Origin of the sequence: Olsenella sp. Marseille-P4559, from assembly GCF_900605015.1 — a bacterium.
Taxonomy (GTDB): domain Bacteria; phylum Actinomycetota; class Coriobacteriia; order Coriobacteriales; family Atopobiaceae; genus Tractidigestivibacter.
This window is the reverse complement of sequence record NZ_LR027573.1, coordinates 874304-924715: the sequence shown is the minus strand read 5'-3', so window position 1 is coordinate 924715 and position 50412 is coordinate 874304. Positions and strand designations below refer to the sequence as shown.

The 50412-nt window shown below is 62.4% G+C and carries 39 protein-coding genes and 3 tRNA genes; 35 read left to right on the top strand and 7 right to left on the bottom strand.

The window, feature by feature from the left end:
• The 10 genes from E0E00_RS14665 to E0E00_RS04220 form a co-directional block, all read left to right on the top strand.
• Nucleotides 1-227 (top strand): hypothetical protein (locus E0E00_RS14665; RefSeq protein ID WP_207302659.1); only part of this gene is annotated, 227 nt, incomplete at its 5' end.
• 75 nt (nt 228-302) lie between these two features.
• The gene (locus E0E00_RS04260; RefSeq protein WP_130811674.1) at nt 303-620 is read left to right on the top strand and encodes a YbaB/EbfC family nucleoid-associated protein; all 318 of its coding nucleotides are present in this window, start codon (nt 303-305) and stop codon (nt 618-620) included.
• A 2-nt stretch (nt 621-622) separates the two neighbouring features.
• Nucleotides 623-1228: a recombination mediator RecR gene (gene recR / locus E0E00_RS04255; protein WP_130811311.1), complete on the top strand. Its 606-nt coding sequence runs from the start codon at nt 623-625 to the stop codon at nt 1226-1228.
• Nucleotides 1229-1280: 52 nt separating this feature from the next.
• Nucleotides 1281-2126 carry a hypothetical protein gene (locus tag E0E00_RS04250; protein WP_130811310.1) on the top strand — a complete coding sequence of 282 codons (846 nt, stop codon included), beginning with the start codon at nt 1281-1283 and terminating at the stop codon, nt 2124-2126.
• 446 nt (nt 2127-2572) lie between these two features.
• Nucleotides 2573-2649: transfer RNA gene (locus E0E00_RS04245), tRNA-Asp, on the top strand.
• Between the two features lie 221 nt (nt 2650-2870).
• Nucleotides 2871-3632: an HAD family phosphatase gene (locus E0E00_RS04240; protein ID WP_130811309.1), complete on the top strand. Its 762-nt coding sequence runs from the start codon at nt 2871-2873 to the stop codon at nt 3630-3632.
• Nucleotides 3633-3634: 2 nt separating this feature from the next.
• Nucleotides 3635-4114 (top strand): Rrf2 family transcriptional regulator, encoded by a 480-nt coding sequence (locus E0E00_RS04235; RefSeq protein WP_130811308.1) that lies wholly within the window; start codon nt 3635-3637, stop codon nt 4112-4114.
• A complete protein-coding gene (locus E0E00_RS04230) occupies nt 4111-4992 on the top strand; it encodes an adenine glycosylase (protein ID WP_242622125.1) in 882 nt (293 codons plus the stop codon). Before E0E00_RS04235 ends, E0E00_RS04230 begins: the two co-directional genes overlap by 4 nt.
• 90 nt (nt 4993-5082) lie before the next feature.
• Nucleotides 5083-5628 (top strand): rubrerythrin, encoded by a 546-nt coding sequence (rbr, locus tag E0E00_RS04225; protein ID WP_130811307.1) that lies wholly within the window; start codon nt 5083-5085, stop codon nt 5626-5628.
• A gap of 352 nt (nt 5629-5980) precedes the next feature.
• Nucleotides 5981-7300 (top strand): O-acetylhomoserine aminocarboxypropyltransferase/cysteine synthase family protein, encoded by a 1320-nt coding sequence (locus E0E00_RS04220; RefSeq protein ID WP_130811306.1) that lies wholly within the window; start codon nt 5981-5983, stop codon nt 7298-7300.
• 624 nt (nt 7301-7924) lie between these two features.
• Here the strand turns inward: E0E00_RS04220 and nth are convergent.
• Entirely contained in the window at nt 7925-8602 is a 678-nt protein-coding gene (nth, locus tag E0E00_RS04215; RefSeq protein WP_130811305.1) for an endonuclease III, read from the bottom strand.
• Nucleotides 8603-8954: 352 nt separating this feature from the next.
• Here nth and glgB point away from each other — a divergent pair, with 352 nt between their 5' ends.
• From glgB to E0E00_RS04140, 15 genes are all read left to right on the top strand, one after another.
• The gene (gene glgB, locus E0E00_RS04210) at nt 8955-11126 is read left to right on the top strand and encodes a 1,4-alpha-glucan branching protein GlgB (RefSeq protein ID WP_130811304.1); all 2172 of its coding nucleotides are present in this window, start codon (nt 8955-8957) and stop codon (nt 11124-11126) included.
• Nucleotides 11127-11257: 131 nt separating this feature from the next.
• A complete protein-coding gene (locus tag E0E00_RS04205) occupies nt 11258-13687 on the top strand; it encodes a glycogen/starch/alpha-glucan phosphorylase (RefSeq protein WP_130811303.1) in 2430 nt (809 codons plus the stop codon).
• Between the two features lie 73 nt (nt 13688-13760).
• Nucleotides 13761-14906 carry a glucose-1-phosphate adenylyltransferase gene (locus tag E0E00_RS04200; protein ID WP_130811302.1) on the top strand — a complete coding sequence of 382 codons (1146 nt, stop codon included), beginning with the start codon at nt 13761-13763 and terminating at the stop codon, nt 14904-14906.
• Between the two features lie 3 nt (nt 14907-14909).
• Complete coding sequence (glgD, locus tag E0E00_RS04195; RefSeq protein WP_130811301.1) at nt 14910-16004, top strand: glucose-1-phosphate adenylyltransferase subunit GlgD; 1095 nt, start codon at nt 14910-14912, stop codon at nt 16002-16004.
• 11 nt (nt 16005-16015) lie between these two features.
• A complete protein-coding gene (gene glgA, locus E0E00_RS04190) occupies nt 16016-17515 on the top strand; it encodes a glycogen synthase GlgA (protein WP_130811300.1) in 1500 nt (499 codons plus the stop codon).
• A 3-nt stretch (nt 17516-17518) separates the two neighbouring features.
• Nucleotides 17519-20794, top strand: a complete 3276-nt coding sequence (locus tag E0E00_RS04185; RefSeq protein ID WP_130811299.1) for a 4-alpha-glucanotransferase — start codon at nt 17519-17521, stop codon at nt 20792-20794.
• Nucleotides 20795-20988: 194 nt separating this feature from the next.
• The gene (locus tag E0E00_RS04180; protein WP_130811298.1) at nt 20989-22803 is read left to right on the top strand and encodes a phosphotransferase; all 1815 of its coding nucleotides are present in this window, start codon (nt 20989-20991) and stop codon (nt 22801-22803) included.
• Nucleotides 22804-22828: 25 nt separating this feature from the next.
• Complete coding sequence (locus tag E0E00_RS04175) at nt 22829-23773, top strand: DMT family transporter (protein ID WP_130811297.1); 945 nt, start codon at nt 22829-22831, stop codon at nt 23771-23773.
• Between the two features lie 715 nt (nt 23774-24488).
• Nucleotides 24489-27959, top strand: a complete 3471-nt coding sequence (mfd, locus tag E0E00_RS04170; protein WP_130811296.1) for a transcription-repair coupling factor — start codon at nt 24489-24491, stop codon at nt 27957-27959.
• A 207-nt stretch (nt 27960-28166) separates the two neighbouring features.
• Nucleotides 28167-30272, top strand: a complete 2106-nt coding sequence (gene mazG / locus E0E00_RS04165) for a nucleoside triphosphate pyrophosphohydrolase (RefSeq protein ID WP_165443547.1) — start codon at nt 28167-28169, stop codon at nt 30270-30272.
• A gap of 90 nt (nt 30273-30362) precedes the next feature.
• Nucleotides 30363-31193, top strand: a complete 831-nt coding sequence (locus E0E00_RS04160; RefSeq protein ID WP_130811294.1) for a hypothetical protein — start codon at nt 30363-30365, stop codon at nt 31191-31193.
• A complete protein-coding gene (locus tag E0E00_RS04155) occupies nt 31193-32191 on the top strand; it encodes a phosphatase (protein WP_130811293.1) in 999 nt (332 codons plus the stop codon). The genes E0E00_RS04160 and E0E00_RS04155 overlap by 1 nt, the downstream gene beginning before the upstream one ends.
• A gap of 14 nt (nt 32192-32205) precedes the next feature.
• Nucleotides 32206-32290 (top strand) — tRNA-Leu (locus E0E00_RS04150).
• 171 nt (nt 32291-32461) lie between these two features.
• Complete coding sequence (locus E0E00_RS04145; protein WP_130811292.1) at nt 32462-34120, top strand: UTRA domain-containing protein; 1659 nt, start codon at nt 32462-32464, stop codon at nt 34118-34120.
• Nucleotides 34113-35111, top strand: coding sequence for a transketolase family protein (locus tag E0E00_RS04140; RefSeq protein WP_165443546.1), 999 nt, complete (start codon nt 34113-34115; stop codon nt 35109-35111). The genes E0E00_RS04145 and E0E00_RS04140 overlap by 8 nt, the downstream gene beginning before the upstream one ends.
• Nucleotides 35112-35149: 38 nt before the next feature.
• On the opposite strand, the gene E0E00_RS04135 is transcribed toward E0E00_RS04140, so the two are convergent.
• The 4 genes from E0E00_RS04135 to E0E00_RS04120 all read right to left on the bottom strand — a co-directional run bounded on the left by E0E00_RS04135 (nt 35150) and on the right by E0E00_RS04120 (nt 37776).
• Nucleotides 35150-35446: a PTS sugar transporter subunit IIB gene (locus E0E00_RS04135; RefSeq protein WP_130811290.1), complete on the bottom strand. Its 297-nt coding sequence runs from the start codon at nt 35444-35446 to the stop codon at nt 35150-35152.
• A gap of 182 nt (nt 35447-35628) precedes the next feature.
• Nucleotides 35629-35703, bottom strand: a tRNA-Glu gene (locus E0E00_RS04130).
• Between the two features lie 31 nt (nt 35704-35734).
• Entirely contained in the window at nt 35735-36706 is a 972-nt protein-coding gene (locus E0E00_RS04125) for a hypothetical protein (RefSeq protein ID WP_130811289.1), read from the bottom strand.
• Complete coding sequence (locus E0E00_RS04120; protein ID WP_130811288.1) at nt 36703-37776, bottom strand: response regulator receiver protein; 1074 nt, start codon at nt 37774-37776, stop codon at nt 36703-36705. The genes E0E00_RS04125 and E0E00_RS04120 overlap by 4 nt, the downstream gene beginning before the upstream one ends.
• A 422-nt stretch (nt 37777-38198) precedes the next feature.
• On the opposite strand from E0E00_RS04120, the gene E0E00_RS04115 reads away from it, so the two are divergent.
• The 4 genes from E0E00_RS04115 (at nt 38199) to E0E00_RS04100 (ending at nt 43156) form a co-directional block, all read left to right on the top strand.
• Complete coding sequence (locus E0E00_RS04115) at nt 38199-40034, top strand: carbon starvation protein A (RefSeq protein ID WP_130811287.1); 1836 nt, start codon at nt 38199-38201, stop codon at nt 40032-40034.
• 425 nt (nt 40035-40459) lie between these two features.
• Complete coding sequence (locus tag E0E00_RS04110; protein ID WP_130811286.1) at nt 40460-41686, top strand: iron-containing alcohol dehydrogenase; 1227 nt, start codon at nt 40460-40462, stop codon at nt 41684-41686.
• A gap of 103 nt (nt 41687-41789) precedes the next feature.
• A complete protein-coding gene (locus tag E0E00_RS04105) occupies nt 41790-42311 on the top strand; it encodes a helix-turn-helix domain-containing protein (protein ID WP_130811285.1) in 522 nt (173 codons plus the stop codon).
• Entirely contained in the window at nt 42254-43156 is a 903-nt protein-coding gene (locus tag E0E00_RS04100) for an IS3 family transposase (RefSeq protein WP_242622161.1), read from the top strand. Before E0E00_RS04105 ends, E0E00_RS04100 begins: the two co-directional genes overlap by 58 nt.
• Before the next feature lie 258 nt (nt 43157-43414).
• On the opposite strand, the gene E0E00_RS04095 is transcribed toward E0E00_RS04100, so the two are convergent.
• The gene (locus E0E00_RS04095; protein ID WP_130811284.1) at nt 43415-44176 is read right to left on the bottom strand and encodes a DeoR/GlpR family DNA-binding transcription regulator; all 762 of its coding nucleotides are present in this window, start codon (nt 44174-44176) and stop codon (nt 43415-43417) included.
• Nucleotides 44177-44404: 228 nt separating this feature from the next.
• Here E0E00_RS04095 and E0E00_RS04090 point away from each other — a divergent pair, with 228 nt between their 5' ends.
• The 6 genes from E0E00_RS04090 to E0E00_RS04065 are packed head-to-tail and all read left to right on the top strand — an operon-like array spanning nt 44405 to nt 48723.
• Entirely contained in the window at nt 44405-45121 is a 717-nt protein-coding gene (locus E0E00_RS04090; RefSeq protein ID WP_130811671.1) for a class II aldolase/adducin family protein, read from the top strand.
• Nucleotides 45122-45175: 54 nt separating this feature from the next.
• Nucleotides 45176-45628 (top strand): PTS sugar transporter subunit IIA, encoded by a 453-nt coding sequence (locus tag E0E00_RS04085; protein WP_130811283.1) that lies wholly within the window; start codon nt 45176-45178, stop codon nt 45626-45628.
• A gap of 52 nt (nt 45629-45680) precedes the next feature.
• On the top strand, nt 45681-45983 hold the full coding sequence (locus E0E00_RS04080; protein ID WP_130811282.1) for a PTS sugar transporter subunit IIB: 303 nt from the start codon (nt 45681-45683) through the stop codon (nt 45981-45983).
• A gap of 44 nt (nt 45984-46027) precedes the next feature.
• Nucleotides 46028-47452, top strand: coding sequence for a PTS transporter subunit IIC (locus E0E00_RS04075; RefSeq protein ID WP_130811281.1), 1425 nt, complete (start codon nt 46028-46030; stop codon nt 47450-47452).
• Between the two features lie 30 nt (nt 47453-47482).
• Nucleotides 47483-48154 (top strand): class II aldolase/adducin family protein, encoded by a 672-nt coding sequence (locus E0E00_RS04070; protein ID WP_130811280.1) that lies wholly within the window; start codon nt 47483-47485, stop codon nt 48152-48154.
• Between the two features lie 23 nt (nt 48155-48177).
• On the top strand, nt 48178-48723 hold the full coding sequence (locus E0E00_RS04065) for a YcxB family protein (protein WP_130811279.1): 546 nt from the start codon (nt 48178-48180) through the stop codon (nt 48721-48723).
• A 369-nt stretch (nt 48724-49092) separates the two neighbouring features.
• Here the strand turns inward: E0E00_RS04065 and E0E00_RS14300 are convergent, their stop codons facing one another.
• A complete protein-coding gene (locus tag E0E00_RS14300; RefSeq protein ID WP_165443545.1) occupies nt 49093-49641 on the bottom strand; it encodes a transposase in 549 nt (182 codons plus the stop codon).
• Between the last annotated feature and the right edge of the window lie 771 nt (nt 49642-50412).

Sequence of the window (50412 nt, the reverse complement as noted above, 5' to 3'; positions counted from 1 at the left end):
CCACCCCGGCTCCGCAGCCGAAGCCGGCCCCAACCCCGACTCCAATCCCCAAGCCTGCTGCGGCCCAAGCCCCGCCCGCCAAGGCACCCGCAGACGATGCCCCGGTCCTCACCGAGGAGTTTGCAAGCATCGCGGCTATGCTTGAGGATGCGTTTGGCGGCTCGGTCGTCGTGAAGCCTGACGACCATGGGGCGCCCTCGGCATCTGACGGGGAAGGCACGGATTAGCTTTCCCAAGAGCTTCCACCAGAACACAACCAACAGGAGGAACACATGTCCAAGGGATCTAGAGGCGGCTACAACATGGGTGGCATGAACCGTAACCAGATGATGGCCCAGGCCCGCAAGATGCAGGAGCAGCTTGCCGCGGCGCAGCAGCAGGCCGCGTCAGCCGAGGTCTCGGCCTCGGCCGGTGGCGGCACGGTGAAGGTTACGGCCACAGGCGACCTTCGCCTCACCTCGGTGACCATCGACCCACAGGCGCTCGACCCAGAGGATGCCGACATGCTGCAGGACATGATCCTCGCCGCGGTGAACGATGCCCTCGAGCAGGCAGAGTCTGCCACCGAGAAGGCCATGAGCGCCGTTACCGGCGGACTTAACATCCCGGGGCTCTTCTAGGGATGGATCAGCTCAACGACGGCCACGCACTCCAGCGTCTTCTCGATGAGCTGGGCAGACTTCCTGGTGTGGGACCCAAGTCCGCCCAGCGCATCGCGTACTACCTTCTCGAGGCAGATGCCGAGGAGGCGCGCAGGCTTGCCACGGCAATCCTCGAGGTAAAGGAGCAGGTCCACTTCTGTCCCATCTGCTTTAGCTACGCCACGCACGATACCTGTGACGTATGCTCCGACGCCTCGCGCGACCGCACGACCATCTGCGTGGTCTCCGAGCCGCGTGACGTCTCGGCCATCGAGCGGACGGGCAGCTACCACGGGCTCTATCACGTGCTTGGGGGCGTCATCTCGCCCATGGACAAGATTGGCCCCGAGCAGCTCCACGTGAGGGAGCTGCTTTCCCGCTTGGCATCGGGCGAAGCCCAGGAAGTGATTCTCGCCACCAACCCGGACGTCGAGGGCGAGACGACCGCCACGTATCTCTCGCGCATCATCCGCCCGCTTGGCGTTCGCGTGTCTCGCCTTGCCAGCGGGCTGCCTGTGGGAGGGGACCTGGAATATGCCGACGAGGTGACGCTTGGCCGCGCTATCGAGGCGCGCCACGAGATGTAGCGCGCGGAGGGGCTAGGATGGTACTGGTTCGAGAAGCACAGGGGGAGACGAGATGAGCTACGCATCCAATGGCGAGAAGTACAGGCGCTCCGCGCATGCCGTGCACGCTGCAGGCAGGCGCGCCGTTGGCGGTGCGCCCAGGAGTGGTGCGCACGCAGCCCCCGAGGACATCGACGATGGCGCAGCCCCGCGTCAGAGCGCCGCTCCCGCAGGCTCCCTCGAGACCCTCTCCGCCGGTCAGGGCGCACGCGTTACCACACGCGACAATGCCACCGAGGCAGCCGACATCGCACGCGATCGCGCCGCCGAGCGCTCTCGCAACCGTCGGCTTAGCGGACGCAACAGGCCTAGCTATGGGCATGAGCCCCAGCGCAAGTCCCCCGACGTGAAGTCGGTCCTGCTCGTTGTTGCGGGTGTGGTGGGGCTCTTCGTGATTCTCGCCATCGCGGCCTTTGTCACGTTCCTCAATGCCCAGGACACCCCCCAGTCCCAAGAGACCACGACCACCGTGGAGGAGCCGCAGCAGGCACAGACCACCGCCGACGGCACCGTTACGTATCAGGGTATTACCTACAGCATCGAGGCCACCGAGGCCGGAGGGTACGCTGTGATGGGCACCGACTCCCAGGGCAACAAGTCGCAGGAGTTCACCGTCGAGGGCACACCCGTCTCGCTCATCCTCTACAACTCGGTCATCGTGGTTCCCGAGAACAAGTCCAACGGCACGTGGGACGTGGTGGCCTACACGATTGGCGGTGACTCGGCGCCCATGTCGGTCGTCGACTCTTCTGGCAACGCCATCACGGGTACGGGCACTATCTCTTCTGCCTCGCTTGATGGGTCCGTTATCCATGTGACGGACTCGAACGGTACGACCACAGACGTCGCGCTCGAGTAGGGGGGTGCGGCGATAGCGGGGGCGGCTGTGGCTGTGACTGTGGCGAGAAATTCTCATCGTGCGTACTCACAGGTGTACTTTTCTGCCCGTTGGGACCTTCGGAAGCGGGGGTGTGGTAGATACTTCCCCTTGTGCGTACGCATAAGCCTTAACCTCCGACACGTCTCTTCTCGGCAACTGGGCAGATGCGATGGCCCTGTCAGAACTTGTCAATCGTGCGTACGCAGAAGGGGAGTAATTTGCCAGCGCGGGGTTCCAAGGCCCGCCTTAGGGCAGAAAACCGCACGTGTGCGTACGCACGACGGCTACCTTTTGCCGCAAGCTCCTACGGGGAAGATCCCCGCGAACGGCAACGCATGGCATCTGTGGCATCCACAAAACTTCTCCATAGTTCTGGCTAGACAGATCTCGCATTCCCTGCGTATAATAGCTCCCGCAACGCGCGAGGGGTATTAGCTCAGCTGGTTAGAGCGCCGGCCTGTCACGTCGGAGGTCGCGGGTTCGAGTCCCGCATATCCCGCCATTGTAGATTCTAGGAGCCCCGAAAGGGGCTTCTTTCATACCCATGCGTACCACGGTCGCCAAACTGCACCGCAATCCGCGGCCTCTCTGGGGCATATTGTGACAGGCTGCCCCCAATCGCTTCAATTGATACGGTAAATAGTACAATTGATTCAACCGCTGATGCCGCACTGGTATCATTGGAGCAATACGATTTCCGAGAGCACTATGGAGACGCACAGCATGCTCGCTTCCACAGACGATAGCGCGCAACCGCAGAGAAAAGCCAGGCTTGCCGTGTTCGACTTCGATGGCACGTCCATTGACGGCCAGTCTGGCGCGCTCTTCTCGGTGTACCTGTGGCGTCACGGGCTCATGTCCGTCCCGCGCGCCCTTGCGCTCAGTTGGTGGGGGCTGCGCTACAAGCTGCATCTGCCGCAGAGCCAGGACGAGGCACGCGAACTTGTCTTCGGGGCACTCGAAGACCTGGGCCATCGCGACATCGACAAGATCATGCACGAATTCCATGAGAGCGTCCTCAAAGACCGCTATCGCCCCGAGGCTCTGGCAGAGGTTGCCAAGCGGCGCAAGGAAGGCTGCGTTACCCTGCTCGTCTCGGCAACGTTTGCACCCATCGCAGCCGATGCAGCCAAGACCCTAGGGGCAGATGACTACATCGCCACGGGCATGGAGTGTGACGCAGACGGCAACTATACCGGGCGTGTCGCAGGCACCGTGGTACAAGGCCCCGAGAAGGTCGTGGCCGTTACTCGCTGGGCGGATGCTCACCTTGGCAAGGGTGCATGGACCCTTGCGTATGCCTATGGCGACCACCACACAGACGCCACGCTCCTCTCGGCGGCAGCAAAGTGCTATGCAGTGTGCCCAGGGGAGACGCTTCGAAAGTTGGCACGACAGCATGGCTGGGAAGTCCTCGAGTGGGGCGACTCTCCAGCAAAGATGGGTCCGAAGAAGGGGCTAGCCCGTCGGGCTGCCAGGAGGTAGAAATGGAGATCTCGAGAAAGACCGATTACGCGCTCCGCATGCTTGCGTCGCTTGTCCAGAACCCGGACGGCGTTGTGTCGGTGCGCACGGCGGCGAAGGACAACGATGTCCCGTACTCGTTTGCCCGCTCCATCCAGCACGACCTTGCTTTGGCGGGTGTCGTGGAGAGCACGCGCGGCGCACATGGCGGCATGAGGCTGGCCGTCGACCCGCGCACCACGTCGCTCTTGAGGATCGTGGAGGCGGTCCAAGGGCCAATCGTGATATCTGTCTGTGACTTTGCCGGAGATGATGGTGGCCCTTGCCCTCGCATGGCCGAGTGCCACTTCAACCCCGTCTGGTGCAACGCCGAGCGCATGCTGCGTGACTACTTTGGCTCCGTGTCCCTCTACCAGGTCGTGATGGAGGGCAAGGTCCCGCAGATGACGGGCTCGTTCAGAGCCATGGGTCGCGGGCATCGGCAGAAGGCTGTTGCCGAGTGACGCCAGCGCTGCCCCCAGAAGTCCTTGCTGCGTTTCGCGCGACCGTGCTGGCACGCGGGCGCGAGCTCTACCGCGACTTGCCGTGGCGGCGGACGAGAGACCCCTATGCCATCTGGATCTCGGAGGTCATGCTCCAGCAGACGCAGGTCTCGCGTGTCGACGGGCGCTGGCAGCACTGGCTTGAGTTCTTCCCCACGACAGACGCGCTGGCCTCTGCGGACGCGGCGGACGTGCTCGACGAGTGGCAGGGCCTGGGCTACAACAGGCGTGCGCTCTCGCTCTGGCGAGCAGCGCAGGAGGTCTCTGCTGCAGGTGGTCACATGCCGTCCGACGATGCTGCCCTGCGCGCGCTTCCCGGCATCGGGCCGGCTACGGCGGCGGGGATTCGCGCCTTCGCCTTTGACCTCCCGGGCGTCTATCTCGAGACCAACGTGCGCACCGTCCTTCTCCACGAGCTCTTCCCGGAGGAGCAGTCCGTTTCGGATGCGACGTTGGCGCCCATCGTGCGCGCGACCTGCCCGTCGGACGCCGACAATCCGTCGGACGACCCACGCACCTGGTACTATGCTTTGCTCGACTACGGGGCGCACCTCAAGGCTACTGTCCCTAATCCCTCGCGACGCTCTCGCTCGCACGTGAAGCAGTCTCGATTCGAAGGCTCTCACCGACAGAAGCGTGCGGAGGTCCTGCGCATCCTCCTCGCTCACCGAGATGATCCGCGTGGCGGCGTGGACCTTGATACTCTTTGCGTGGAGCTTTCCCGCATGGAGTGCGCAGCGGGTAGAAGAGGTGTGAGTACGTCGGATGCCCAAGCGTTGTTGGCAGAGCTTTCGAGAGAGGGATTCTGTCATAATCACAGTAGCATTTGGTGTACCTGATGCTACCATGTGTATCACCTGCGCAAGCAGGAGGGATCCGAAAGGGGGATCCCGACGTTTCCCCAGTGGCGGGGAAGGAGAGGAGCGGTAATGGCAGTCGATTTCGAGAGCTCTCAGACCAAGAAGAACCTCGAGGCAGCGTTTGCAGGCGAGTCCCAGGCAAGCCGCAAGTATTCCTACTATGCCAGCAAGGCCAAGAAGGAGGGCTACGTCCAGATCTCTGACATCTTCACCGAGACTTCTGGCAACGAGTCCGAGCACGCCAAGCTCTGGTTCAAGTACCTGCACGACGGCGACGTGCCCGACACCCTGACCAACATCAGGGATGCTGCGGCTGGCGAGAACTACGAGTGGACCGACATGTACAAGGGCTTCGCCGAGACTGCCGACGAGGAGGGTTTCAAGGAGATTGCTGCCAAGTTCCGTCTGGTCGGTGAGGTCGAGAAGCATCACGAGGAGCGCTACAACAAGCTCGCCGAGCGTGTTGAGAAGGGCGAGGTCTTCAACCGTCCGGGCGTCAAGGTTTGGAAGTGCCTCAACTGCGGCCACCTGCACGTTGGCCCCGAGGCTCCCAAGGTCTGCCCGGTCTGCAACCACCCGCAGAGCTACTTCGAGGAGCAGGCGATCAACTACTAGCACCTCGTTGCTCATCACATGCCCTGCGCCCGTCCTCATGTTGAGGATGGGCGCTTTTTTGTGTGACCTTGCAGGGGCATGCGTTGCCAGACACGGCAAAATCACTGGTCAGGAAATATCTTTGAAATCGATAGCCAGTTGCTATCAAACACTCTACCAATACTGGTAGATTTTGCCGCCATAAGCGTTACTATGCAGGTCATGAAAAAGACGGTGACATATACAGCGTTATCGGGGAATCAGATGCCATAGCCCGAGAAGAGACGCCGCAGTGCGGTGACTGGTCTCGGGCTTCCTCGCTTCCCACACGCTCGGCGCAGATGGCGCCACCATCAAAAAAAAGGAGAACATCATGGCCTTCGAACTCAACCCCGACTTTGCTAAGGATCCCGAGAGGCACTTCAACACCCTGCAGGTTCACGCCGGCTGGTCACCTGATCCCGTTACCGGCGCGGCAGCCCTTCCTGTCTACGCCTCGGCCGCATTCCAGTTTGACGACGCCGCCGACGGTGCCGCCAAGTTCGCGCTTGCCAAGCCCGGCAACGTCTACGGCCGCCTGACCAACACCACCACCGATGCCGTTGCCGCCCGCATTGCCGCGGTGGAGGGTGCCGCCGGTGCTGTGGCCGTTGCCTCTGGCCACGCCGCCGAGATTCTCGCCCTCACCAACCTGGCTGGCACCGGTGACGAGATTGTTGCCTCCGACTCCCTCTACGGCGGCACGTGGAACATCTTCCTTCACACGCTGGGTGACCTTGGCGTCAAGACCACGTTCGTCGAGAACAACGACATCGACGCCTTTGTCGCCGCCACCACGCCCAAGACCAAGCTCTGGTACGTTGAGACCATCGGCAACCCCCTCGTAGACGTGGTCGATGTCCCCGCCATCGTCGAGGCGGCCAACGCGCTTCCCAGCCCCGTGCCCGTGTTTGTGGACAACACCTTTGCCACACCGTATATCTATCGTCCGGCAGAGGATGGCGCGGCAGTCGTGATTGAGTCTCTCACCAAGTGGATTGGCGGCCACGGCGCAACGCTTGGCGGGGCCGTTGTCGATACGGGCAAATTCAACTGGAAGCAGGACCCCGAGAAGTGGCGCACCATCGCCCAGCCCGACCCGTCCTACCACGGCGTGGTCTTTGCCGACGCGGCACCTGCCGCCCCGTTTGCCACCCGCGTGCTCGCCAACAAGCTCCGCGACTTTGGCCCTACGCTCTCCCCGTATGCGGCTCAGCTCATTGGCCTGGGCATCGAGGACCTCTCCCTGCGCGTCCAGCGTCACTCCGACAACGCGCTTGCCGTTGCCAGGTGGCTCAAGGAGAATCCCAAGGTCTCCTGGGTGCGCTACTCCGGACTCGAGGGCGACCCCTCGCACGAGGTCGCGAGCCGTATCCTGCACCACGGCTTTGGCGGCGTAGTGGTCTTCGGCGTCAAGGGCGGGCGTGAGGCTGGCCTCAACGTGGTGAACAATGTGAAGCTCTTCACGCACCTCGCCAACGTGGGTGACGCCAAGTCCCTCATCATCCACCCCGCCTCCACCACGCACTCCCAGCTCACGGCCGAGCAGCTCCAGGCCGCGCACCTCTCCGAGGACCTCATCCGCCTGTCCATCGGCATCGAGGACGTGGATGACATCATCGCCGACCTCGACCAGGCCATCGCCAAGGCATAGGGGGCTGGCAGCGACTCGCCGGTCCTGTGCCTAGCCTACATGGGCTTGCTGCATTCGGGTCCCGTTGCCGTTTGGCGCCGGGGTCCGATGCCGTGGCGGGCGTCCGTGGGCCTTGGGGCAAAGGTTCGGGCTTGTGCGTACGCACGACGCGGGCTTCTCGCCAAAAGACGCTCTCAGGAGGGCTGGCTGGGCAGGATGTTCCCGCTGTGCGTACGCACGACGCGGATTTTCTGACAAGGGCTTCGTGTTTGCCCAGTTGGGCGAGAGGTGCCTGACAGCAGGCGGAGGTTGTGCGTACGCACGATGCGGGTTTCTCGCCAGCAAGCAGCCCCAGGGCTCCCATCTGCCAAATAGCATCGGTTGTGCGTACGCACGACGTCGCTTTTCTGCCGCGCCCGTCGTCCCCTGCCTCTTCCCGCGAGAGGCAGCGAGTTTGCCTGCGCAACCGTTGACGGGGTCCTGCAGTCTGACATTGGCTCTCCGACGGGGGCGGGACGCAAGGCAACCGGGTGGTGCGCGTGACGTGCAACACCGACCTGCTCGTTGGTGCAACGGGAACGTCGTGTGCCGATGCCCCTATCGACAATGGCAACGCTGACAACCCCGCAGGGTTACTTCTTCCCGCTACTGCTTCCGCTTGGTGTAGCGGTCGGGCCTTCCCGCGCTGGGGCAGATGTCTGCCATGGGGCATCCCACGCACTTGGGGGCGCGTGCGGTGCACACGTCTCGCCCAAAGTGGATCCACTCCTCGTTGACCGGTCCCCAAAGCTCGCGCGGGATGATGTCGAGAAGGTCCTTCTCGGCATCAAGCGGCGTCTTTGCCCTCGTGAGGCCAAAGCGCGTGGCCAGACGGTATACGTGGGTGTCGACGGCGATGCCGTCCACCACGCCAAAGGCCTTGTTGAGCACGATGTTGGCAGTCTTTCTCCCCACACCCGGCAGCTGGCAGAGCTCCTCCATGGTACCGGGCACCTCTCCGCCAAAGTCGGAGACGATCATCTGTGCCGCCTCGACGCAGTGACGCGACTTTGCACGCCAGAATCCGATCGTGCGTATGACCTCGCCAACCTCCTCTGGGTCTGCGGCTGCCATGGATTGCGGGTCTGGCCAGCGGCGGAAGAGCTCGGGTGTCACGCGGTTCACAGCGGCGTCGGTTGTCTGCGCCGAGAGAAGCACGCAAATCACGAGCTCAAAGGGGTCCCTAAACGAGAGAGCGCTCTCAGCGTCGGGATAGAGCTCGCCCATGCGCCGGCAGATCTCGCAGGCGCGCTCGCGCTTGGACGACTTTGACTCCCTGGACATCCCAACCCCCTTCTCTGACACTCTTGCTGTGCGGAGTCTATCGCTTTTTGCGTGAGAGGACGGGTCACATCGAGTAGTGGGTGCGGAGACGGGCCTGGTATGGAGCCACACCCCGATGCAGAGTTCATCGCTTTTCCCGAATCTGCGGCCGCTGCCGTCCGATAACCGCCCGCACCGCGCATTGCGCCGTTCGCACCCCCATGTGGAACCGTTCCCGCAGTCATTGGCTCAACACTTGTGCGACCTCAGCCGATTTGCGTTTATGGAATATAATTGGAGAAAACGGGGTGGGCGTCCAATAAGCTGCACGTCACGCCCCATGGGGGACACAAACGACGCGTAAGGAGCGAGCATGCAGACTCGTGACAGTTCTCTGTACCTGAGCGGCGACGATCTCTACCTGCTAGCAAAGGGCGAGTGGTATCGCAGCTATGACAAGCTGGGCGCACACCAGGCCGTCGACGAGAATGGCACCGGGGGCTTCCACTTTGCCGTGTGGGCACCTGGGGTTAAGAGCGTCCACGTAATCGGCGAGTTCAACGATTGGGACGAGGGGGCCAACCCGCTTGCCAAGACCAAGACCGGTGACGTGTGGGAGGGCTTCGTCCCTGGTGCCGAGATGGGCTCCCTCTACAAGTTTGCCATAGAGACAAACTCCGGCGCCCGGCTCTACAAGGCAGACCCGTACGCGTTCCTTGCCGAGAAGGTACCTGGCACGGCGTCGCGCACCTATGACATCAATGGCTATGCGTGGGGCGACAAGGCCTGGCTCGCCCAGCGTGCCAAGGCCGATAAGCTCAAGAGCCGCCTCAACATCTACGAGGTGCATCTTGGATCCTGGCGCCGCCACGGCGACGAGCCCCAGGGAGACCCGCGCCCCGATGGCACCTACCCTGGCCCTGGCGACCCGTTCCCCGCACAGCGTGGTGAGTTCTACTCGTATGACGATCTCTCTGTCGAGCTTGTCGACTACGTGCGCACCATGGGCTACTCGCACATCGAGCTCATGCCCGTTATGGAGCATCCGTTTGACGGCTCGTGGGGCTACCAGGTGACGAGCTATTTTGCTCCCACCTCGCGCTACGGCGAGCCCAAGCAGTTCAAGCACTTCATCGACGCCTGCCACAAGGCCGGCATTGGCGTCATCCTCGACTGGGTGCCCGGCGGCTTCTGCGCAGACGAGCAGGGCCTTGCCACCTTTAACGGCGAGATGCTCTACGAGAACGAGATTCATCCCAACTGGGGCACGCACAAGTTTGACTTCTCGCGCGGACAGGTGCGCACCTTCCTGATCTCCAACCTGCTCTACTGGGTGGACGAGTACCACGCCGACGGCATCCGTATGGACGGCGTGACCTCCATGCTCTACCTCAACTTTGGTGTGGACGACCCGCGCCTCAAGAAGTTCAACGCGCGTGGTACCGAGGAGGATGACGACGCCATAGCGTTCATCCGCCAGTGTAACTCCACGATGGGCAAGTACTACCCAGACGTCTCGATGATTGCCGAGGAGTCCACGGCGTGGCCGCTCGTGACCTACCCGCCCGAGGACGGTGGCCTGGGCTTCAACTTCAAGTGGGACATGGGCTGGATGAACGACACGCTGCACTACATGCAGACCGACTTCCCCTATCGTCCGGGCAACCACAGGCTGCTTACCTTCTCGACCATGTACCAGTTCAACGAGAACTTCCTGCTGCCGCTGAGCCACGACGAGGTGGTCAACGGCAAGTGCTCGCTCATCACGCGCATGCCCGGTGACTACTGGCGCCAGTTCGCTGGCATGAGGGTGCTTGCCTTCTACCAGATGACGCATGCGGGCGGCAAGCTCAACTTCATGGGCAACGAGATCGCCCAGTTCATCGAGTGGCGCTACTACGAGGGAATCCAGTACTTCCTCGCCGAGCAGTATGACACGCATCGCCACCAGCAGCAGTTCATCGCCGCCCTCAACGCGTTCTACAACGCGCACCCTGCGCTCTGGCAGCGCTCCTACACAAGCGGCGGCTTCGAATGGATCGACGCCGACAATGCCAAGCAGTCGGTCATCTCGTTCATCCGTAAGGGCGACAACCCCAAGGACGACCTCGTCATTCTCATCAACTTTGATGTCAATGCGCGCGAGGGCTTCCGCCTTGGCGTGCCCGAGGAAGGCTACTACGATGAGGTCTTCAACTCCGATGCCGAGCAGTTTGGCGGCTCTGGCGTGGTCAACGTTGGCAAGCTCGAGACGAGCGAGACGGTGTGGAACGGCCGTAAGCAGTCCGTCATCGTCCGCGTTCCTCCCCTCGGTGGCCTTGTCCTGCGCCGTACCGACGCTCTGAGGAAGCGTCGCACCACAACCACGAAGGCCAAGTCGTCTGCCGGTGCGACAAAGAAGCCCGCGAGCAAGGCCGAGAAGTCCACTACGGCCAAGAAGCCTACAGTCAAGAGGCCCGCAAGCAAGGCCGCTGCCCCCAAGGCGGCTGCCGCCAAGAAGCCCGCAACGCGCCGCGCGTCCTCCGGAGGGACGACAAAAAAGTAAGAAAACCGCTTTCGTCATGTCATGCGTACCATTCAACGTGCACATGACGAAAGCGCTCGTATAATGTGACGGGAACGTTCCCATATCTTCATCGGGGCGTTCCGGTCTGCAAGACATAACATTGGAGTCGCATGGCACAGGGAAAGATCTTTAGGGACACCGCGGATTTCGAGAAGCAGTATCGCGAGGCTTGCATGGCAGACCTCAGCAAGAAGTTCGAGGACTGCACTGCGCTCGAGCGCTACCAGGTGCTCGCAACGCTCATCGCCAAGAAGTCGCGCAATATTGGCATCGCAACCCACGAGAAGGGCGAGAAGAAGGTCTACTACTTCTCCCTCGAGTTCCTTTTGGGGCCCCTGCTTGACAACTACCTGCTCAACCTTGGCGTCCATGACGTCGTCGCCAAGGGCGTGGAGGACATGGGAGGCTCCCTCGAGACCATCTGCCGCCAGGAGGCAGACCCTGGCCTCGGCAACGGCGGCCTTGGTCGTCTCGCCGCGTGCTTCCTCGACTCCATGGCCCATGAGGGCATCGCGGGCTACGGTAACGGCATGCGCTACCAATACGGACTTTTCCGCCAGGTCATTGAGGGTGGCCGTCAGGTCGAGAAGACCGACAACTGGCTTGAGAACGGCTTCCCTTGGGAGTCTCGCCGCGACTCCAACACGGTGATCGTCCAGTTTGGCGGCGAGGTCGTGCGCCACGAGGACGAGACAGGCCGCTACTGGTTTATCCAGGAGGGCGGCGAAAAGGTACGCGCCGTCCCGTACGACGTGCCCATCGTTGGCTACGGCACCAAGAAGGTCAACCGCCTGCGCCTCTGGAGCGCCGAGCCCTACGAGGAGAACTTCGACCTCGACGCGTTCAACGCCGGCGACTACGCCAAGGCGAACAAGTTCCGCTCCGACGCCGAGGCCATCTCGACCATCCTTTACCCCAATGACTCCGGCGAGCACGGCAAGATTCTGCGCCTCAAGCAGGAGTACCTGTTTGTCTCCGCAGGCCTCCAGACCATCCTCGCCACCTACGAGCGCGACTTTGGCCCCGACTGGGAGCACCTTGCCGACCACGTGGCCATCCACACCAACGACACGCACCCTGCAATGTGCGGCCCCGAACTCATGCGCCTGCTGGTTGACGGGTGCGGCGTGGACTTCGGCCTGGCATTCAAGATCGCCAAGGCGACCATCTCCTACACCAACCACACGGTCATGCCCGAGGCACTGGAGAAGTGGCCCATCAACACCTTCCGTGCCCTCATGCCGCGTCTGTACATGTTCATCGAGGAGATTGACCGCCGCTACCGCGAGAACTTCCCCCACACTTCCCCCGACTGGGGCGAGATGCTCAAGAGCACGGCCATCCTGTGGGACGGCCAGGTCCGTATGGCGAACCTCTCCATCATCTTCAGCCATTCGGTGAATGGCGTCTCCGCGCTCCACACGGGCATCCTCGAAGAGGGCGTGCTCAAGGACTTCTACCGCCTGTACCCCGAGATGTTCAACAACAAGACCAACGGCGTCTCTCACCGTCGCTTCCTCACGGAGGCAAACCCCTCCTACGCCGGTCTCATCTCCGGTGCCATTGGCAAGGGCTGGCTGGACGATGCCTGCGAGCTCGAGAAGCTCACGGCCCTCGAGGGTGATGCGGGCTTCCTGGACGAGATGGAGAAGGCAAAGCGCACCGACAAGGAGCGCCTTGCGGCCTATATTCGCGAGACCTCCGGCGTCGAGCTTGACTGTTCCATGGTCTTCGATGTGCAGGTGAAGCGCTTCCATGCCTACAAGCGCCAGCTTCTCAACGTGTTCAAGATCCTGGACATCTACAACCGCGTCCTGGCCGACCCGCACTTCGACCCGCGCCCCACGGCGTTCATCTTCTCGGGCAAGGCAGCCCAGAGCTACACCTTTGCCAAGGAGGTTATCCGCCTCATCAACTCGGTCGCCGACGTGGTGAACAACGACGCCCGCACGAACGACAAGATCAGGGTCGCCTTTGTCCCCAACTTTGCCGTGTCGAGTGCCCAGCTCATCTACCCTGCCGCCGAGATCTCTGAGCAGATCTCGACTGCTGGCACTGAGGCGTCTGGCACCTCGAACATGAAACTCATGATGAACGCAGCCATCACCCTTGGCACCTACGATGGCGCCAACGTCGAGATCGCCAAGCTCGTGGGTGATGACAACATCAAGATTTTTGGTCTGCGCACCGAGGAGGTCGAAGCCCTGCGCACCTCTGGCTGCTACTTTGCATGGGACCAGTACAACGCCGACCGCGAGCGCCTTGGTCGCGTGGTGGATATGCTCTCCGATGGCTCCCTTGCACACCTCTCGGGCAACTTCGAGAGCATCCACGACTACCTCATGGCGAGCAACGATCCGGACCTCGTTCTGCGCGACTTCCGCTCCTATGTTGACGCTTGGGACGAGCTCACAACCGCCTACGGAGACCGCGGCGCATGGAACCGGGCTGCGCTGCACAATACCGCCAAGGCGGGATACTTCTCTAGTGACCGAACTATTCGCGAGTACATGGCGGATATCTGGCATATTAAGGCGTAGGAATCACCCCGCGGTCCTGCGGGTTGAAGGTACGAGGCATGTGTTGGGACGACAGAAGGAAATGGGGGACCTTATGAGCAAGAAGGAATGCATAGCGATGCTTCTTGCCGGTGGGCAGGGCAGCAGGCTCGGTGCGCTTACCAGTAACGTGGCAAAGCCTGCAGTCTCGTTCGGGGGCAAGTTCCGCATCATCGACTTCGCGCTCTCCAACTGCGCGAACTCGGGCGTCACAACGGTGGGTGTGCTCACGCAGTACCGTCCGTATCTCCTGCACTCCTACATTGGTACCGGCGAGGCCTGGAACCTCGACGAGCGTGACGGTGGGGTCTCCATCCTCCCGCCATACGCCACCCAGACCGGCGGCGCCTGGTATGAGGGCACGGCAGACGCCGTGACGCAGAACCTTGGCTACATCGAGCAGAACGACCCAGATTACGTGCTTATCCTCTCTGGTGACCAGCTCTACCGCATGGATTACGGCAAGATGCTCGAGAACCACAAGCGCCACAACGCCGACCTCACCATCGCGGTTATGCCCGTGCCTTGGGAGGAGGCCTCGCGCTTTGGCATCATCACCCAGGACGAGGACGAGCGCATCGTCAAGTTCACCGAGAAGCCCAAAAAGCCCGATTCCAACCTCGCCTCGATGGGCATCTACATCTTCAACACCGACCTTCTCGTGAGTTCGCTCAAGGAGGATGCTATCGACCAGACCTCCGAGCACGATTTCGGAAAGGACATCATCCCCAAGCTCCTGGCAGACGGCAAGCGTCTGTATACCTACGAGTTCAACGGCTTCTGGCGCGACGTGGGTACCATCTCGAGCTACCACGAGACGAGCATGGACCTTCTCGGGCCCAACCCCGCATTCGATCTCTACAGCCAGGACTTCCCCATCATGAGCAACGCCTCCACGAGGCCGCCTGCGTATGTTGGGTGCGACGGTGACGTCGATGACTGTCTGGTTGCCAATGGCGTGCAGGTATTCGGTAAGGCCAAGCACTCGATTCTCTCGGTTGACGCTTACGTTGGCGAGCATGCCACGGTTGCCGACTCCGTCCTGCTCCCCGGTGCTGTCGTGAAGAACGGTGCGCACGTCGTCCGCGCGATCCTGGGCGAGAACTCTGTCGTCGAGGAGAACGTGGACCTTGGTAGCGTCGACTCTACGAAGGACACGGCCGTCATTGGGAATGACGTCGTTGTCGGGAAGGGGGAGTAAGCAATGGATAAGGTCATAGGTCTCATTACGTGCAACTACTCGGCCAAGTCTCCGAGCGCACTCGTCGAGAGCCGTCCGGTCTCGTCCATGCCGTTCCTTGGCCGCTATCGTCTGGTCGACTTCCCCCTGTCTAACATGGTCAACGCTGGCCTGCGTACGGTGGGCATAGTCATGCCGTACAACTACCGCTCGCTTATCGACCACGTTGGGTCCGGCAAGGACTGGGGGCTTGACCGCAAGAACGGCGGCCTCTTCATTCTGCCTGGCTCTGCCTTTGGCACCTCACGCACGGGTGCGCGCTTCCTGCTGCGCGACCTTGTCCACAACAAGGTCTTCTTCACGAGGTCGAAGTCCGACTATGTGGTCTTCTCGACCGCCAACTTCGTGTACAATATCGACCTCGACGGGCTGTACGACGCCCATGTGGCCTCTGGTGCCGACATCACCGTGCTCGTGAAGCAGGCCAGCGGCAACGACGCCGACGTCACCGGCTTTGGCCTTGACGGCTCTCGCGTCACAGGCGTGAAGCACGGCGTTTCCTTTGGCGATACCGCTTTCCTCGACTGCTTCCTCATCAGCCGTCAGCTCCTGCTCGACATGTTCGACTGGTACGCTGCCACCGATTACCTCGACCTGTTTGAGGCCATGGCCAACGACTATGGTCGCGTGAACGTCCAGGCGTACAACTTTGACGGCTATGCCGCTGCGGTGTTCAACAAGAAGAGCTACTACCGCTCCAACATGGACGCCCTTGACCCGCGCATCAACGCCGAACTCTTCCCCGAGGGTCGCTTCATCAAGACCAAGGCGCACGATACCTCTCCCGCAAGGTTCGAGGTTGGCTCCCACGTCACCAACTCGCTCGTCTCGGCCGGCTGCCGCATCTTCGGCAGCGTGGGCGATTCTGTCCTGGGCCGCAACGTGATCGTTGAGAGCGGCGCCACCATTCGCGGCTCCGTGGTGATGCAGGACTGTGTCATCAAGAGCGGCGCTCGCGTCGAGAACGCGATTGTCGACAGGAACAACCTCGTCCCAGCGGGCACCGAGCTTCGTGGCACCCCTGAGGACGTGCTCGTCAAGGAAAAGGGTCGCGAGTAAAGGTGGAGACCATGCCAACAAGCGCACACCGCAGGAAGCTGAGGGTTCTCTTCGCATCCTCAGAGGCGGTGCCGTTCGCCAAGACCGGCGGCTTGGGCGACGTGGCGGGCTCCCTCCCGCGCGCGCTCAAGCACGCTGGTGCCAAGGCGGCAGTGATTATGCCCAAGTACGGAACGATCCCCCAGGAGTACAAGGGCCGCATGAAGCACGTTGCGGACTTCTATGTGCCCCTAGCCTGGAGGAACGTCTACTGCGGCATCGAGAAGCTCGAGCTGCAGGGGCTCGACTTCTACTTCGTGGACAACGAGGCGTACTTCAAGCGCGATAGCCTCTACGGTTACTTCGATGATGGCGAGCGCTTTGCGTTCTTCGCAAAGGCCATCTGCGAGGCCATCGTCAAGGTCCCCGAGCTTGCGTGTGACGTCTTGCACTGCAACGACTGGCAGACGGCGCTCTGCCCCGTCTTTCTCCGCGAGTTCTATCGCGGCGCTCCGCAGTGCAGCGACGTGAAGACGGTGATGACGGTCCACAACATCAAGTTCCAAGGTCAGTACGGCGACGACATGCTCTCCGACGTGCTCGGCCTTGCCGACGTTCCCGCGGCACGTGACCAGCTCTACTGCGACAGGGACTCGATCAACTTTATGAAGGGCGGCCTGTGCTACGCGGACGCCCTCACCACCGTGAGCCCGAGCTATGCCTACGAGCTGCAGATGCCGTTCTACGGGGAGGGGCTTGACCCCATCTTCCGCAGGCGTTCCGGCATCCTCACGGGCATCCTCAACGGGATTGACACCAACATCTGGAGTCCCAAGACCGATGGCATGATCACGGCGAATTACTCTGCCGAAGACCTTGCCAACAAGGCCGAGTGCAAGCGCGCCCTCCAGGAGGAGCTTGGCCTTCGGCAAGACCCCACGCGTCCGCTTGTGGTGATGATCGGTCGCCTCACCAACCAGAAGGGCCTGGGCCTTGTCCGCTATGCCATGGATGGCATCATGAAGCGCGGCGTCCAGGTGGCCATCCTTGGCACCGGTGACGCGGACCAGGAGGAGGCGTTCCGTTACTTCGACCAGAAGTATAGCGACATGATGTGCGCACGCATTGCCTTTGACAACGCGCTCTCGCACCGCATGTACGCAGGCGGTGACATCCTGCTTATGCCGTCCGAGTTTGAGCCCTGCGGCCTCTCCCAGATGATTGCCATGCGCTATGGCACGCTTCCGCTCGTGCGCGAGACGGGCGGCCTGCGCGACTCGGTGGCCCCGTACAACAAGTTCACCGGTGAGGGCACAGGCTTCCGCTTCTCCAACATGAACGCGGACGAGATGTCCGACACGCTCCTAGGGGCCTGCGAAATCTTCTGGACGAATCCCGAGCTCTGGACTAAGCTCATGCTTCAGGCCATGGCGACAGACTTCAGCTGGCGCCGTGCCGCGAACGACTACATGGACATCTACCACGGACTTCATCCAGAGGTCATTAGGTACAACAAGAGAAGAGACAGGTAAGGCTTGAAGGCGCGTCACGTAACTTCCGACAGGGAGTACCGATATCCCTTTGGCGCCGTCCGGTTGGGCGGCGCCGTTACTGTAGGCATTGACGTCTGGGATGACGAAGTCGTGTTCTGCACGCTTCGCACCTGGGCCGATGGCATTGGCGAGCGCTTGTTCGAGATGCATGGCGAGAGGCGCGGCAGCGTAACGCACTTCTCGGTCACCTTCACGCCGGAGCGTACCGGCGTCATCTGGTACAGCTTCGACATCGAGGCGTCGGATGGTGCCGTATGGCGCTACGGCGCACAACCCGGCTGGACCACCGGCGAGGGCGCGTTTGCCTACGGAGACCCGCCGTCGTTCCAGATCACGGTCTACAAGCAGCGCGCCATCCAGCCCAACTGGTATCGCGGCGGCATTGTCTACCAGGTCTTCCCCGATCGCTTTTTCCGCGGAAAGGACTGGCGGCACAGGGTCGATGTGGCCATGGAGCGCCCGCACATCGCGGGTCCCGGCCGCACGCTGGTTGACGATTGGTCAACCCCGCCCAGCTACGACAAGGACGAGAACGGCCGCATCAAGCATTGGGACTTCTATGGCGGCACGCTTGAGGGCGTCCGCGAGAAGCTGCGCTACCTCAAGGACCTTGGCGTGACGGTCATCTACCTCAACCCCATCTTCGAGGCGGCGAGCAACCACCGCTACGACACCGGTGACTACATGGCGATCGATCCCATGCTGGGGAACGAGGAGAGCTTCCGCCGCCTGTGCGTGGATGCCGAGGAGATGGGTATCTCGGTGATCCTGGACGGCGTGTTCAACCACACCGGATGCGATTCTCGCTACTTCAATAAGTATGGCAACTACCCGGATTCTGTGGGCGCCTATCAGGACGTGGACTCTGTCTACCGCTTGTGGTACACCTTCCGCGACGACGGGACGTACGACAGCTGGTGGGGCGTGGACGACCTGCCGACCATCAACGAGAACGATCCCTCCTACCATGCGTTCATTTGCGGCCGCGAGGGCGTAGTGCGCCGCTGGCTGCGCGACGGCGCGCGCGGTTGGCGCCTGGACGTGGCCGATGAGCTGCCGGACTCGTTTATCGCCGACATCAAGCATGCGGTGCTCGCCGAGAAGCCCGACGGCCTTCTCATCGGAGAGGTGTGGGAGGACGCCAGCAACAAGACGGCCTACGGGACGCTTCGCCAGTATTTTGAGGGCTCTGAGCTTGACGGCACGATGAACTACCCGCTGCGCAAGGGGCTTCTCGCCTTCATGCGCAACGAGATTGGCGCGCAGGAACTCACGCGGCGTTTGGAACAGCTGGGCGAGAACTACCCAGGCCAAGCGCTCTACAGCGAGCTGAACCTGCTGGGAAGCCATGACCGTGCGCGTCTGTTCACGATGCTCGGCGGTGCTCCCAACCCCGATGCGCTCTCCGAGTCGGAGTGTGCGTCCTATAGGCTGGACCCCGGTCAGCGAAACCTTGCCAAGAGTCGCCTCTGGGCCATTACGCTGCTGCAGATGACCCTGCCTGGCGTCCCTTGCATCTACTACGGAGACGAGTGTGGCATGGAGGGGTTCCGCGACCCCCACAACCGCGCGACGTATCCGTGGGACGGCGGCGACAAGGACTGCTTCGACATCTACCGCAATGCCATTGCCGTGCGCAAGACGCTTGACGTGCTGGTGGACGGCAGGTTTAACCCGTTTTCCGTTGGCGATGACGTGTTTGGCTTTTGGCGCAGGAGCCGCATCAAGAGCGACTGCGTCTGCGTGCTTGTCAATGCGAGCCTGCATGTCTCTCGTACCGTACGCGTGCCCATCGAAAGCGGCATGGAGGTCTCCGACGTCATCTCCGGCCAAGATCCCAAGGTCTCTCAGGGCCAGGCCGAGGTCTTCCTTTGGCCACTGGGGACGGCGGTGCTCCACTTCCACAGGCACGAGCGCCTGCAGAAGCCTCTTGAGCGCGGCATGGGCGTGCTGTGCCATGTGACCTCGATTCCCAACGACGGCAAGCCGGGAACGTTGGGGGCACCCGCCAGGCGCTTCGTCGATTGGCTTGCCAGCTGCGGCCAGCGCTACTGGCAGGTGCTTCCGGTGAACCCCACCGACGAGTACGGCTCGCCCTACGCGGGCCTGGCTGCCTTTGCGGGCAACATCGCCCTTCTCGAGCGTAATCCCGAGGAGGTCCTTGCCGATGACGCGCTCTTTGGCGACGGTCGCTTTGTGGAGTTCTGCGATGACAACGACTACTGGCTCACCCCCTATGCTACCTTCTGCGCGCTCAAGGACAAGTTCGACGGTGCGCCGTGGCAGCTGTGGCCAGAGCAGTATCGCGGGTATTCTCCGCACCTGGCAGATGACCCCGAACTTGCCGTGGGCATCGAGATTACGTGCAAGCTGCAGTTTGAGTTTCAGCGCGAGTGGAACGAGCTTCGGGCGTATGCCGCCGAGCGAGGCGTGCGCATCGTGGGCGATATGCCCATGTACGTCTCGCAGGACTCTGCCGACGTGTGGAGCGAGCCCGACATCTTTGACATCGACGCGGACGGACGTGCCGCGATGCAGGCCGGCGCTCCGCCCGACCAGCTTTCCACCGAGGGCCAGCTCTGGGGCAACCCCACCTACGACTGGGATGCCCTGCGCTCTGATGGCTACGATTGGTGGCTCCGCAGGCTTGACCGAGCCTTCAAGCTCTATGACTACGTGCGGCTGGATCACTTCATTGGGTTCTCCTCGTACTATGCGATCGAGGCGGGCAAGCCGGCAACCGAGGGTTCGTATGCCTTCGGGCCAGGGGCAAACCTCTTCCGTGCCGCAAACAGGCTCTTCGGCGGCCTGCCACTGATTGCCGAGGACCTGGGCAACGTCACGCCGGCGGTGCGTGCGCTTATCGCCGAGACGGGCGTGCCCGGCATGAGCATTGTGCAGTTTGCCGACCAGGACGTTCGCAAGGAGTTCACGCCCGGCAAGGGGACTGTGGTCTACACGGGCACGCACGACACCGAGACGCTCGTTGGCTGGTGCGCCCGAAGCTTCGCAGGCGGCGATGAAGAGAAGGCTGCCGAGCTTGCGCGTGACATCGAGCGTCGTACTGTTGGCGTGGAGAACGATGTGGTGATTATGCCGCTGCAGGACGTGCTGCTCCTAGGCGATGACGCGCGCATGAACGTGCCTGGCGTGGCCGAGGGCAACTGGACGTGGAGGGCCACCGAGAGCGACGTGCGTGCCGCAACCGAATGGCTGAATGAGCTTGCGGACGGCTCGGGAAGGGCCGTCGAGAGGTAAGCGCCATGCTTGCGTGGCCTGGGGGCCTGGTGGTCGCGTGTCCGCCGGGCCCCCAGGCGGCAGAACCAGCTGCCCAGCTCGCGGTTATGACAAACTCAATCTAATTGAATATTTTCTTAAGCTCCCTGTTGGCGTTCAGTTATGATAGTCGTCATCTTTTACCTGAACCTTACCTTAGTCAGAAGGATTCGACCATGGCACTCACGCGCAAAGAGTTCGATGTCTTGAGTTCTCTGGCCACCAGGGGGGATGGCGACAGGGCGGAGCCCTCGGAGTTCGCTGGCCTTCGCACCTCGGGGCTTGTCATGGACAATGGCCTTACGGACCTCGGCCGCATGGCGCTCGAGCCATACCGCGTGGACAACGCAATCATCATGGCAGCGGGCCTCTCGTCCCGCTTCGTGCCCGTCTCGTACGAGCGTCCCAAGGGGCTCACAAGCGTGCGCGGCGAGGTTCTCATCGAGCGCCAGATTCGCCAGCTCCACGAGGCCGGTATTACCAACATCACCGTTGTCGTGGGCTACCGGGCGGGGGAGTTTTCCTACCTCGAGGGCAAGTTCGGCGTTCGCCTGGTCACGAACGACCTCTATGCCGAACGAAACAACAACTGGACGCTGTGGCTTGTCCGCAGCCAGCTGAGCAACACCTACGTGTGCTCCTCGGACGACTACTTCATGCAGAACCCCTTTGAGCCCTACGTCTACAAGGCCTACTACGCTGCGGTGTACGTCGATGGTCCCACGGACGAGTGGTGCCTGGGCACCAACGAGGACGGAAGGATCGTCTCGGTAGACGTGGGTGGGTCCGACGCTTGGGTCATGCTCGGCCACGTGTACTTCGACCAAGCCTTCTCGGCCGCGTTTGTGGACATCCTTGGTAAGGTCGTGTCGGATCCGCCGTATGGCAAGGCGCACGCGGGGGACCTGTGGGAGGCAATCTTTGCCAGCCACCTCGATGAGCTCGACATGGAGATTCGCCACTACCCCGAGGGCATGGTTCAGGAGTTCGACTCGCTCGACGAGCTTGCCGCCTTCGATCCCGAGTTCTTGGATACCGTCACGTGTCAGCCGCTCGACGATGTGGCGCTTGCCCTGGGCTGTGATCGCTCGGACCTGCACGACTTCTATCCCGTGACCAAAGGGCTTACCAACCAGAGCTTCCACTTCTCCGTTGGCAAGCGGGAGTACATCTACCGCCGGCCCGGCCGAGGCACCGAGAAGTTCATCAATCGCAAGGCCGAGACGGATGCGGACACCGTGGCCCGCAACCTTGGCATTGACCGCACCTTCATCTGCGAGGACCCGGAGCGCGGCTGGAAGCTCTCGCATTTTGTCGCGGACGCAAGGAGCGTGGACCCCTTCAATCCCGACGAGGTCGCGCGCGCCATGGCGCTTGCAAGGCAGATCCACGAGTCCGGTGCCAGCATCGACACCAGCTTCGACTTCTTTGCCGACGGCTTGGGCTATGAGCGTCTGCTTCTCGAGCATGGTCCCATTGCCATCCCCGGCTACCACGGGCTTCGCGAGAAGATCGTTCGCCTAAACGCGCTCTCCTCGGCGGACGAGGGCTTCCCCACGTGCTTCTGCCACAACGACTACCTGCCGCTTAACTTCCTCATCGGCAAGGACGGCTCCATGAACGTAATCGACTGGGAGTTTGCCGGCATGGGCGACCCGGGCAACGACACGGCTACGTTCATCATCTGCTCTCAGTACGATGAAGCGCAGGCCAACGCTGCTATCGACGCCTACTTTGGACGCCCGGCAACCTTTGGGGAGCGTCGCCACTTCTGGGCCCGCGTGGTGCTGGGCGGCTGGTGCTGGTACGTGTGGGCGCTCGAGAAGGATGCCGAGGGCGCTGGTGTGGGTGAGTGGCTCGACATCTACAAGAGCTACGCCACGACCTATATAGACGAGGTTCTCTCTTGGTACGAGAGGGATGACGCCTCGAAGGCGGGGCGCGGCGCTGCCCGTCGCGCAAGTGACGGCATTGCCGCAGACAATCGTTGACGAAGACTATCCGAGAGGGGAACACATGCCCTATGGGTTTGGAGCAGCGCTCACCTGGGCGCTCGACACGGTGATTCTTGGCATGGCACTTGCCGGCCCAGCGTTTTTCTCGTCGCCCCAGGGAATTGCGCTCGCAGCGTTTACCAGCACCTTCCTGCACGATGCCTGCTCTGCAGTCTTTGCGTTTGGCTATATGGGCCTGCGTCATAAGCTCGGCGAGACCTGGAAGACCCTGCGGAGCAAGGCGGGGTTGGTCATTGTGGTCGCGGCCCTCATCGGCGGCCCTGTGGGCATGACGGGGTACGTGCTTGCCATCAACAACATTGGTCCTGCGTATACAGCTGCCATCTCGGCATTCTTCCCGGCGTACGGCGCGGCGCTCGCCGCGCTTGTGCTCAAGGAGCGCATGCGCCCCTACCAGTGGGTGGGCCTTGCCGTGTGCCTGGCTGCCGTGGCGGTTCTGGGTTGGACGCCTGTTGACGGGGTGCCCGGAAGCTGGACCACGGGCATTGTCGGCGCACTTGTGTGCGTGCTTGGCTGGGGCACCGAGGCCGTGGTGATCGACTGGGGCCTGCGCAACGCGAGCGTGGACGACGAGTGTGCCATGCAGATCAGGCAGACCACCTCGGCCATCGCGTATGCGCTCGTCATTTTGCCGCTCCTGGGCGGCTGGCCCAGCGCGATTGAGGTTCTTTCCTCAAGCTCCATGCCCACCATCGCGCTTGCCGCGCTCTCGGGCACGGTGTCCTACCTGCTCTACTACAAGGCGATCGCAACGATTGGCGCTTCGAGGGCCATGGCGCTCAACATCACGTACTCCGCGTGGGCTATCCCGTTCTCGATGCTGCTCTTGGGCACCATGCCCGACGTGCGTGGGGTTGTGTGCGCTACCGCGATCATCTTGGGTGCGATAGCCGCTGCTACGGACGTGAGACCGCTTCTCTCCCGCGGGAAAGGGGCCTCGGCGTAGGCGCGGGGCAGGCGGCGTTCGTGCTTCAGGAAAGGCCGCAGCTCAGTTGTATCCTCTCGGAGAGCCACAGGCTTGCTGCCTAGTGAGCTCGAACAGCGGCTTGGAATTCGTTGCGCCCTGAGCCGCCATGGCGCCCCGCACCCCTCGCGGCAATCTGCCACGTGTTTCTGTCGGGGCACCGGACCAGTCGATGCACAAAACTGCCCTAGCGCTGGGAATTTCCGTCTCGCGTGCACAAAAACGGTCTAGCGCGGGGCACTTTGCAGCACCAACATCAAAGGTACAACTATATTATGCATAATAGTGCATTTTGATGACAATGTATGCAGTTTAATGGAACTATAATTCAATAGTTGATCCTATGGTCACCAAAAGACCCCGCGATAGACCGTTTTTGTGCATGGGCGCTCCGATTTCCCAGCGCTAGGGCAGTTTTGTGCATCGCGTCGTGGACGATGGCCTCGAGGAGAGACGTCACGGCTGCTGGTGACTTTATCCCAGCGGGGTGGCGAGTCGCTGGGGCTGTGATTGAGTCGCAGTTTTGGAGTGCTCGCCTTCCGCCTGCGCCCAAAGCTGTGCGGACGTGGTGTGGCGCTGGGTTCAGCGGCTCCTGCCTGCTACAATCGCGAAGAAGAACCGTCAGGCACCGCCCGCGCGCAACCATGCGCGGGCAGTTTTTTCATGACCACGCCGCTCACCCAAGGAGCCTCCCCGTATGTTCATCAACCGCGTCTCTCGTCAGCTTCTCTCCGCGCCGGAGCTCACGCCGCTTCTCCATGAGCTTCGTGCCGGCAGGGACGCCTCGCTCGCCGTGGGCCAGAGCGCCCGCCCCCTTGTGATTGCAGCTTTGTGGGCGCACAACCCTCGCCCCTGCCTGGTAGTTGTTTCCGGCGAGGAAGCCGCCTCCCGCGCCGCCCGCGCCCTTGCCGCGTGGCTGGGGCAAGACGTTGTGGCGCGCTACCCCATGCGGCGTGACTACCCCTGGGCCGACACCGCCCCCGACGACGCCGTCATTGGCACACGCTGCCGCTCGATTGCCCGCCTGGCCGCAGGCGAGAGCTGTGTGGTTGTGGCCTCGGCGCCGACGCTTCTCCGTCGCGTCCCACCTGTGGGCTCGGGCTACTTTGCCTCGAGCTTTTTCTCGGTGGGTGACGAAGTGCCCTTTGAGGACGTGGCTCCGCTGCTGGTGGGCATGGGCTATGCGGACGTGGGCGGCGCCGAGGATGTGGCAGCGCCGGGCACCTTCCATGTGCACGGAGACGCCGTCGACGTGTTTCCCGCGCAGGCAACGTCTCCGGTGCGCATCGAGTTCTTTGGCGACGAGATTGACCGCGTGCGCCGCATGGTGCCCTCGACGGGCCAGACCATCGGCGAGCTGGACTCGGTCGAGGTGGTTCCCTGCCGCGAGATGGCCCTTACCAACGAGACCGTCACCAGGGCCGAGAAGGCCCTCTACAACCGTGCGCACGACAACGGCAGGGTTGCGGCAGACCTCGAGGCCATCCAGGCGCGCTCTGTCCAGCCGTCACTCGAGAAGTACCTGCCGATGCTCTATGGCGGCACAGCCAGCCCCATCGAGCACATCTCCAAGGACGCCCTGATCATTCTCTCGGAGCCCCGTGCGCTCTTCGACGACTGCCAGCGCGCCACAGAAGACATTGCTGCCTCGGCGTCGTCGGCGCACGTCCCAACCGACGGCCTCTACACCAGCCCGCGCGAGATGGACTTTGGTCGCCAGCAGCGCCTGTCCCTCTCGTCGATCCTGCGCGTGGGCGGATCGGTGACGGCGGAGCTCAAGGTGCGCCAGCCCGACGTGGCTGGTGCCGACAGCAAGCTTATATCGGTGGTGCGCCAGCTGGTGAACGACAATGCCAGCGTGGTCTTTGCCGCTCCGGACCGCGGCGCCCGAGAATCGCTTGAGCTGCGCTTGAACGACGAGCACATCCCCTTTGCGGAATCTTTGGGGTCGGCGGGCGAGAATGCCATCCCCGTGACCTCGCCGGATGCCAACGATACCGCAAAGCCGCTGCGGCGCGGCTCCGTGATCTTCACCGACGCGCCGGTGCCCGCAGGCATTGTGATGCCCTCGGCGCACCTGGGCGTGCTCTCGATCTCTGACCTCACGCCGCGCACGGCCCGCAACCGTCGCCGTGCGAAGCGCGTGGACCCCACGAGCGTGACGTTCCCGTTCAAGCCTGGTGACTACGTGGTCCATGCCACGCACGGCATTGCGCTCTTCTCGCAGATCGTGCGCCAAGAGGTCGCCGGTCGCATGCGCGACTACTTCCTTCTGGAGTATGCTGGCGGCGACAAGCTCTACGTGCCGCTCGAGCAGGTGGACCGCATCACGCGCTACGTGGGTCCCGACGGGTCGAGCCCACGCCTCACGCGCCTCAACACGGCGGACTGGTCGCGCGCCACGGGCAAAGCCAGGCGCTCGGCCAAGAAGCTTGCATTTGACCTGGTTGACCTCTATACCCGCCGCGCCTCGGTGATGGGCTATGCGTTCTCGCCCGACACGTCGGCCCAACAGGACATGGAGTCAAGCTTCCCCTATGACCCCACGCCCGACCAGGCCTCTGCCGTGGCCGACATCAAGGCCGACATGGAGGCGAGAAAGCCCATGGACCGCCTGCTCTGCGGCGACGTGGGCTTTGGCAAGACGGAGGTTGCCCTTCGTGCGGCGTTCAAGTGCTGCCAGGACGGCAAGCAAGTCATGGTGCTGTGCCCCACGACGATTCTGGCCGAGCAGCACTTCGAGACGTTCTTTGCGCGCTTCTCGCCCTTTGAACTGGACGTTCGCGTACTCTCGCGCTTTGTGACTCCGGCGCAGCAGCGCCAGGCGCTCGAGGGCTTTGCGGTAGGTACGGTGGATGTGCTCATTGGCACGCACCGGCTCCTCTCTGCAGATGTTAACCCCCATGACCTGGGCCTCGTTATCATCGACGAGGAGCAGCGCTTTGGCGTGCAGCACAAGGAGCAGCTCAAGAACATGCGCGAGCAGGTAGATGTGCTCACGCTCTCGGCCACACCCATCCCGCGCACCATGCAGATGGCCATGAGCGGCGTGCGCGACATGAGCCTCATCATGACGCCACCGCCGGGGCGCCTGCCGGTAAGGGTGCACGTGGGGGAGTGGGACCCAGACCTGGTCTCGGCTGCCATTCGCAACGAGCTCGAGCGCAAGGGGCAGGTCTACTACGTGAGCAACCGCGTGACGACCATCGACGACGCCGTGGACCGCGTGATGGAGGCCGCGCCCGAGGCCCGCGTGGGCGTGGCGCACGGCAAGATGAGTGCCCGCGAGGTCGAGGACGTGATGCTGCGCTTCCAGGAGCACGAAATCGACGTGCTGGTGGCCACGACGATCATCGAGAGCGGCCTTGACAACCCGCGCACCAACACGCTGGTCATCGAGGACTCGCAGCGCCTGGGCCTGGCGCAGCTCTACCAGCTCAAGGGGCGCGTGGGCCGTGGCCGCACGCAGGCGTACGCGTACTTCATGTTCCCCTCGACGGCACCGCTCACGCCCGAGGCCACCGACCGCCTCACGGCCATCAACGAGTACCAGGACCTGGGCAGCGGCATGCGCATAGCCATGCGCGACCTCGAGATTCGCGGTGCCGGTTCGCTCATGGGCGCCGAGCAGCACGGCAACCTCTCAAGCGTGGGCTTTGACCTCTTCACCCAGATGCTTGGCGAGGCCGTGGCAGAGGCGCGCGGCGAGACGGCCGAGGTGGAGGTGCCCGAAGTCACCATTAACCTCTCGGCAGACTTCTACCTTGCGGAGGAGTACATGCCCGAAGTCGACCAGCGCGTGCTCGCCTATCGCAGGCTTGCGGCTGCAACCGAGCTTGCCGACGTGGACGCGCTCCAGCACGACCTGGAGGAGAGCCACGGGGCGCTGCCGCTTGCTGGGCGCAACCTTCTCGATCGCGCGCGCATCCGCATCCGCGCGCAGCGCCTGGGATGCACGTCGGTCTCGCTTACCAACGGGCGTCTCGTCTATCAGGGGATTGACGTGCCTCGCACGGAGGCGCTCAAGCTCAAGGAGCGCGGGGCTCTCGTCTACCCCAAGACGCACAAGCTGGCATACCCCTTCCACGCGAAGCAGGAGGAGGTCATGCCTGCCGCGCTTGGCGTGCTGGAAGAGATTGGTGGCGGGGACGAGACGGACGACGAGTAGGACGCGCCCTAGGGTCCAGGGCCTGGGCCGTCGACGAATGTGTTGCGGGTTGTCACACGATTGGGACCGAATGTGTGACGCATGCAGGATGTCACAGAATCGTTGACGAATGTGTGACGGACGGCAACACAATCGGGCCGACAAGGGCGCAGGTGTCCTACCCTGGTGGCACCTGGCCACAGGAACACGATGAGAGGAGCGGGCCCCATGGCTTTGAGCAAGAACGACAGGGCAAGGCTCGTCAGGTCTGGCAGGCTGGCGCACACGGCGCTCGCTGCGGCGCGCATGGGGTCGAGAGGGACTCTGCACTCCACAGGGGAGGTCGCAGCCACCCCGGCCACAACGCCAGCTCCCGGTGACATCACAGACTACCTGCGGGGTGCCCTTCTCGTTGGGGATGCGGACGACGGCCTGATAGAGCCCTATCGCTTCTCAAAGAAGCAGCTGCGCTACCTGGACTCCGTTGGCCGTGGCCGCAGGGCCCGTGCGACGGCCGGCGTGTGCCTGGCACTCGTGACCACGGGCAACGCGGTCTCCCTTGACTGCCGCGTGACAGGGGCCCTCGATCCGGCGCACCCGCTCTACGACGCGGTCATGAGCCACCTGGGAAGCCTTGGCCAGGCAGAGGACGGCCTGGTAGACGGTATCGACGTGGTCATCGAGGGCGGACAGGTCCATACCGCTGCGGTGCGTGACGGTCGCATCTCCGTGGACTTTGACAACCCCGGGCACGCGCCTGTCGAAGTGCGCATCTACCTGCCGCTCATCATGTCGGTTGCCGTGGGGCGCCTCGCCACGAACGGTACGGCGACACCCGCGCGGCGCCGCGGATACCTCCTCACCCTCGGTGACTCCATTACCCAGGGCTTTGTTGTGGGCTGCCCGTCGCTGGCGTATCCGGCGCTCCTCGCAGAGGCGCTTGGCCTTGACCTTGTAAACCAGGCTGTCTGCGGATACGTCTTTGACCCGCGGACGCTCATTGGCATGAAGGCGCTACACAAAGACCCGCCTGCGGCAATCACCGTGGCGTACGGGACCAACGACTGGGGACGCAAGGGGTCTGGCAAGAAGATGCGCCGCGATGTCGCCGCCTACCTCGACCGACTTTGCGAACTCTTTCCCAAGACTCCCATCTACGTGCTCACGCCGCTTTGGCGCGCGGACGAGGAGGACGAGGCCACGCTTGCTGGCATCCCCAGCGGCAAGCCGCTTTCCTGGGTGCGTCGCTCCATCGAGCGCGCCTGCCGCCGCCATGCCAACGTGACCGTGGTCGACGGCTTGGGGGTTCTACCGAGAAACCCCTTCATGTTTGCCGACGGACGCCTGCACCCGGGCTCCACGGGCGCGGCAATTGTCGCGGAGGCGCTGGCCGCTGCCATGCGCGGGGACATTGCCGAGGAGGGCGGAGGCGTGCTGCGGCCGGCGTCGGGGGCTGCGGCCTCTGCGTCTGCCGCAAGCGGACTTGACGCAGTGGACGCCGAGAGCCTCTCGCGCCCCGGCGCCCCTGGAGCGCACCGTGAGTTCGACCGCCTCGTGCGAACGGTCTGGCGGCTTCGCCAGGAGGACGGCTGCCCCTGGGACCGCGAGCAGACACACGAGTCGCTTGTGCACTACATGGTCGAGGAGGCCTATGAAGCGGCCGACGCCCTGCGCACAGGTGACCCCTCTCACATGGCCGAGGAGCTGGGAGATGTGCTCTACCAGGTCGTTCTCAACTCTCAGGTGGCATCGGAGGAGGGCTCCTTCACCATCGACGACGTCTGTCGCGCCATTGACGAGAAGCTCGTGCGCCGCCATCCACACGTCTTTGGAGACGCAGACGCATCCACCCCTGAGGACGTCGCGCGCATCTGGGACGATGCGAAGCGCCACGAACGCGAAACGACCGGCGCCACGCTCGCCGGCGAGAAGGGCCAGGCGGGTCTTCTCGACTCGGTTCCGCGTTCGATGCCGGCACTCATGCAGTGCCAGAAGATCAGCGCCCGTGCGGCCAAGGCGGGCTTCGAGTGGGATGACGTCTCTGGTGTGTGGGACAAGGTGCGCGAGGAGCGCGATGAGTTCGAACGAGAGCCCAAGGGCTCGCAAAGCCGTGTGCTCGAGTTTGGCGACCTGCTCTTTGCGCTGGTAAACGTTGCGCGCATGGAGGGAATCGACGCTGAGGGAGCCCTTGCGCAGAGCAATGACAAGTTCCGTCACCGCTGGTCGCGCATGGAGGAGCTGGTCCGCAAGGACGGCCGAGAGCTCACTGCCTTATCGACCGCTGAGCTTAACGAGCTTTGGGACCGTGCGAAGCGAGAGGAGAATTGGTCCTGAGCCTAGCCGCGAGCCCTTCTGGTATAGACTGGAACCCATGCGGTAGACCCGCGCTGTTACGCCAAACCACACTAGAAACGAAGCGACGGCATGAGCAGATATTCAAGCATGGAGATTGCGCTGGGAGGGTCCACAAGCATGGTGCCCCGTCCGGCTGTCTACACCTATTCCACAGGCAGAAGCCATCGTCCGCCCTTCTCGGCAGTGAGGGAGGGCGTACGCGTGGAGGAGGACGGCCCAACCGGTTGCCATGTGGGAACGGGCTCCGCCCCGCGGCCTCGCTCGGACGGGATGCAGTCCACGGCCGCCCGTCGGCGCTCGTCTCGCAGCGCGTCCGTCAGCCGTTCCAGAGAAACGCGTTCCGTGGGAGCTGCCCGCGCCCCTCGCGTGCGGCCGCGTTCCGAGCGTCGTGGCGGGCGTGCCGCAGAGCCTGCCTCGGCAGCCGTCTCTGGCGTTGCCGACAAGGTCGCGGGTGTTGCCTCCGGGGCCACATCTGCTGCCTCTGCCACGGCCTCTCGTGCCGAGGAGTTTGTCTCTGCGCATCGCCTCCCGGTGATCATCGCTGCCGTCGTCATCGCCGTGGTAGTCATGCTCTATGGGCCTACGTGCAGCCTCTATGCCGCGTGGCGCTTGGGCCTTGACCTCCAGGCCACCTATGACGTCACCACCCAGAGCAACGACCAGCTCACAAGCGACGTCGACGCCCTCATGACGCCCGAGGGCGTCCAGGACCTCGCGCGGCAGCGCGGCTATGTGGGTGAGGACGAGACGGGCGTGGTGGTCGAGGGCCTGCCGGGCGAAAGCTCCGATGCCACCCCCATGGGCACGGGCACGTACGTCTCGGCAGACGTCCCCTGGTACGTGAGCGTTGCCGACGTAATCTTTCAGTACCATGGCGACACAGCGGGGAGCGGCAACTAATGCGCAGGGTCGCAGTTATCGATATTGGCACCGTCACCTGCCGCCTTGCGGTGGCAGACGTCGAGGGGCCGCGCGTCATCCGCCTGGGCAAGCAGTCGAACATCTGCAACCTTGGCCAGGGCGTCGACAGGACCGGCAAGCTCGCGCAGGAGGCCATGGAGCGCGTCTTTGCGTGCGCGAAGGCCTACGTCGACTCGGCGCGCGAGTCCGGTGCCGAGGCCGTGTGCTGCACGCTCACAAGCGCCGCCCGCGATGCCTCGAACTCGCCCGAGTTGGGTGCGGCATTGGCCTCGCTGGGGCTTGACCCGCTTGTCATCCCCGGACAAATCGAGGGCGCGCTCACCTTCCTGGGGGTTGCGCAGGACTTCGACGACCGTCGCATCCTTGTTGCCGACAACGGTGGCGGCTCCACCGAGCTTGCCGTGGGAGAGCTTTCCGGCGGCACGCTTGACCTGGGTTGGGTTACCTCAGTCCAGATTGGCTGCAGGCGCCTGACGGAGCGCTTCCTCTCGCGTCAAGACCCGCCCTCTGCAGAGGATCTGGCCCAGGCACACGAGTACGCAGGACGGCTCTTCTCACAGGCGCTTGCAGATGCCGGCGACCGCATGAAAGACCCCCAGGCGCTTGTGGTCACGGGCGGAACGGTGACCACGCTCGTGGCCATAGACGGCGAGCTTGAGCCATACGACCCGTCCTACGTGCATCTCCACGAGCTCTCGTGCGAGCGCGTGGGGGCGCTTGAGCAGCGCCTGGCCGGTCTCGCGCAGGAAGAGCGCGCCACGCTCAAGGGCATCCAGGCAAAGCGCGCGCCCGTGATCTTGGGCGGTGCCGTTGCCATCTCTGAGCTCCTGCGCCAGACGGGATTCCCAAGCCTCACCGTGAGCGAGAGCGACCTTCTCTTTGGCCTTTCCATCGTCGCTGCTGCTATGCTTGATGGGCGCGAGTCTCCGGTGGTCTGGAAGCCCGTCATGAGGCCGCTCAAGGCGCCGGGACAGTAAGGCGCCACATACCTGGGGGCGTGGCGGAATTGGCATACGCAGGGGACTTAAAATCCCTCGCCGAAAGGATTGTGGGTTCGAGTCCCACCGCCCCTACCAGCCCGCTTCTCGCGGAGGCACAGCGTTGCCGGGGCCATGTGCCGGGGTAACGCCCGCCGTGTTGTTTTGGCGCATGCGCCCAGAACATCCCGTTGCGTGCTACATATGGAGACAAGTGGTGTACAACTATGTCTCGCAACGTCGATGCGCCTGAGGCAGGGGAGGGGCGACATGGCAGAGAACGGCAAGGGCACATTTCGTGACGCGCCGCAGGCAGTGGCTGACGGGGCTGTGAGGCGAGTCGCCGGCAAAGCGGGGTCTGCCCCCGTATATTCCAAGCTGGCAGACCTCCTACGCGAGAAGATTGGCCTGCACGAGTGGGCGCCCGGCTCGCGCATCCCCTCGGAGCACGAGCTCATGGCGCGCTTTGGGATCTCGCGCGGCACTGTTCGCCGCGCCATCGGCGAGCTTGTGGACGATGGGTTTCTCATCCAGATGCGCGGCTCGGGCACCTTTGTCTCCGAGCGCGCCCTTGCGCATCCGGCGGGCGAGCGCCCCCTCTCGTTTGGCGAGTCCCTGCGCGAGCAGGGCAAGGACTTTGTGACCCACGTGCTTGAGAAGCGCGTGGTGCCTGCGCCCGCAGACGTGGCCGAGCACCTGCGCATCCAGCCCGGAAGTCCGGTGCTCTACCTGCTGCGCGTTCGCACGGTGGGAGGCAGGCCGGTCATCTGCCAGGAGGGTTGGGAGAACTTGGGCGAGTGTCCGGGCCTGGAGGATGCGGACTTCTCGCATGAGACGGCCTTTGATGCCGTAGAGCGCTGCTCGGGGAGAAAGATCACCTGGTCGAAGGTGCGTTACTCCGCCACGGTGGCAGGGAAGCGCGCGACGGCGCTGGGGTGTGGCGAGCATGACCCCGTGCTCGTACTGCGCCAGACCATCGGCCTTGCCGATGCGACGGTCATCGAGCAGGGCCTCACGTGGCTGCGTGCGGGGCAGGAGGTCGCAGGCACCTCGGTTCAGGGCGGCTGGCTTCCTACGGCGCTTGCCCCCGCGCTTGGGGCCTCTGAGCGTCGCCGCCTCGCGGGGCTGGCGCAGGAGATCCGCAGAGGCGTGGTCGAGTTCGCGCATGCCAACACGAGCATACCATTCCACCTGGGCGGAAGCCTTTCCGCAGCAGAGATCTTCGCCGTGCTCTACGGCGGCGTCATGCGCACGGGGACCGATGGCACCCCCTGGGAGCAGCGTGACCGCTTTGTGCTCTCAAAGGGCCACGCTGCGCTCTCGCTCTACCCGGCTTTGCTCCATGCGGGCCTTGTCTCACGGGAGGACATTGGCCGCGGGCTTCTCGGCCCCAATGCGGTGCTGTTCAAGCACCCCAGGCGCGACCCTGCGCGTGGCCTGGAGACCTCTGGCGGCAGCTTGGGCATGGGGCTGGGCTATGCCTGCGGGCTGGTCATTGCCGCCGAGAGGCGCGGGCTTCCCTCGCGCGTCTTCTGCCTCTTGGGCGATGGCGAGTGCAACGAGGGCTCGGTCTGGGAGTCTGCTGCGCTTGCCGGACACATGGGGCTGGGGTCGCTCACGGTCATCGTGGACGTCAATGGGCTGCAGCTCGATGGCCCAACGGCACAGGTGCTCGACACGGGAAGCCTTGCGGAGAAGTTCCGCGCCTTTGGCTTTGAGGCCATCGAGGTGGACGGCCATGACGTGAGCGCCCTCTGGAGCGTGCTGGTGCCCGGTCACATGCGCCCCCGCGCGGTGCTTGCCCACACCACAAAGGGCAAGGGGCTCTCGTTTGCCGAAAACTGCGTGGAGTGGCACGACAACAAGCTGACCGACGAGCTCTATGCACAGGCGTTACGGGAGCTTGGCAGGGAGGTGGGCCATGCCTAGGGAGGCTGCTGCCGCAGCTCCAGTGGCCGCTTTGGATGCTGCCGAGTTTGACCGACTGGACTCTCGTGTGGCCTTTGGGCGTGCACTTGGTGGGATTGCCGAGAATGACCCGCAGGTCATGGTCGTTGTCTCGGACTATGGCCGCCGTCTTGCGCTGGACGGGCTTCGCTCCAGGCTTCCGGGCTCCGTCATTCAGTGCGGCATTGCCGAGCAGAACCAGGTTGAGGTGGCCTCGGCCCTTGCCAACGAGGGCTTCCACGTGTTCGCACCGTCGTATGCGCCGTTCATCACGGCTCGCGTGCTCGACCAGGCGCGCGTGAACCTGGGGATGATGGAATCGCCTGTCGTGCTAGTGGGGCTTGGTGCAGGCTTCCATGCGGGCATTCTGGGCCCCAGCCACATGGCGCTGGAGGACCTGGCCTGCATGCGGTCGATTCCCGGCCTTACCGTGGTAACCCCGACGACCAACACCGAGCTTGCCTCCGCGCTCGCCGAGCTTGCACACGATCCGCGCCCCGCCTATGTGCGCATCACGCAGGCACCCGCCGGAGACCCGGCGCTTCCCATGGGCGACTTCCAGATTGGCCGCTGCCACGTGCTGACGGACGACAATCCCGGGCACATGGTAGACGTTGCGATTGCCGCCTGCGGCTCCATTACGGTGCGCGCAGCTGCGGCCGCAGATCTTCTCAGGCAGCGCGGCCTTGCCTGCCGCATGGTGAGCGTGGGCACCGTGAGACCCCTTGACCGGCGCGTAGTTGAGCTTCTCGGCCGCGCACGGCTTGCCGTGACGGCGGAGGAACACAGCGTGGCGGGCGGCCTTGGCGGGCTGGTTGCCGAGTCTTTGCTCGAACGGCGCGCGGCACCAGGGCTTTTGCGGCTGGGTGCGCCTGACGGCTACTTAGAGGCGGACGAGCAGGACCGCCTTCTCGAGCGTGCGGGCCTCACACCCGAGGGCATGGCTGCGTCCATCCGTGCTCGGCTGGGGTAGGGCGGCTCACGGGTGCCGGCGCTTTGGCGACGCTGGCACTACTGCTCCATGAGGGCGAGGATCTGCTCGTTGGCGGCTTCCTCGCCGTGCCCCATGAGGTAGGGCGTTCCGTCCACAAACGGGCAGTGCAGCTCTGAGGGGCAGATGGATGTCGCCACAATAAAGTCGCAGTCCTTGGACTTCTCGCCTGCGGTGCCCAGGGGCACCTGCGCAATCTCGTAGCGGCCCTTGTAGCCGTGTGCGTCGAGCAGCTCTTCGACCCTCTTGCGTGCGATCGTCGAGGTCACGATGCCGGATCCACATGCAATGAGAATGCGCCTCTTCTTATCCGACATCCCTGAGCTCCCCTCGATGCGGGCGGCACGTCGCTGCCCACGAGCGTCCGTCTTGACATTGCCATAGTAGCCCGAGACCGGGGCGGGCGGTAGCTTTTGGCGCCACCGCTACGGCGAGAGGTGCTTCTCGACGGACAAAAGAGGCCGCCTTCCTACCGAAGGCGGCTGTCACTTGGTGCAAATGGTGCCCCCAACGAGACTCGAACTCGTGTCGTCGCCTTGAAAGGGCGATGTCCTGACCACTAGACGATGGGGACGCAGGTGAGAGTATATCAGAGCGAGACAACTCTACCACTCGTAGCCAGTATCCTCCGAGAAGGACTCTCCTGCCGCGTGGAACCACGGGAACCCGTCGGCCCAGCCCACAAAGTCGGGGATGTCGGCGATGATGGGCTCTGCCTCGTGGACGGCGAAGGTTGCCTCCTCGAAGCTGCCGGCCGGGGCCTCGGGCCTGTCGGGGAGGTAGAGCTCCACGTACGTGGGCCTGAGCAGGGCGTACGCCGCGCCCTCGCAAAGCTCGCCATACCCACGCAGCGCCCTGCGCGCGGCGTTCATGCGGCCAAGCTTGTAGAGAAGGATGGTGCGGCCGAGGTTGAGCCAGCAGTTCTCGCGCCCGGCAAGACGCGCGTCAAGCTCGTTGAAGCCCTCCTCGTCCTCGAGGCGAGCCAGCGCCAAGGCGGCCGTGAGACGTCCGCCAACAGCGTCGGCGGGGGATGCCGCCATGAGGCCGTGCGAGACCTCAATCGCCATGCGGTAGCGACCGCTCTCAAGGCAGGTGCGCGCAATGGCGTCCCACAGGCGCAGGCGGGGCCGCATGAAGACGTCGTCCCAGGCATCACCCGTGGCACCCAGGCCAAGCTCGATGTCCTCGTCCGCGTCGCCCTCAATTTGGAGCAGGGCGTCAAGCCTGTCATCGGAATCCAGCTCTGCGGCAAGCGTCTGAACCAGTCGGGCGTCGATGCACCCTTCGTCTTGCGCGAGCGCCTGCGCGCATGCGGTCGAGAGGGTCTTCAGCCTGTGCGCACGGGTGGCACGAAACTCGTCATCATCGAGCAGTTCATCATCATGTTCGGCATGGTGAAACGCCTCAAGTGCCCCTACGAGCGTTGCGAACGCCTCCTGCTCGGGAGAGTCCACAAAAGCCGTGGGGTTCTCCTGCACCGCCAGGCGAAGCTCGGCAAAGCCCTCGTCAGAGAGAGTGCCAATCTTCTCGCGACGCCTCTGGGCGCACCTTAGGACAAACTCCTCTCGTCCGTTCACCAGGCGTCACCGCCCTGGGGTCCCTGCCCATCGCGCTGGTAGTAGGGCCTCGAGAGTCCCTGGGCCTCCGCCAGCGCCTTGGGATAGAGCTTTGCGGTGGCCCGGGCAACCCATGAACCCAGGACTCCTCGTCCGCTCTTGTCCTCGCCCTCCTGCAAAAGCACTGTCGCCTCCGAGATGGCAAGGATGAACTCGTCTTCGCTGTAGGGCGGCACTGCCAGGCGAGCAAAGATCCCATCCGGAAGCTCCATCTGGGTGATGAGTGCCGAGGCGTAGCCCTCGTAGGTGCTGCACAGACGTTCGAGGAGCTGACGCGCCAGGGCCATGTCATGGCTCTTGTGGGCAAGTGCCAGGTGGGCTATGCTCATCCAGGCGTCATCGGTCGCGCGGGGGGGAACAACGGCCTGGTAGCGCTTGGCCAGTGCGTCGAGCGACGCCGCATCCTCGAGCTTGGCGTAGGCAAGGGCCAGCGTGAAACGCACGTCTGACTGGTCGGAGGGGTCCTGCTCAAGCAGACGCTCGCCAGTCTCTATGCAGATGCGGTTGCGCCCGCAGATGAGAGCCTCCTCGGCAAGCGCGGCCATCCAGCGCCGATAGGGGCGCATGGCAATGTCTCGGCTAAGGGCGACGCGCTCGTCATCGCCGTTATCGGGAACCGCGTCGCGCGTGGCTTGGCAGGAAGCCAGAACCTCGTCGGTGCCTTCGGAGAGGAAGGCGAACTGCGCGTCGAACGTGGGGCTTGTGCGCGAGGCGCGCATGCGAATGGCGTCGTAGCAGTTGGGGTCAAGCGAGATGGCCTCGTCGAGAAGGTCGCGGCCACGCGAAATGAGCGAGCCTGCCTTGGCCTCGCTGGAGAAGGGCAGCTGGTAGTCGATGACCTCGGCGGCAACGGCCACCAGGTGGAAGGCGCGGTCGGCATCCGATTGAGGGAGCGTGTCCCTATCGCGGGCAAAGCGACGACCAAAGTCCGTGAACGCGTGAGCGGCAGCCACCGGGTTGCCCTTTGGCAGCGACTGCGCATAGCGCAGCGCTAGGCGCTGGTAGTCTTCTCTCCTCGGGTCATACGACACGGCTGCCTCCCTTCGATGTTCCCCATGGTATCCCATGTGCCAGAGATTATCGTCCGCCGTAGGGAACGGGATGCCTTGCCCCTTTAATGTGCGCCTCAATACGACAATTGCTATGAACGGTCACCAGAGGACGGTAAACGTTGGGAAATTGTTTCGAACTGAGGCCCAAAACGATTACGTTTTGGAGAAAGTTTGGAGAGGCCTCCATTGCGAGCAGCGTTGTTGAGCCGACTCACCGTATCCAATATCTAAGGAAATCATTTGGCCTCTATCCTAATTCATACAGAGAATTGCAGAAATATCCAACAGTTTGGCTCTCTTCGAGGGGCTTCGGCCCAGCCCCAAAGGATGTACCATGCCCCGCACCGAGCGCAATCAGCGGAAAAGATCCGCGGCGCCCTACCCAAAGGAGGTAAGACGACATGAACGGTATCGCGATCATCTTGATAAGTGCGGTGGTCCTGATTATTGGTTACCTCGGGTACGGGCGCTGGCTAGCCAAGTCGTGGGGTGTCGATTCCAAAGCGCTCACCCCTGCGGTCCGCATGGAGGACGGCAAGGACTTCTCGCCGGCATCACGCTTCACGGTCTTTGCGCACCAGTTTTCCTCGATCTGCGGCGCAGGCCCCGTCCAGGGCACCATCGTTGCCATGGCGTTTGGCTGGGTTCCCGTTATGCTGTGGGTCCTTGTCGGCGGCATCTTCTTTGGCGCCGTGCATGACTTTGGCGCCCTCTACGCCTCAATGAAGAACAACGGCAAGTCGCTTGCGCAGCTCATCGAGAAGTACATCGGCAAGACGGGCCGCCGCCTCTTCCTGATCTTTAGCTGGCTGTTCTGCCTCATCGTTATCGCTGCCTTCACCTCGATGGTCGCGAGCACCTTCAAGGTGGTTGCCGCCGACGGCGGCGGGGTTGACCTTGCCAGGTCCTACTACGGCGCTGCCGCAGGCACCATCTCGCTGCTCTTCACGTTTGTCGCCATCGCCTTTGGTTGGTTCTGCCGCAGGTTCGACCTCAAGGGCTGGAAGCAGTTCGTCTGCGCCCTGGTGCTCATCGTTGCGATGTTTGCCGTGGGCATGCAGTTCCCCATCTACCTCGACACCAACGGCTGGATTGCCGTCACGATGGCCTATCTCGTGTTTGCCGCCGCGATGCCCATCCAGAAGCTCAAGCAGCCGCGTGACTACCTCACCACCATCATGATGGTCGTTATGATCGTTGCCGCCGTGCTCGGCATCTTTGCCATGGGCGTGAACGGCCAGGCCGAGATGACCGCCCCTGCCTTTGTTGGCTTCACCAACGCAAGCGGCCAGCTCCTCTTCCCCGTGCTCTTCGTCTCTGTTGCCTGCGGCGCCCTCTCCGGCTTCCACAGCCTTGTCTCCTCCGGGACCTCCTCCAAGCAGGTTGCCAACGAGACCGATGCGCTCTCCGTTGGCTACGGCGCCATGGTGCTCGAGTCCTTCGTGGGCATGCTCGCGGTTGTCATCGCGGCCATCATGTACAAGGACATGAACACGGGCAATGCAACGCCCTTCCAGATCTTTGCCGGTGGCGTGGCCAAGGGTGTCGAGCTCATGGGCGTCAACTCCACCATCGCAACGGTCTTCATGACCATGTGCGTCTCGGCGCTGGCCCTGACCTCGCTTGACGCCGTGGCCCGTATCGCCCGTGTCTCTCTGCAGGAGTTCTTCGCTAAGACCAACGACGCCCGTGCCGTCAGCACCGAGAAGACCGGCATCATGAAGATTGTGGGCAACCCCTGGTTTGCGACCGTGGTCACCCTGCTCGGCGGCCTGTCGCTCACCTTTGGCGGCTACCTCAGCATCTGGCCGCTCTTTGGTGCCTCAAACCAGCTGCTTGGTGGCATGACCATGATCACCATCGCCGTCTTCTGCAAGGTCACCGGTCGTAAGGGCTGGATGCTCTACGTGCCCGTGGCATTCCTGCTCTGCTGCATCTTCACCTCGCTTGTGCAGTCGCTCATCGGCTGTGTGGTTGCCATCAGCGCATATGGCCTCCTTGGCACCACCGCGACCGGTGCGTCCGTGCTTGTCACCTCGGGCATCCAGCTCGTCTTTGCAGTGCTTCTCGTGGTGCTGGGCGTCATCGTCGCCTACAACTGCCTGAAGGAGCTTTTCACCAAGAAGGCCGGCTCCGTTCCCGACGAAGAGCCCGAGTGGTCCGGGCTCGGTCGCAGGCACGTCGAGGAGTCCAAGCATGACGTTGCCGTGGACGCCAAGACCGAGGTCACCGCATAGGGTGTGCCTCTCACCTAGGGCGAGGCTTTCGTGGCGTACGGTTGGGCGCATGGTGCTGGTGGCACCAGGCGCCCTTCCTGTGTGCGCGCGTCGTGAGCGGGTCGCACACCAGTTGCACGCGATTCTGTAATGTGTTGAAACTATGACGATTTGGTCACGGCCGGGTGTCAGAGAATCCCAAGGGTAAGCACCTCGGTGGAGCAAGGACGCGACCTTGTGCCTGCATAAAACCGTTTGCTAGAAAGAGGCTCGTCTCCATCTCGCATTTGGTAGGATGGGTCGGCTTTCAAGGACGGGCTGGCAGGTATGCGTTGTGCTGCCCGTCAGGCTTTGTGTTGTTCCAGCTTGGCCATCAGAGAGGGCCAAACGGCCTTCTCGAACATTTGCCGCCATCGGTGGCGGCCAGTGAATTGGAGGATGTGCTTATGGGACGTTTTACTAACCCGCGTGACCTGTACTTTGGTGAGGGCTCTCGCCACGAGGTCAAGAACCTCAAGGGCAAGAAGGCCATCATCGTCTCCGGTGGTCACAGCATGCGTCGCGGCGGCTTCCTGCAGGATGTCCAGAAGGACTTGGAGGACGCCGGCTTTGAGGTCAAGCTGTTCGAGGGCGTCGAGTCCGACCCGTCGGTCGAGACGGTCATGAAGGGCGCCAAGTTCATGCAGGACTTTGGTCCGGACTGGATCATCGCCATCGGCGGCGGTTCGCCCATCGATGCGGCCAAGGCCATGTGGATCAAGTACGAGTACCCCAAGTGCACGTTCGAGGACATGTGCAAGGTCTTCGGCATCCCCGAGCTGCGCCACAAGGCCCACTTCTGCGCCATCAGCTCCACCTCCGGCACCGCGACCGAGGTCACGGCCTTCTCGATCATCACCGACTACCAGCAGGGCATCAAGTACCCCATCGCCGACTTTGAGATCACGCCTGACGTCGCCATCGTCGACCCCGAGCTCACGTACTCCATGCCCGCCAAGCTCTGTGCGCACACCGGCATGGACGCCCTCACGCACTGCCTCGAGGCGTACGTCTCAACCGCCGCGTCCATGTTCACCGATGCCGACGCCCTGCACGGCATCCGCGAGATCCACGAGTGGCTGCCCGTCTCCTACACTGGCGACAAGGACGCACGCCAGCACATGCACGAGGCGCAGTGCCTCGCCGGCATCGCCTTCTCCTCCGGCCTGCTGGGCATCGTGCACTCCATGGCGCATAAGACCGGTGCTGCCTTCGAGAACGGCCACATCATCCACGGCTGCGCCAACGCCATGTATCTGGGCAAGGCCATCCAGTGGAACTCCAAGGACCCGCGTGCCCACGAGCGCTACGCCTATGTCGCCAAGGAGATCCTGCACCTGTCGGGCGACAGCGACGATGCGCTGATCGAGAGCCTGGTCCAGGAGATTCGCCACATGAACGACCAGCTCAACATTCCGCAGAGCATCAACAACTACGCCAACGGCGGCGTGAAGGCCGATGCCACCGGCGAGTCCGTCATGGTCTCCGAGAAGGAGTTCCTCGAGAAGCTCCCGACCATCGCTGCCAACGCCGAGAAGGACGCCTGCACGCCCGAGAACCCGCGCAAGACCACTGCTGCGGACTTCGAGAAGATCCTCAAGTGCTGCTACTACGACGAGCCGGTGAACTTCTAACAAGTCACGCGGCCGCGCAGGCTAAGGTTGAACGAAAAGGGGAGCCCGCCGGCATGTGAACCGCCTCCCATTTCTTGGACATGAGAAATGGGAGGCATTCTTTATGTCCGTCAACTCTGGCAGCCGCCACGACGAGGACACGAGGCGGCGCGCCGCAGAGATGTTCGGCTCCGGCGTCGGCCATAAGGCGGTCGCGGGAACCCTGGGCCTGTCGGCGTCGACCGTGCGAAAATGGCACCTGACCTACAGGGCGATCGGCGCGGAGGGGCTGCTGGACACGGGCAGGGCCCACAGGGGATACGACTACGAGACGAAGCTGGCCGCCGTCCGGGCGGTCGTCGAGGGGGGCGTCACGAAGGCGCAGGCGATGGAGCGGTTCGGGATAGCCTCGCGCACCCCGCTCGACAGGTGGTGCGAGGCGTACCGCGAGGTCGGCGCCGAGGCGCCCGGGCCCAGGCCCAAGGGCAGGCCGCCCGGATCGAAGTCGAGGCCCGTCGAGCCCACCCGCGAGCGGGGGCTCGAGCGGAGGGTCGAGAAGCTCGAGGCAGAGAGCGCCTACCTAAAAAAATCGATCGCCCTGAAGGCGGGGAAGCGCTCTCGAACCGCGAGAAGGCGGCGATCGTGAGCGGGCTTTCAGGGCAGTACCCCCTCGCGGGCCTGCTGGAGGCCGCGGGGCTGGCGAGGTCGAGCTGCTACTGGGCGCTCAAGAACCCCAAGTCGCCCACGAGGCCGGAGCTGTGGGACAAGGCCCGCGAGATATTCGGCAGGACCGCCAACGGCTGCGGCCACAGGCAGATCGCCATGTGCCTGCGCGCCGAGGGGGGCGCGGCCATAGCCGACAGGACCGTGCTCAAGATGATGCACGAGATCGGGATTTCCTGCGGGATCCGCCGCGAGACCGACTACCACAGGCACGACTCGTACAAGGGGGAGGTCGGCGAGGCCTTCGAGAGCGTGCCGGGCAGGGACTTCTCCGCCGGCGGGCCCTGGCAGAAGCTGGGCACCGACGTCACCGAGTTCAGGCAGCCCTGGGGCAAGGCCTGCCTCGCGCCCGTGTACGACTTCGGCAGCAAGGGGATTCCGGCCTCCTCGATATCCAGGCACCCGGACATGGCCCAGCAGGGCGAGATGCTCGACATGCTGCTGCCCAAGGTCCCCGAGGGGGCGCACCCGGTGATGCGGTCTGACATGGGCTGGCAGTACCAGCACGAGAGGTACTGCTCGAGGCTCAGGGAGGCGGGGGTCGTCCAGAGCATGTCCAGGAAGGGCAGCTGCCTCGACAACGGCGCCACCGAGCAGGTCTTCGGGCACATCAAAGACGAGCTCTTCCGAGGGCGCACCTGGCCGGGCTTCGAGAGCCTCAAGGCGGACCTCGAGGAATATACAATCCACTGGAACACCAAGAGGAGGCAGGTGAAACTGAAGGGCCTGACCCCGGAGGAGTTCCGGGGCCAGGCCCTGGCAACCTGATTTCTATTTAGCCCGTCCAAGTTTTGGGGCGCAGTTCAATGTGTCGACGGGCCCCCTTGTGCGTGCGGGTGCGGGAGTTCGCGGGGCGCGAACACAGAGCATTGGAAGTAAGGCTCTGCGTTCGCCAGCAAAACCGCAGGATTCTGAGGCAGGCCAAAATATAGTTATGCGTTCGCTGAAGTGCAGCGTAGGTGGCGGCAGGTGGAAGACTGCTGCGCTACCATTCTGTTTCTCGCGAAGTCTGACTGGGTGCGCGTTCTAATCCTCGTCAATCAGAATGCAGCCTGTCTTGTCGAGGCTCTCACGCCACGCTTCACTCAAGGGGTGGTCGGTAATGATTCCCGTCACCTCGTTGAAGTCGCAGAGATGAACAAAGGACGTGTTGTCGAATTTGGAATAGTCGGCGACAAAATAGGTGCGCTGAGAGTGCTCGAGAACAATTCTCCTCACATCATTCCACCGGTCCGTAGAATCGGTAATCCCGCTCTTCAGCGAAAGCGATCGGCAGGAAAGGAATGATGTATCCACATAGTAGCGTCCTATCGTCAGCTCTGCAATCGGCCCATAGAAGGCTTTTTCGGTGGTGGAATAGTTGCCGCCGATGCCAATGAGCCTGATATTGGGGCATTTTGAAAGCAAATTAAGGATCATCAGATTATTGGTCAGCACCGTTATGCGCATGTCCTGGAGAAGCTTCGCTATGTAGAAGCAGGTGGTGGAATTGTCCAGGAAGATTGTGTCTCCGTTATTTACGAACTGCAGGCAGCGAGAGGCGATTACTTCTTTGCTGCCGCGGTATGCGGTGGTGCGGATATTAACGTCCACAAGATTGTCGACGCCGGTCTGGACATAGGCTCCGCCATACGAGCGCTTTAGCGTGCCTTCAGATTCGAGGGCCTTGAGATCCCTTCTGATGGTTTCGCCGGTAACTGAGAAGATGCTTGCCAGCTCTGATACCGAAGCGCTTTTCTTCTCGTGTACGAGCTCTGCTATTTTTTGACGTCTAACTGCACCAATCATAGCTCACCAGTCCGAAAGCCTAGAAACCTTGGTAAAGCATAAATGATGACCTATTTTGTCCGATGCTGCCCCAGCCTTTCCGTCAATCGCCGCTCACCGGCAAAACAATAACATCGGGCAGAAAACCAACAATATTCCTATTACATCATCAACAGTGTGCGTTATATATTGCATTGTATTGATTGTATCTGTTGGAAAATGTTTAAATATGGAAGGGTGGTGAAGGAAATGCAACAGATATATATGCCTGAAGCGGAGGCGCGCCACTCCATTGTCGAAGTTGGAAGACGAATGTATGAACATGGCTATGTCGTAACCAATGACGGCAACATTTCCGTCAAAATATCTGACTCTGAAATCATCGTGACGCCCACTGGTATCTCCAAGGGATTCATGACACCAGAAATGATCGTGAAGATGAACTTGGATGGGAAAGTGCTCGCGGCTGAAGGAGCGAAGCCGTCCAGCGAGGTGAAGATGCACCTGCGCGTCTACGCAGAGAGCGATACGGTCACGGCTGTAGTCCATGCGCACCCGATTTACGCGACTTCTTACGCGATTGCTGGCATTCCACTGGACGAGCCGATTCTGTCTGAAGCGATGCTCCAGATTGGCGCTGTCCCAATTGCCAAATATGCAAAGCCCGGAACATATGACGTGCCAGATGGAATTGCTCCGTATGTGAAAGGCTACGGAGCGGTGCTTCTATCGAATCACGGAGCTCTGACATGGGGAACGACGCTCAGGGAAGCTTTTGCCCGCATGGAAGTGCTCGAGAATTACGCCCACATCAACTTTATAGTGAACCAGCTCGGGGGAGGACGCGGACTTGACGCAGAGCAGGTTGCCGGGCTGGAAGGCATTCGCAAGGACATGGGGCTCGCTCCGATTGCCATGCCTAAAGGCCGGCCTGAAAGGGAGAACGGGGAGGACCTGGTCCCATAGGCGTGAAGACATCTTTGAGCGTCGGCAATATATGGAGCGGAGGGTAACTTCAATATGCTTTTAAGAAAAGAGCTTGTAAACGTGAATCTGGAAGCTTCGTCCAAAGAGGATTTGCTCCACAAGCTTGCAAATGAGTTTCTGGACGAAGACCTAGTGAAGCCATCATTCATGCAGGCCATTCTCGATAGGGAAGAAGAATATCCCACTGGCTTGCCTGCGGTGGCATTTGATATCGCCATCCCACATTGTGCAGCATCGAATATAAATGAGACATCGATGGGCGTGGCAACTCTCGCGCATCCCATCGAATTCCAGCAGATGGGTTCACCAGAAATAACGCTGCATCCAGAAGTGGTTTTCATGCTTGCTATCCAAGATCCAGGTAAGCAGCTGGAGACGCTCCAGAAAATCATGGCTGTTATCCAAGACTGCGGACTGCTTGAAAGTATCCGGGCTGCAAAGAGCGCGGACGAGCTATATGGCCTGCTGGCACCGAGGGTCAATTAGCGTCAATTTGCCGGAGGGTCCGGCATAGTGAGGAAGGAAGAAGGAAGAAACCATGTCCAAGAAAGTCAAGTTCCTGTCAGTGTGCGGGTCTGGTGTCGTGACATCCCACATGATGGCCAACAAGATCGTCGATATGCTCTCTGACGAGGGCTATGACGCGGAGGCCGACGAGTGCAACCCCTCCGAGCTTGATGGCTATCTGATGCGTGGCAAGTATGACTTTATCGCCAATTCCAGTCCCATCGGCGACTCCCATGGAGTGCCTGCATTCTCCGCAATGGGCCTTATCACTGGTCTTGGTGACGCGGAATTCCTCGAGCAGGTGCTCGACCTTCTGCATAAGGAAGGCAAGTAAGGCCGGTAGGAGGGAATCAGCAATAAGAGAGAGAAAGGGAAAGAATGGACGCATTTCTCAACGCCTTGAACCTTTTCTTCACGACGTTCAAGGCCGCGGTCTTTGTCCCTGTTTTTATTTTCGTCATTGCCCTCGCTATGGGCGTGAAGCCCAAGAAGGCTTTTTTCTCCGCCTTGTCGGCCGGCGTTGGTCTCGAGGGCTTCTCCTTGGTCATTGGCACATATAGTCCGATTCTTCAGCCAATCATTAGCAACATGATCAACTCCGTCGGTATCAACCTGCCCATTGTCGACCTTGGCTGGCAAACGACTTCGATCATCGCCTATTCATATCAGGTGGGTATGATTTATATAGCCGTTGCAATTGCGCTTCAGGTCATCCTGTACCTCATCAGGTATACGACAATCTTCCAAGCGGGCGATCTGTGGAACAACTATTCGTATTTCGCATGGGGCTCCTGCCTCTTCGTCCTGACCGGTAGCTTCTGGCTTGCAATGGCATGCATGGTCGTGCAGCAGCTCTATACCCTCCTGTGCACCGAGATCATTGCCAAGCGTTGGTCTACCTATTACGGCTATCCGAACTGCTCCATCGCATCCCTTCATACAGCAACCTGCGGCATCATAGCCGTTCCTCTCAATCTCCTTCTTGACAAGCTTGGCCTCTACAAGACCAATGCCGACCCCCAGGCGCTTCGTCAGAAGCTCGGCTTTATCGGCGAGCCAATGACGCTCGGCCTGTTCCTCGGCCTTCTTATCGGCGTGATTGGCGACTTCAATAAGCTGGGTGAGCTTGCTACCTGGGGCGAGATTACGACATGTGGCATTGCGACGGCTGCGGTTATGGCTGTCTTCCCGAAGGTCTCGGGCATCTTCGCTGGCTCCTTCTCTGCTATCACCGAAGCAGGCAAGAAGAAGATGAAGAAAGCGGGAACGGGCAACCGCGAATGGTACCTGGCAGTGAATGACGCTACTGGTTACGGCGAGGCAGCAACTCTGATTACGGGCATCTTGCTCATGCCGGTCACCCTGCTCGTCGCATTCATCCTTCCGGGTAACCTCACGCTCCCGATGCTCGACCTTGTCGCCATTCCTTACATCATCCAGCCTTTCGTCGCTTGCTCGAACGGCAATATTGTCAAGTCCTTTATCGGTGGCCTGATTTTCATGATTATCGACCTCTATTGCTGCTCGCTGACGGGCGCTGCTTTCACGCAGGTCGCTGTCTCTACGGGCATTGATATGGGCTCCTATGGCATGATTACCTCCCTTGTTATCCTTGGCCAGCCTGTTGGCGCCATCATCTTCATGGCGTTCCTCAGCCAGAATCCAATCACCATCGCTGCCGTTGTTGCCGTCTACGTTGTCTGCTACATCCTTGTCCACAAGAACATGGATGCCATCCATGCGTTCATTGAGAACTCTGCGGTGAACCATCAGGTCGGCGTTCCTGCTGAGGCAACCGAGTAGCGGAGATAGGAAAGAAGGAGATTCATTTACATGCCTTCCGTAAAAGATATCAAGCCGGAGCTGATAACGCTTGTCAGATTGTCTGGTGTCCGCATGATTGACTCCGGCCTTACCGTGGCTACCTGGGGAAATATCAGCTGCTGTGATCGAGAGACTGGACTCATGTATATCACGCCCAGCGGCATGGATTACCACGAGATTGTCGACGATGATATCGATGTATATGACCTCGAAGGCAATCTTGTGCAGGGACACAGACGCCCCTCAATCGAGCACGACCTGCATCGCGGTATGTATAATGCTCGCCCTGAGGTTTCGGCTTGCGTCCACACCCATCCCATTTTCTCGACGGTGTTCTCGTCGATGGGGGAGAATATCCCCATCAATCTTCACGACGAAGCGGCCCAGGCGCTTGGAGATACTGTGCGCTGCGCAGACTACTGTCTGCCTGGGACGGTCGAACTTGCAGATGCTGCAGTAAGGGCCATGGGCAAAAAATCGAATGCCTGCCTCCTGCGCAATCATGGAGCGGTCTGTATCGGCGCGGATATGGATGGTGCCTTCAAGGTTTCCACTGTACTGGAAATGGTTGCTGAAATCTATTGGCGCATTCGTGCTACCGGCGGCACCTACGTTCCCATCTCCGACGAGAATGTTGCCGCCATGCAGGTGTTCGTCAAGACGAAGTACGGCCAGTACTAGAGATTCGTGCGGAGAGATAGACCATGACGTATACATACAAGTTTAAGATCGATGCCCCCACGTTTCGCAAGGCGCTCTACTTTAATGCCTTCGCACGCAAGCGAAACCAGTTGGTTTTCGTGGTTGCTGCATGGGTCGGGGCAATCATGCTTGCCTGCATGAACGTCTTTGGCAGACTGAGCCTGTCGAATGTAGTTCAGATTTGCTATATCGTGGTACTTCTCTCCGTACCTCTGCTTGTCTTCTCCTGTGAAAGGGGCTGGCGCGAATATCGCGACAGCGGGTTGCCTGAACGCGACAGAAGCATCTCCATCAGCGATGACTGGATGAAGTTTCGTATAAGCGGAAATCCGGATTCTGAGAAGGTCGGATGGCATAACGTCTCTGCCATTTTCGAGCTTGCGCAGGAGTTCATCATCTATCGAGATGCTGACCAGATGGTTGTCCTTCCAAAATCGGTGATGAAGAATGAGGACATTCCTCTCATAAGAAGTCTCTTTGCCAGCAAGCTGGGGAGGTGCTATAAGACGCGCGGTGTGGTAGCGCGGGAGCTATACACTGCTTCATAGCCTCTATGCACTAATTTTGAGTTTGAACGGCGGGAGGACCTGCATATGCAGGCCCTCCCGCCGCACGCAACGTTAAGTATTGTCAGCGCCTATACTCTGGCGCTCTTCTTGGAATTACTCGTTACGAGCGATATCACAGGCATGGTCGAGGGGACGCTCAAGGCTCGATGCGTCAACTATTCGATGCTCCTGCATGTACGAAGACTATCTTATGCGAAACCCTTCTGGAAGAAGGGCTCGAGCTTGCCTCAAGGGATGAGGCCGTCCTGACCGTCCTTCGCATCAGGTCTTCCGCCGAAGAGACTGTGGAGGGCGTCGCTTAGCACGATAAAGAGCTCCGTATTCGCGGGGGGTGTCCCTATAGTTTTGTCAAGCCGTAGCAGGCGGCTTTCCTACAACGTCCGCCGGCGGCTCCACATATGGCACCCGGTCGCGCATCACCGCATGGATGACGCGCAGCCTCTTGCGTGCCACTGCCTTGAGCGCCTTGTTGTGCCCCATGCCCCGCGCCACGCAGGCATCGCAGTGCCTTCCGAAGCGCCTCTTCGTCCCCACGGGGGGGTCGCAGCCGAATACGAGGGGGTTCTTGAGCGCCTTGTTGCCTCCGCGGGCGTCCCTCTGCGACCTGACGGACGATCCCGAGCCGTGGCCCGCGGGCACGAGGCCGCGGCATGCGGCGAGCCTGCCGTCCCCGGGGAAGGGCGACATGCCGATCGACGTGGCGGGCGCCGATGCTGTCTTGGGGCCCATGCCCGGGATGGCGGGCGGGCACCGGTGGGCCTCGTCGTCCCGGGGCGGGCGCCCAGGCCCTGCGGAGGGCCCCGCCCCCCCGGGATCGGCCTCGGGGGCCTCCCCGGCAAGGCCCCTTGCAGGCATGTCCTCCGCATCGGGACGGAAGGCCGGGGAGGCCGAGCGCATGGCTGCCCCCCACAGAATGCGTCCCCTGCCCGCGCGGGCGCGCCCTGCCTCGCGCACGGCGCGCAGTGGCGCCCCCTGCCGGCAGCGGCGGGCCCCTTCGCCCCCCCATGCTCGGCCGTCGCCGCGAGCCGCCATGGGCTCGGGAGCGGAGCTGCGGCCCCGGAGGCCGGGTCGGGCTCGAGGGGCGCCGCATGGGGCCCGTTGCGTGCCATGGCGGCGCGCCTCGTGGCGTAGGCGAGCCGCGAGGACGCCAGCGAGACGGAGGCGCCCAGGCCGTCCGTCTCGGCGACCGGCCCGACGGCCGCCCCGACCCCGATCCCCGCCTGCGCGGCCGCCTCGGCGTCCATGCGGCCGTCCTCCGCCGTCCCGGGGAACGTCCCCCGTGCGTGCCTCATCGCCTTTCCTGGAGGGCACCCGGCGCCGGCCCCCCTCGCGCGGCACCTGCGCACGACGAGCGAGCCGACGTCGTCCTTCCGGCCGGCGACGGCCGGGGACCCCCCCGCCCCGCCGGGCAGCGCGTCGACGCCCCCCTGGCGCCTGTCCGGCCTGCGGCTGGCCCCGATGGGGCCGCCCGGATCCAGCCCCGCTGCCCAGCGGGATGGCCTCCCGGCATCCGTCCCGAGATGGAGGCGGTGCGGGCCGAGCCAGCCTCTCCGCCTGCGTCCCATGGTGGCAGCCTCCCCCTAGGCCGGCTGGCCACCATGCCTGAGGGGCGACATCCACATTGCCCCGCCGTCGCGGCCTGCCGGGCGGCCCATCGCCGTCAGCCGT

Bases quoted from the DNA above. Each gene is read 5' to 3' on its own strand.
- E0E00_RS04260 (WP_130811674.1), top strand. From the start codon at position 303: ATGGGTGGCATGAACCGTAACCAGATGATGGCCCAGGCCCGCAAGATG.
- recR (WP_130811311.1), top strand. From the start codon at position 623: ATGGATCAGCTCAACGACGGCCACGCACTCCAGCGTCTTCTCGATGAG.
- E0E00_RS04250 (WP_130811310.1), top strand. From the start codon at position 1,281: ATGAGCTACGCATCCAATGGCGAGAAGTACAGGCGCTCCGCGCATGCC.
- E0E00_RS04240 (WP_130811309.1), top strand. From the start codon at position 2,871: ATGCTCGCTTCCACAGACGATAGCGCGCAACCGCAGAGAAAAGCCAGG.
- E0E00_RS04235 (WP_130811308.1), top strand. From the start codon at position 3,635: ATGGAGATCTCGAGAAAGACCGATTACGCGCTCCGCATGCTTGCGTCG.
- rbr (WP_130811307.1), top strand. From the start codon at position 5,083: ATGGCAGTCGATTTCGAGAGCTCTCAGACCAAGAAGAACCTCGAGGCA.
- E0E00_RS04220 (WP_130811306.1), top strand. From the start codon at position 5,981: ATGGCCTTCGAACTCAACCCCGACTTTGCTAAGGATCCCGAGAGGCAC.
- nth (WP_130811305.1), bottom strand. From the start codon at position 8,602: ATGTCCAGGGAGTCAAAGTCGTCCAAGCGCGAGCGCGCCTGCGAGATC.
- glgB (WP_130811304.1), top strand. From the start codon at position 8,955: ATGCAGACTCGTGACAGTTCTCTGTACCTGAGCGGCGACGATCTCTAC.
- E0E00_RS04205 (WP_130811303.1), top strand. From the start codon at position 11,258: ATGGCACAGGGAAAGATCTTTAGGGACACCGCGGATTTCGAGAAGCAG.
- E0E00_RS04200 (WP_130811302.1), top strand. From the start codon at position 13,761: ATGAGCAAGAAGGAATGCATAGCGATGCTTCTTGCCGGTGGGCAGGGC.
- glgD (WP_130811301.1), top strand. From the start codon at position 14,910: ATGGATAAGGTCATAGGTCTCATTACGTGCAACTACTCGGCCAAGTCT.
- glgA (WP_130811300.1), top strand. From the start codon at position 16,016: ATGCCAACAAGCGCACACCGCAGGAAGCTGAGGGTTCTCTTCGCATCC.
- E0E00_RS04180 (WP_130811298.1), top strand. From the start codon at position 20,989: ATGGCACTCACGCGCAAAGAGTTCGATGTCTTGAGTTCTCTGGCCACC.
- E0E00_RS04175 (WP_130811297.1), top strand. From the start codon at position 22,829: ATGCCCTATGGGTTTGGAGCAGCGCTCACCTGGGCGCTCGACACGGTG.
- mfd (WP_130811296.1), top strand. From the start codon at position 24,489: ATGTTCATCAACCGCGTCTCTCGTCAGCTTCTCTCCGCGCCGGAGCTC.
- mazG (WP_165443547.1), top strand. From the start codon at position 28,167: ATGGCTTTGAGCAAGAACGACAGGGCAAGGCTCGTCAGGTCTGGCAGG.
- E0E00_RS04160 (WP_130811294.1), top strand. From the start codon at position 30,363: ATGAGCAGATATTCAAGCATGGAGATTGCGCTGGGAGGGTCCACAAGC.
- E0E00_RS04155 (WP_130811293.1), top strand. From the start codon at position 31,193: ATGCGCAGGGTCGCAGTTATCGATATTGGCACCGTCACCTGCCGCCTT.
- E0E00_RS04145 (WP_130811292.1), top strand. From the start codon at position 32,462: ATGGCAGAGAACGGCAAGGGCACATTTCGTGACGCGCCGCAGGCAGTG.
- E0E00_RS04140 (WP_165443546.1), top strand. From the start codon at position 34,113: ATGCCTAGGGAGGCTGCTGCCGCAGCTCCAGTGGCCGCTTTGGATGCT.
- E0E00_RS04135 (WP_130811290.1), bottom strand. From the start codon at position 35,446: ATGTCGGATAAGAAGAGGCGCATTCTCATTGCATGTGGATCCGGCATC.
- E0E00_RS04115 (WP_130811287.1), top strand. From the start codon at position 38,199: ATGAACGGTATCGCGATCATCTTGATAAGTGCGGTGGTCCTGATTATT.
- E0E00_RS04110 (WP_130811286.1), top strand. From the start codon at position 40,460: ATGGGACGTTTTACTAACCCGCGTGACCTGTACTTTGGTGAGGGCTCT.
- E0E00_RS04105 (WP_130811285.1), top strand. From the start codon at position 41,790: ATGTCCGTCAACTCTGGCAGCCGCCACGACGAGGACACGAGGCGGCGC.
- E0E00_RS04095 (WP_130811284.1), bottom strand. From the start codon at position 44,176: ATGATTGGTGCAGTTAGACGTCAAAAAATAGCAGAGCTCGTACACGAG.
- E0E00_RS04090 (WP_130811671.1), top strand. From the start codon at position 44,405: ATGCAACAGATATATATGCCTGAAGCGGAGGCGCGCCACTCCATTGTC.
- E0E00_RS04085 (WP_130811283.1), top strand. From the start codon at position 45,176: ATGCTTTTAAGAAAAGAGCTTGTAAACGTGAATCTGGAAGCTTCGTCC.
- E0E00_RS04080 (WP_130811282.1), top strand. From the start codon at position 45,681: ATGTCCAAGAAAGTCAAGTTCCTGTCAGTGTGCGGGTCTGGTGTCGTG.
- E0E00_RS04075 (WP_130811281.1), top strand. From the start codon at position 46,028: ATGGACGCATTTCTCAACGCCTTGAACCTTTTCTTCACGACGTTCAAG.
- E0E00_RS04070 (WP_130811280.1), top strand. From the start codon at position 47,483: ATGCCTTCCGTAAAAGATATCAAGCCGGAGCTGATAACGCTTGTCAGA.
- E0E00_RS04065 (WP_130811279.1), top strand. From the start codon at position 48,178: ATGACGTATACATACAAGTTTAAGATCGATGCCCCCACGTTTCGCAAG.
- E0E00_RS14300 (WP_165443545.1), bottom strand. From the start codon at position 49,641: ATGCGCTCGGCCTCCCCGGCCTTCCGTCCCGATGCGGAGGACATGCCT.